Origin of the sequence: Pseudoalteromonas sp. 3D05 (genome assembly GCF_002723455.1) — a bacterium.
In the GTDB taxonomy this organism is placed as follows: Bacteria; Pseudomonadota; Gammaproteobacteria; order Enterobacterales; family Alteromonadaceae; genus Pseudoalteromonas.
Map to the genome: position 1 here is coordinate 1 of NZ_PDUS01000010.1, position 46681 is coordinate 46681.

A 46681-nucleotide genomic window follows, 5' to 3' on the forward strand; every position below is an offset into this window, starting at 1 on the left:
AAAATCACTGTACCACTACACCAAGTAGACTTAGAAAAAGTCCGGCGTGTTTCCTTTTTTTGAAGAATCCAATCTTGATTCATTGATCGTCAGTTCCTTTGGGCATAACAGCGTTTTACCAAGAATAGGATAAACACTCGCGAGTGTTTATCCTATTCTACGTAGATACACTTTAAAATTTATAATAATATTATTAACTTACTAAGTTACGAGGAAGATGGCAATAAAAACTAGCCACTACAATAGCGAGAACTTACTTAATCGAGAATCAACATTTTTATTATACGAGAACAACCAAATTAAACATGATTAAAGTCAATTACTTAACTTTAATAAAAAAAAGCGAGAATTCACATTGGGTATTTACCGAGAATTTTAGCTGCAATATCTTTGCAATGAATTATAACTGTATAAATAAACAGTTATAATTTATTATCGCTGCCCCTCTTCGATTATGCTTAAAACAGCATAGCGATAGCGCAAGAGAGCCTTGCGCTAAGCATAGTTAATTATTTTATGTCCTGCTCAAATGCTCCTACATCACCTGGGAAAACGACGGGTGATTCAATGCCCTCTTCATTAACTGCGGCTACGCCAAAATAATAGTTATCAATAACTACATTTTTAAGCGTTGCCTCACTTACATCACCCACATAACGGCTAAATTGCCATTGTGCTTCACTGGTGTAACGCCAATAAATACGATACCCAGCGGTAGCTTTATCCATGTTTTTTTGCCATTTCAATGTTGTACTTGGTTTGACTGCACCTGAGATTTCTACCCCCTTTGGTGGAGCAGGTGCCCATGCCATTGATGCGAGACTCACAGCATTAAGCGATGTCAGCTTAGCTGCATAATCAAAATCGACACCATCGATGGTATCACCATAAACAATACCATTTTCTGTACGTAAATCTTGGTGTTGGTGGTTATAATTTTCATTGGTTTCCATAACCCGAACCGCAGCATAACCCATATCATTAAAGGGACGATGATGGCCGCCGCGGCCAAAACGGTCCAGCCGATAAACTAACATGGTGTCTAAATTTGGAATATAACGGTCTGCGACGGTGTCAATATACCGAGCAAGGTTACGGCTAGCGGAGTCAACTTCACCACCTGTAAAACGACGTTTGTGAGCCTGCTCTTTGGTTTCAACCACGCGCGTACCTTCAGAGAATATACGTGCAGTTGTATTATCGGTAACACCGTTAATGCCGGTGATATTACCAATCATGTCGTTATTTAATACGCCATGAACTTGCCAGCCTTGTTGCTTTGCATGTTTTGCGAGTATTTTGCCCCCAAATAACCCCTGCTCTTCACCTGATAGCGCCGCATAAACGATTGAGCCATTAAATTTATAATTAGATAACACCCTAGCAGACTCTATAACGCCAGCAACACCCGATGCATTATCATTAGCGCCTGGTGAATCACTAATAAAATCCATCACATCACTAACTCGCGAATCAATATCGCCTGACATCATCACCATACGGTTTGGCTCATCATTACCTCGTTGAATAGCAATAATATTTACAACTTCAACTGGATTTGGGATCCGCTTTTCACCAGAAATAGTATCTTTCACTTCGAGTACCTCAAGGCAACCACCACATTGCTTTGAAATAGCTTCGAACTCAGCTTTTATCCAGCGCCTCGCTGCACCAATTCCTCGGGTATTGGATTGTGTCTCAGACAATGTATGTCGTGTACCAAAGTCGACAAGTATTTGGATGTCATTTTTGATTCTAGCTGCAGAAACAGCGTGTGCAATATCATGTAATTTTTGCTGTTCTTGATACGAAGGTTCTGCGGCCAAAGTAGGCATTGCCAAAAACAAGCCACTTATCAAAAGTGCTGAATGTATACGCGTCATTTTATTATTACCTGTAGTAAACATAGTTGATGCTCTTTTTTATTAGGTATCAACACAGTACGATAGCTAATATAATGTTAAAACTATTTTGAGATAAACCTCCAAATTATTCGCTAAAACGCAATGTTTTATGGCTTTTAAAGCGTAGACATAAAAAAACCAGCCTTAGCTGGTTTCTTTAATAATGCTAGCTCATAGCCATCATCATTTTAGCTGGCTCTTCAAGGTAAGATTTCCACAAGTTATTAAAGCGAGCAATAGTGCCACCATCTATGACTCGGTGATCACCAGACCAACTTACTTGCATAATCGCTTTACTAACCACGTTTCCTTTTGAGTCAAAACGCGGCAAGTGCTGCAATTTGCCCAGCGCAACGATTGCAACCTCAGGCTTATTAATAATAGGCGTGGCGATAGTACCACCAATAGCACCTATATTGGAGATACTGATAGTACCCCCTTTTAAGTCATCTGGACTAACTCGACCTTCTCTTGCCGCCTCGGTTAAACGCGTTACCGCATTAGCCACATCAACAATGCTTTTAGATTGGCACTGTTTAATATTAGGCACTAAAAGACCAATCTTAGAATCAACCGCCATACCAATATTGTGATCTTCAAAATACGTAAGCTCAGTGCACTCATCATTTACCTTAGTATTGAGTACTGGAAACTCTTTAAGTGCAAGTGATAGTGCTTTAATGAAAAACGGCATCATTGTAAGCTTTACACCTTGCTGCTTATATTGCTCTTTTAAAGAACTACGTAGTGCAATTAACTCCGTCAAATCTATTTCGTCGCAAAAAGTAAAATGAGGGATAGTGCTCACAGAAGCAACCATTTGCTTAGCCATCGCAGCTTTAATGCCTTTTATTGACTCAACACGGGATCCACCTGATGACGCTGTATTAACACTTTGCTCGGTTGTGTCTGACTTAAGTGGCGATGTATCAATGGTATTGGGTACTTGGCCATTAACAAATTGTTCAATATCTTCTTTATATATTCGTCCATTCTTGCCACTTCCTGGCACACATGTCAGGTCAACATCCATCTCACGTGCTTTCCGACGAACCGCAGGAGATGCAACCGCTTTTGCGTTAACAACTTTAGCGCTGTTATTTTTTTCAACCGTCGATTTTGGTTCAACCGCGTTGGTCTGCGCTTTTACAACGGCTTTGTTCACATCAACATTGACTTGCTGCGTTCCCGCGATGCTCATTTGAAACAAAGGGCTGTGAACCTGCGCAACTTCGCCTTTTGCGTAATAAAGTTTATGAACGGTGCCGGTGTGCTTCGCTGGTATTTGCACCAAGGCTTTATCTGTCATCACATCACAAACAGCTTGATCTTCTTCAATCTGTTCGCCTTCTGCAACTAACCATTCAACGATTTCACACTCAACAATACCTTCACCAATATCGGGTAAAATAAAATCTTCGAGTTGTTCAGAAGAGCTATTGCTTTGAGTGCTCGCGCTTGGTTTTTCAATCTCTGGTGTTTTAGTCTCTTCACCTGCAACGTCCATTGCAAATAACGGCGCATGAACAGCAGCAATATCACCTTTTTGATAATATAATTTTGAAATCACACCATCATGCACAGCTGGTATTTGTACCAATGCTTTATCTGTCATTACGTCGCAAATAGGTTGATCTTCAGCAACAGTATCACCTTCAGATACGAGCCACTCAACGACTTCACACTCAACAATGCCTTCACCAATATCCGGTAAAATAAAATCTTTAGCCATGATAACTCCTAAAATTCGACCGATTGCTTAATGGCAGCAAGTACTTTTAATGCATCTGGCACGTATTCTTTCTCAAGAGCCAGTGGGTAAGGTGTATCAAGTCCACATACACGTAAAATTGGAGACTCTAAATGTAAAAAGCATTCTTGCTGAATCGTTGCGGCAATCTCACTACCAAAACCGTTTGTGATAGGTGCCTCATGGCTTATTACTAAACGCCCAGTTTTCGTCACCGACTTAGCAATGGTTTCAACATCCCAAGGTAATATGCTACGTAAATCAATTACTTCACAGCTAATACCTTGCTCAGCCGCTTGTTTTGCTGCATCTTCAATAATTTCCATTTGTGCGCCCCAAGCAAGTAATGTTACGTCACTTCCTTGCTCAACAACTTCAGCTTTACCAAGTTCAATGGTGTAATCCTCTTCAGGCACTTCACCAGTAGAAGCACGATATAAACGTTTAGGCTCGAAGAATATAACCGGGTTGTCATCTTTAATAGATGCACGTAATAGACCTTTTGCTTGGTATGGATTACGTGGTACTACAATTTTAAGCCCTGGCGTATGTGCAAAGTACGCTTCTGGAGATTGTGAATGGTACAAACCACCTGCAATACCACCGCCGTAAGGTGTACGAATGGTCAAATTACCAACATTAAACTCATTTCCACTGCGATAACGGAATTTCGCTGATTCATTCACTATTTGGTCAAATGCAGGGAAAATATAATCTGCAAACTGGATTTCAGCCAGTGCTGGCGCACCAAACGCTGCAAGACCATTAGCAAAGCCCATTATGCCTTGCTCAGTTAGTGGCGTATTAAACACGCGATGTTGGCCATACTTTTCTTGTAAACCCGATGTCGCACGAAAAACACCGCCAAAATAACCAACATCTTCACCAAAAATACAAGCTTGAGGGTGTTCTGCCATAGTAATATCAAGGGCTGAATTAATTGCATGTAACATATTCATTTTAGCCATTACTTAATTCTCCCTGCAGTAACTGGGTATGCGTCTGGATGCTGTTTAATATGTGATTTGAGCTGCTCATATTGACGTTGCAATGATGGAATTGGTGTATCGTAAACATCCGAGATTAACTCTTCCAGTGCTGGTTTTTCGACAACTTCAGCACGTTTCAATGCAGCTAAAATATCTTCACGAATTTGCTCTTTCGCTTTTACATCGTCTTCATCGTTAAGCCAATCTTTTTTGATTAACCACTTACGGAAACGTTCTATTGGGCAAGCTTGATAATTTGCTTCTTCAGCTTTTGAGCGATAGCCACTTGGATCATCCGATGTCGAATGTGCACCCAATCGATAAGCAATGGATTCAATTAATACAGGCTCACCTGTTGTTGAAGCAATTTCACGTGCTTTTTGCGTTGCGGCGAAGACTGCTAAGGCATCCGCACCATCCACTCGAATTGTCTTAATTCCGTAGCCGACACCACGCGATGCAATACCATCACCTTTAAATTGCTCATCTGCAGGTGTTGAAATAGCGTAGCCGTTGTTACGCGCAAAAAATATAACAGGTGACTTGTGAACTGCCGCCATATTTAAACCGGCATGAAAATCACCTTCAGATGCAGCTCCTTCGCCAAAATAACATATAGTTACGTTGTCTATTTTGCTGCTTAACTCACCCGTTTTAGCGTCAATGTGTTTTATTTTTTGACCGTATGCGTAACCTGTTGCCTGTGGAATTTGCGTTCCTAATGGTGAGGAAATAGTCATGTAATTAAGTTCAGCACTGCCATAGTGTATTGGCATCTGGCGACCTTTCCCTAAATCAAGTTCATTAGAAAACATCTGATTCATAAATTGGTCAAGGGTAAAACCACGGTAATGTAAGGCTGCTTGTTCACGATATTGAGCCATAATCATATCATCTTGATCAAGCGCAGCGGCTGATGCAGTGACCGCAGCCTCTTCACCTAAACATTGCATATAAAAGCTCACGCGACCCTGACGCTGTGCAGCTTGCATTCGTTCATCTAAAGCACGAATAAAGCGCATTGTCTCGTATAAGCGAATAGCCGTTTCTTTCGTGATATCTGGTGCTGTTGCACCGCTAAGAATATCGCCATCCTCGTTTAAAATGCTCAAGGTTGGAATATTTAAGGCATGACCATCTATAAAAGCAAGTTCATGACTAATATTCTGCGATACGTTATTTGGGTTGCTCATAACCTACCTTCTTTTGTTGTCGAATTCACAGTGCCAATTAGGTTAACCATTAAAGGTTAGTTATTATTATTGGTGATTTTTGCTAGGTTAAAGTTTGCAAAAACTGCACTGTAATTAAATTAAAGCTGCCAACACTTTACGTTAACGTAAAGTGTTATTCAACTAATCATAGACAAATGCGCAGTAAATGGCGAGATAAAGACTGGAAAGTTAACTATACAATATAAACTGTTATTTTAAATCATATAGTTAACTATAAATGGTGTGATGTTTTTAAATGAAATTGTCATTAATTTCAAGGGGTACAACCGTTAATAGAGCACGCTGCCCAAGTGCTACATCGGCGTTAGGAAAGATGATTGCTTCCCCATCAACGTCAGCGTAATAACAGGTCTGACCATCCGTTGCGAGTAATTCGCCTTTAGCAAAGCCAGTAAAATTAACGGCATCATCAGAAAATGGAAATGAAAAGGCTTCTTCTGTTCGATTGATAGAACGATGAACTGAAAACAGCTCAAAGTCAGCTGCATCAAAATTCTTATATTCAACCCTTTCTTGACTAATTAATGCAGTTAACGTTTGCTTGGTTTGTAAGAATCGACTCATGTCGTTTTCACCAAATGGCTTTACCTGACCAAGTTCAACAGTAAATGAGTCTGCACCATGAACATACGACGAAAAGTAACTAAATGTCGTTGCCGCTGACTTCATCATTAATACCGTATTGACACCGCAGCTTAGAAGAAATTGCAGCTGTGACTTTTTCCAAGGTTTACCATGAAGGTAAGGATAAACTGCAAATTTATCATTTTTTGAACCACGAATTGCCGTGTGCAAATCGTAATGACAACGCGATCGACCTTCACCACCTCTAGCGAAAAAATCACTAACATATTGCTCAAGCTTCGCTGCACGAACTCGTTCGTTATTCATTGGTGTATTGTCGGTTGTATGGTGCCCGTTAAAAAGTCGATTTAAATTCTCTTCAACAAACCGCTTACCAATATTAATTGACTGAGGGTTACCGTATATAAACAACACTCTTTGTGCTAAAACTAACTCTTCACTGATGATGAGTTTAATTAATTCATCGCATATTTCTATTGGTGCAGTTTCGTTTCCGTGAACGGCACTAGAAAGTACGATATCTTTGGTACTTGCGCACAAAGGTTGAAATTCAATCACCCCTGTATCATGCACATTAACTTTCGTGCCGTTTTTTAAAGTAAATTCGTCTGCATCTAAGTGCCATTCATTTTTACGGCTAAGAGTGAGGAAATCCCCAGAGTTTTTTAATTCTTCTATATAATTTGATGTGGCTGACATGTTCATCGCCTTTTGTGTGGAGTAAATACAAAAACGGCTGATCAAGTCAGCCGTTTATACAACAATATTTCAAGTTAGCTAATAACAGAATCAACTAACTTTTTGGCTTCTTTTTCAAGTAAAGCGAGATGCTCTTCCCCTTTAAAAGATTCCAAATAAATTTTATAAATATCTTCAGTACCTGATGGACGTGCCGCAAACCAACCATTTTCAGTAACGACTTTTAACCCGCCAATGGCTGCATTATTACCTGGTGCATGCGTTAGCTTTTGCAAAATTGGCTCGCCTGCAAGAGTATCAGCAGTGACATCCTGCGCACTTAATCCTTTTAATCGTTGCTTTTGTTGTGACGTAGCAGGTGCATCAATACGCTTATATAATGGTGCACCAAATTCTTGTTCGAGTTCTTTATATAATACCGACGGTGTTTTACCCGTTACTGCTAGAATTTCTGCAGCAAGTAATCCCATGATAAAACCATCTTTGTCTGTATTCCAAACTGTACCATCAAAACGAAGGAACGAAGCGCCTGCGCTTTCTTCACCACCAAATGCCAGCGAGCCTTCATTTAGTCCTTCTACAAACCATTTAAAACCAACAGGGACTTCTTTAACTTCATGCTTATTGCGTGAAACAACTCGGTCGATCATGGCACTAGAAACCAGTGTTTTACCTATTACAACATCTTTAGACCAATCACGGTGGTTGAGTAAGTAATCTATAGCCACTGCTAAAAAGTGATTCGGATTCATTAATCCATCTGGCGTGACGATACCGTGGCGGTCATAATCTGGGTCATTACCGATACCAATGTCGAAATCATCTTTTAATGCGATTAAATTTGTCATTGCGTAAGGCGATGAGCAATCCATGCGGATTTTGCCATCTTTATCTAAAGGCATAAAACCAAAACGTGGATCGACACTTTCATTAACGACTGTAAGGTCTAAATTAAATTTTTCAGCAATGATTGGCCAAAAATTAATACCTGAGCCACCTAATGGGTCAATTCCCACTTTAATTTTTGCCTTAGCTATCGCCTGAACATCAACTACATTGGTTAAATCATCAATGTAGGGTGTCATTAAATCTTGATATTTGATAAAGCCAGAACGTGATGCTTTTGCAAATGGAAACAACTCTACCTCAACTAAATCTTCAAGTAACAGTTGGTTCGCACGGTCTTCAACCCATTTTGTTACATCAGTATCAGCTGGGCCGCCATTAGGTGGGTTGTATTTAAAACCACCGTCTTCAGGCGGATTGTGCGAAGGCGTTACCACAATACCGTCGGCGAGTTCATGTGGATTCGCTTTGTTATGGCAAACAACAGCATGGCTGATCACAGGTGTTGGTGTGAAATCATCGTTTTGCTGGGTTATTACTTGAACCTCATTCGCAACAAGTACCTCGATTGCCGAGTTATAAGCAGCTTCACTTAGTGCATGCGTGTCTTTGCCCAGAAAAAGCGGGCCAAATATGTTGTTTTGCTTACGATAGTCGCAAATAGCTTGAGTAATGGCGAGTATATGTGATTCGTTGAATTTAACATCATATGAGCACCCTCGATGGCCAGATGTGCCAAAGGCAACGCATTGCTCAGGGTTCTGCTCTAAATCAGGCTCATTTAAATAATAAGCCGACACTAGTTTTGGTACATTAACTAAATCTGATTGCGTTGCAGGTTTACCTGCACCTGGGTGAATCGCCATTACATTTCCTTATATTTATAAGTAGTCTCTAATTTTTTCTGCTTGTTCGGCACTGTAACCTAGACCCAGCGCCACCTCATGTAACATCATTTTTTTGCGTGTCGTATTAGAATTCGTCATCACCCAATATTCACTATCAGTGATATTTTTTGGATTCATACTACTACCACTGTTAACAAGATCTTCTTTACTTGTTGCAAAATAAACCCGGTCACGACCTTGTATATCAAGCACAGAAGAAAAAGCGTCTTTATGGGTCCGGTGTAGTGCTGAGAGTATAAACAAAAAGCGTCCCACTACCCCTTTTTGCATGGCAAGTTCTTCTTTATTTAATACATTAAAGACACTAGCGCTTTTTTGCTGCATTTTCGTGACCGACGATTCATCAGTTCGCTCTTTATTAACTGTTTTAGTCGTTTTTTCGTTGAGCTGCTCAGACACGTCTAGCTTTTCTTTTGAATCGTTTGTTAAATGATTATCTGACGTTGTTTGTTCAATATCGCCGCTGAGGTTTAATAAACGACGCAAAATAGTTGATGCACTTTCGCCAATACTTTGCGTGTTACTCGCAATGTATTGATACAGCTCGTCGTCTATGTCAATTTTTTTCATGTGATTCCTGTCATTACGGGTCATATTATTTCTTTATCAATTTGATTATACCCAAACAAAATCTAATTCTCTATGCTTTGCAATTTGTTATTTCACTAGGCAAACTAAGCACACTTTTACTGGAGACCTAAATGCGACTTAATTATAAACAAACTGGCCAAGGTGAACCTGTAATTATTATTCATGGTTTGTTTGGCTCACTTGAAAACCTCAATGTCATTGCCAATGCATTGAGTGACCATTTTTTGGTAACCAATATTGATTTACGCAATCATGGCCGTTCACCTCATGCCGCGACCATGGATTATCCTAGCATGGCAAAAGATGTTATAGATTTAATGGATAACTTAAACATCGAACAAGCCCATATTGTAGGCCATTCTATGGGAGGTAAAGTTGCCATGCAATTGGCTCATTTATTCGAAGACAGAGTCAATCGTTTGGTTGTACTTGATATTGCTCCTGTTTCTTATCAAGCACGACACACAGAAATTTTTAAAGCATTAAAAAACGTTGCAAGCCAAAATATTGCAGACCGTAAACACGCTGATAAGTTGATGCAAGTACATATAGAAGAAGTAGGCGTGCGACAATTTTTATTAAAAAGTTTAGCCAAAAATGAGCACGGTGATTTTCAATGGCGGTTTAACTTAGCCGCACTAGATGAAAAATATGAAAATATTTTAGCCGATATTAAAGCAAATGATTCTTGTTTATGCGATACTTTGTTTATCAAGGGTAATGAATCTGATTATATTTTGCCTACGTATAGGGATGTGATTATGTCTCGTTTTACGAACGCCAAGGCAAAAATAATTCACGGCGCTGGGCATTGGTTACATGCTCAAAAGCCTGATGCGGTTAATAAATCAATACTTGATTTTTTGCGCGCTACTAAGGCTTAAATTTTATCGTGTGTTTTTATACAAGCACACTAAATTATTATTATTTAGTGTGCTATAGTACGCGCCGTTTAATTTAAAGGTTATACGTTGATGGTCAGTCAGTTAATTAACGAATTTGATACCCTTGGGTTGTATTTTGGCTTAGCCGGTGTGTTCTTTTTTATCGGCATGGCTATTCAAGACGTACTCAAACGTGGCAGCGTTCCTAAATATGGTCGCTACATAGTATGGCTTGTACTTTTTTTAGGCTGTTCTGGGTTTATTGCAAAAGGACTTATTCAAGTTTTTTGGCAAGGTGCGGGTGTAGGGTAATCTACCATGGCTAAATCTGAAACAGACAGAACAACGCTCGATCTATTTGAATACGAAAAGCGCCCAGGCCGCCCTAAAACTAATCCTCTGCCTAGAGATATTCAGTTAAAGGTAAACAAACGTAATCAAATAAAAAGAGATAAAGCACGTGGTTTAAAACGTGTTGAATTTAAAGTTTCATCGCAGTTATATCAAGCGTTAAGCGATATGGCCGATGCACAGAATATTAGCCGTAGTGCACTGATTGAAACAATTTTACAAGAAAGATTGGCTATTGATAGATAGAAGGTTTTAAGTTCATGGCAAGTGTAGGTATTTTTTTCGGAAGCGATACAGGTAACACAGAACACGTAGCTAAAATGATCCAAAAAGAATTGGGTAAGAAGCTAGTGGCTGTTCATGATATTGCTAAAAGCTCTAAAGAAGAGATTGCAGAATTCGATTTAATCTTATTTGGTATTCCTACTTGGTACTATGGTGAAGCACAATGTGACTGGGATGACTTCTTCCCTGAACTTGAAGAAATTGATTTTGAAGGTAAGCTTGTCGCTATTTTTGGTTGTGGTGACCAAGAAGACTACGCTGAATACTTTTTAGATGCCATGGGTATGATCAATGATATCGTCACTGAGCGTGGTGCAATTATTGTTGGCCATTGGTCAACTGAAGGTTATGACTTTGAAGCTTCAAAAGGCATGGCTGACGACAATCATTTTGTTGGTTTAGGCATTGATGAAGATCGTCAACCAGAACTGACTGAACAGCGCGTAAAAGCTTGGTCTGCACAGGTATACGATGAAATGTGTTTAAGCGAACTAGCTGATTAATCAATTGCTTTTTAAATACACTTAGCTGGCTAGCTTTTGAGCTTTCAGACTGATTATTTAAATAGACCTTTGCACTTGATCGTTTTGCACGTTATTCTAGTTATTGCTAATGTGTCGTGCACACCTTTTATAGGTGTACCAGAGTAACCAATAAAAAATTGAGACAGATTTAATGACTGATCACAACTTGGAATTAAAAAAAGCCGGTTTAAAAGTAACATTACCGCGTATTAAAATTTTAGAGATTTTACAATCTCCAGATAACCAACACATCAGCGCTGAAGATGTTTACAAAATTCTGTTGGATTTAGGCGAAGAAATTGGCCTTGCAACTGTTTATCGCGTGCTTAACCAGTTCGATGATGCAGGTATTGTTTCTCGCCATCACTTTGAAGGTGGAAAATCAGTATTTGAATTATCTGGTAGCACTCACCACGATCACCTTGTGTGTTTAAAATGTGGCAAAGTTATTGAGTTTGAAGACGAATTAATTGAGCGTCGCCAGGTTGAAATTTCTGAAGCGAATGGAATTAAATTAACTAACCATTCTCTATATCTATACGGCGAGTGTACTGATACGCAAGCGTGTAAAGCTTTCTCTGATAACCAATAATTAGGTTATTAATAGGTAATAAAAAACCTGCATAATGCAGGTTTTTTTGTATCAAGTGTTTATTGAGCAGAATTACTTCTGCTCAATTTTAGCCCATGAATCACGAAGACCGACGGTCTGATTAAACACTAACTCTTCAGATTTAGTATCACGACTAAAGTAACCTGTTCGTTCAAACTGGAAACCTTGAGCTGGGGCCGCTTTTGCAAGTGAAGGCTCAACCTTGGCATTAGTTAAAACAACTAATGATTCAGGGTTTAGTGTAGTGGCAAAATCTTCAGCCGCAGCTGGATTTGGTACACTAAACAAACGGTCATATAAACGTACTTCAGCTGTCACTGATTCAGTTGCACTTACCCAATGAATTACACCTTTAACTTTACGTCCGTCACTTGGGTTTTTACCAAGTGTTTCAGGATCATAAGTACAGTATATAGTTGTAATTTCACCCGTTTCATCTTTTTCTACGCGATTCGCTTTTATCACATAAGCACCACGTAAGCGTACTTCTTTATCAAGTACTAAACGTTTAAACTTATTATTAGCCTCTTCACGGAAGTCTTCGCGTTCAATGTAAAGCTCACGAGTGAAAGGAACATCGCGACGCCCCATTTCTTCCTGATTAGGGTGATTAGCAACAGACAATGTTTCAACTTCATCCGAAAAGTTTTCAATTACAACTTTAACAGGATCAAGCACAGCCATTGCTCGCGGTGCATTTTCGTTTAAATCTTCACGGATACATGCTTCAAGCATGCCCATTTCAACCATATTTTCTTGCTTAGTAACACCAATGCGTAAACAGAACTCACGAATAGAAGCAGGTGTATAACCACGACGACGAAGGCCAGCAATTGTCGGCATACGTGGATCGTCCCACCCTTCTACGTGCCCATTTACCACTAAGTCATTTAACTTACGCTTGGACATTATTGTATATTCAAGGTTTAAGCGTGAAAACTCAATTTGCTGCGGATGACATTCTAGGCTGATATTATCAAGTACCCAATCGTATAAACGTCGGTTATCTTGGAACTCTAGTGTACACAAAGAGTGGGTAATACCTTCAAGCGCATCTGAGATACAGTGCGTAAAATCGTACATTGGGTAAATGCACCACTTATCAGCAGTTTGATGATGATGAGCAAAGCGTACGCGATAAATAATTGGATCACGAAGCACCATAAATGAGCTCGCCATATCAATTTTAGCACGTAATACACACTCACCTTCTTTAAACTCACCATTACGCATTTTTTCAAATAAGGCGAGGTTCTCTTGTGGAGAAGTATCACGAGTTGGGCTATTTTTACCCGGCTCTTTTAATGTGCCACGATACTCACGAGCTTGATCAGCTGTCAAAAAGCATACATAAGCAAGGCCTTTTTCAATAAGCTCAACAGCATAGCCATATAAGGCATCAAAATAGTTAGATGAATAATTAATTTCACCATCCCACTTAAATCCTAACCACTGCACATCTTCTTTTATAGAATTTACATAGTTGATGTCTTCTTTTTCTGGGTTAGTATCATCAAAACGTAAATTACAAAGACCGCTATAATCTTGGGCGATTCCAAAATTCAAACAGATAGATTTTGCATGGCCAATATGTAAGAAACCATTAGGCTCTGGAGGAAAACGTGTATGCGTAGTCGCATGTTTCCCAGATGCTAAATCTTCATCAATACGGGTTCTAATAAAATTACTTGGGCGATTCTCAATTTCCGCCATAGGAGTACAATCCTCACATAAGTGCATGGTGATAAAACTAATGTATTATTACAAAAACAAACCTTAACATACAGCAATAGATTTAGGTTTCTTGCATATTATTGAAACTATGGGGTAGCTGAAATTATTGATTATTCAATTGTAAGCTAGGAATGAAGATAATTTGTTCTAGCGCAATAAAAGAGTCATTGAAACACGTTAAAGTAGCGCCATTATCGAAACATAATTAGGGACAAATAATGGCTTCACTATCACAGCACCGCGTTTATATTCCGACCACCGCACGCGCAAACCAGTACATTCTTGCTGAATTTAACCCAAGCAATGAGTTCTATGCAAGTTTTACAGATCCTCAACAATGTTATGAACGCTTATCACGTCAGCTTTTTGCATTATGTGACGAGTATGAACTGCATAATGTACATTTAATTGCGAATGATAAACTGCCCGTTGTCAGGTTTCATGAAGAGTCATATAACCTACAGACAGCTAAACAAATTTTATTTTTTTATAACCCACGCTATCACGAAGCGCACAAATGCTTTTATAACGATGGTCAGAAAAGTAAAAAAATTAGATTACTTTTTTTAGCAACAGGTGATGATCTACGTGCCAATAGTGCAATCTTCCACGCTAAAGTGGTGAAGGTACTTTCAGCACTACAAAATAGCATCCTTGAAGGGGAAGAACAGTTCAAAGTACGTGACCATCAGCATCTAACATATGATCTATTTGCTAAAGCAAAGGGCTGTAAAGAAAGCTACGGGTATAAATTACGCGGCTTATATCAACGTTATCAAAGCAGGCATTGTTCCTTACCTAAAGAACATAACGAGATGACCTATGTGACATTTAGAATTCCAGTGACACGTATGCTCAAAACACAATTCCAACATTTAATGAATAAACCAAATTACGTTGATTTTTATAATCACTTTTACACGTTACTTGTTCAACAGTGTGAGTCTAAGCAGCTAAACTTAGCTGCTATGGTTGCAAATGGTTGCATGCCTATCATACGTAACAGTCAAATTGATAAAAATGATAGCAATAGTGAACTGCAAAAACTGAGCTTTTCTACTACAGAAAATGTGCCGCAATACAGTCAACATTGGTTGGATGACAAACTTGTTGAAACGATGCACTTTGTAATTGTTGCAAGCGATAATGATGAGCAAGGAGTTGGCCATGGCCGGTTTATGAATAAGGTGGAAAGTGTGATCCGCGAAATGGTTGAACCTTTGGCTATAAACAAAGAGCGTCAAGACCTCACTGTCAGATTTTTTCAGCACATTAGTTATTTTGAATAAACAGGCAATAAAAAACCCCATAAAACTGGGGTTTTTTTATTAACAATACAAAGAGCTGTTACTGTTTACGTTGCGCTTCTTTTTGCGCTTTCTTTGCTTCTTTGCGTTGTTGCAAAACTGCTTGAGCTTCGTTACCAATGTGGCCTTCACCGCGTACTTGCGCTAATTCAATTTGCTTTTGACGCTCAGCAAAGCGAGCACGTTGCTCGTCGGTTACATCATCAATACAATGATGACATGACACCCCTTCCATATATTCAGGCTTTTGCTTTTCATCTTCGGTAATTGGCATACGACATGCGTGACACTGATCGTAAGAGCCCTTTTGTAAGTCATGATTTACCGCAACTCGGTTATCAAATACAAAGCACTCGCCTTCCCACATGGTGTCTTCTTTTGGCACTTCTTCTAAATATTTTAATATGCCGCCTTCAAGGTGGTATACCTCATCAAAACCCTGCTCTTTCATATAAGCTGTTGATTTTTCGCAGCGAATACCACCAGTACAAAACATAGCTACTTTTTTATGCTTTTCTGGGTCAAGGTTTTCTTTTGCCCATTGTGGGAATTCACGGAATGTTTTTGTATTTGGATCAACGGCGTTTTCAAACGTACCAATTTCAATTTCATAATCGTTACGCGTATCAACTAAGATCACTTCAGGGTCTGAAATCAGTGCATTCCAATCTTGCGGTTTCACATAACTACCAACCACCTTTAAAGGATCAATACCTTCAACACCCATAGTGACAATTTCTTTTTTAAGCTTTACTTTAGTACGGTAAAACGGGCATTCGTCATCATATGATTCTTTAGTAACAATGTTGTCTAAATTTGGTTGAGAATCTAACCACGCCAATAAATTATCTATCCCATCGCGTTTTGCCGCGACAGTACCGTTGATGCCTTCAGCGGCAATTAGCAAAGTGCCTCGTACGTCGTTTTGCTCCATTACATTAAGTAAGGGTTCGCGAAGTGCCTCAAAATCAGGTAGAGAAACAAATTTATACAGTGCGCACACAACAAAGTGATCGCTGGTTACATTATCTTTATGGATAGCAGTCATGGTTTTCCTATTTTGCTTTTAAAACCCGCAAGGGGCGTTTACCGAATCGTAAATCCGGCGCATTGGGGCGCATATTCTACGCTTTTTCTTTTTAAATGCAAAAAAACCTATGATTGTCTGGTTTTTACTGTCAGCGATGCATAGGACTAAGCTATAATAGCGTTCAGATTTATGAAGATTTAAATTACTCATTTGGAGATAGACACTTTGCACTTTACTGATCTTGGCATTGATAACCGCCTTGAAACTCAACTTGCGCATCAAGGCATTACTCAGCCAACTGATATTCAGGCACACGCTGTGCCTACAGCTTTGGCTGGCCATGATATTTTTGCTCAATCTAAAACTGGCTCAGGTAAAACATTGGCGTTTTTATTACCAGCCGTACAACGTGTAATGAAGCAAAAAGCGCTCAGTAAACGTGACCCGCGCGTTTTAATTGTCGCTCCAACCAGGGAGCTCGCTACGCAAGTATTCACTCAACTTAGATTACTTATCGCAGGAACAAATATTAAAGCGCTAAAAATACTCGGTGGTGAAAACTTTAATGATCAGATAAAAGCGCTGAGAAATGACCCGCATTTTGTTGTAGCTACGCCAGGTAGACTAGCTGATCACCTTACCCAACGCTCACTGCAACTGAGTGGTTTAGAGTTATTAATCTTTGATGAAGCTGACCGTATCCTTGATCTTGGTTTTACAGAACAACTAAAAATGATCAATGAATTAGCTAATCACCGTTTACGCCAAACATTATTGTTTTCAGCAACGCTTGATCACGCACAAGTTGATGCGCTATCGCGTAATTTACTTAAAAAGCCTAAGCAGATTATGCTCAGCGCCGCAAACGAGCAACATTCGGATATCAAGCAAAGTCTTTATTTAGCTGATCACCTAGATCACAAAGAAGCACTCTTAGAGCACTTTGTTAAACAAGATGACGTTGGCCAATGTATTATTTTTACAGCAACGCGCGCAGATACCGCACGACTGAGTGAGCTTTTAAATAGTAAAGGGCTAAAAGCACAAGCCCTTGCTGGTGATTTAACGCAAAGTAAGCGTTTGGATATCATGGATGCCTTCAGCCGAGAAAACTTCAAAGTGCTTATTACCACAGATGTTGCTTCTCGCGGCTTAGACTTGTTAAGTGTCACCCATGTTATTAACTTTGACTTGCCAAAACATGCAGAAGAATACGTACATCGTATTGGACGCACAGGTCGAGCAGGATTTAAAGGAACAGCTATCTCATTGGTCGGACCAAAAGATTGGCCAAGTTATAAAGCTATAAAGTCATTTTTAAATGATGAGTTAGCATTTCATACTGTTGAAGGGCTAACGGGTAAATTTAAAGGCCTGCGGGATAAAAAGCCCCAAGTACAGAATATAGCTAGTGATAAAGTAAAACCAAAAGCTAAAGCTGCACCGAAGCGCAAAGCTAAGCCTAAAAAACCTCAAGCACCAATAAAAGCACCCTTAAATATTGATGGTGATGCGCCTATGCGTCGTCGTAAAAAGCCAGAGCAGGAATAATTATGAGTTACCTTGGTACAACCCAAACCTTATTTGTCAATGAAGTTAGTAATGAAGGTGCTTACCTTGATGGCCACGATTTAGGCGAAGTTTTTCTTCCTAGTCATGAAATTAAACATGAGCTTGAAGCCGGTGACAGCATCAGTGTTTTTATTTTTTTAGATAATGCAAATTTACCGACAGCCACAACCAAAAAGCCACACGCACAAGTAGGTGAATACGCCCTACTGCGAGTTAAAGAAATTAATAGCATCGGTGCATTCTTAGATTGGGGATTAGATAAAGATGTACTTGCCCCGTTCAATGAACAAAAGCCTCGTATGCAAGAAGGTCACTCCTACTTAGTACGTCTTTACTTAGACAACGCCAGCTCTCGTATTTGCGCATCTAGCAACTTTAATCGTTTTCTATCTAAAGAAGAGCCGCAATATACTCACTTACAAGAAGTTAATTTAATTGTTGCAGGCAAAACTGACATTGGTTACAAAGTATTAGTTGAAGAATCGCACTTTGGCGTGGTTTTTTATAATATGGTATTTAAAAACCTGTTTGTAGGGCAAAAACTGACAGGTTTTATCCAAAAAGTACGTGAAGACGGCAAAATAGACGTCATTCTTGAAAAACCAGGTATGGGTAAAGTCAGTGAGCTTGGTGAGAAGATCATGGATAAACTAAAAGATGAAGGTGGCGTATTAGCCATTGGTGATAAATCAGACCCTGAACTTATCAAAAAAGTGTTCTCAACCAGTAAAGCAAACTACAAAAAAGCCATTGGTGGTTTGTTTAAGCAAGGTCTAATTGATATTGAAGCTAAGTTAATTAAGTTGAAATGATACTGAGCTAGTAATAGTTAGTGTTATAAAAAGAGTAAAGCCAAAGCTTTACTCTTTTTATATGAATACCAGTTACAATTATAAGTTGGCTAAACGCGACGAATGCTCACAATGTAGAAGAAAGCGTTAATCAGGTTCGAACTGCATAAAGAAAGTAGCTAGAATTATACTGTATGCTCTATATAAGCTGTTTTTTGTGTCGAACAAAGTCTGTTAATGCTCATTAATATATTAGTTTGTGTAAGCTTGCTACAAGCGCAAATTTTTAAACATTCTTTGTATGTTAGGGCTTATTTTTTGCCTTAAGTGCCGATTTTCTTATTTACTCACCGTTCTTTTTCTAAAAATATTAGGCTGCCAGCCAAAATGTAAAGCGCCAAGTCTTAAAAACACAGTAACCAAAAGTGATCCGACAATACACCATATGTAGTTTACTTCGAGTAAAAACAGTGCAGCGTAAGTAAGTCCACCACAGAAACAGGTAGTGGAATATAGTTCATCACGCATTACAAGAGGCAATTCACGACAAATAACATCTCGCATCAGGCCACCAAAGATACCTGTCGTCATGCCCATAGTGATAGCGACCATCATAGTCGTTCCTTCTATTAAAGCCTTTTCAATACCGACTATATTAAATATAGCCATACCGATTGCATCAACCAACAACATATAATAATTTGATACATCAGGGAGGTAGCGAATAAACATAACAGCCACAAATATAGAACCATAAGTTGCATATAAATAACTAGGTTCTGAAATCCAAAAGACGGGTTGATTCAGTAATATGTCCCGCAAAGTACCGCCGCCCAGTGCTGTAACAGTTCCAACTACTACCACACCAAACCCGCCAATATCTTTATCGTGCCCAAGCAGAGCGCCAGAAATAGCAAAAAATGCGACACCAATTAAACTTAAAATATTAAAATATTCAGCTGTCATATAGGTTTCCTTACCGAATTAATCATTAGCATTTTAGTTTAGAGATAGTTTATTTACGCTGAACATAGCCGAATTTATTAAATCAAATAGTGAAGAAAAATACGATAAGCGAGCTATATGTGCATTTTTACAGTATGGCAGCAGAATGAACAGCGGCTATAGAACGCCGAGTTTAACAATATAATTTAACGAAAGTCTTAAACATATTATTGATAACTTACGTGGATGCTTTTTAGGTAACTTATTCAGTTATGAATATGAGTCGTATGGGAATATCGATGGAGGTGCTATCAGTTCAAGACAAATTTCGAATTGCAATCAAAGTATGATGGATAGATATTAGCCAGATCTAACACTTAATCTTTAACACGTGGTATTGCTCAATTAAAACACTTTATTTTTATTGCGTTCAGCTTGTAACCTAAAAAAAGCAAAGTAAAAACTTTGCTCTTTTCTCTTAGAGTAAGTACGTGCTAATACAATGTTTGTTTATTTTAACGAGTCATTAATTGCTTTAAGAACCGCAACAGGGTCTGCTGCTTGTGTTATTGGGCGGCCAACAACCAGGTAGTCACTGCCATCATCAATAGCTTGTTTTGGTGTCATAATACGCTTTTGGTCGCCTGCATCACTGCCAGCTGGGCGAATACCTGGGGTCACAAGTTTAAACTCATCACCTAGCGCTGCTTTTAATTGCTTGGCTTCTTGTGCTGAGCACACTACCCCGTCAAGGCCTGACTCTTTTGCAAGCTTGGCCAAATAAATAACTTGTTCAGCAGGCGTTTTATCCACTCCTAATCGTGTAAGCTCTGCCGCATCCATACTGGTTAACACGGTTACAGCGATTAAAAGTGGTGCATCATCACCAAACTGCTCTAAAGCTTGTTTGGCTTTAGTCATCATTTCAACACCGCCACTGGCATGAACGTTCACCATCCATACACCCATTTTAGCAGCGGCTGTTACCGCTTTCGCTACTGTGTTTGGAATATCATGGAATTTTAAATCAAGAAAAACATCAAAACCTAGCTCAATTAGCTCTTTAACAAATGCAGGACCAAAATAAGTAAACATTTCTTTGCCTACTTTCAAACGGCACGTATCAGGAGAAAGCTGTTTAACAAAATTTAACGCTGTTTGTTGATCATCATAATCAAGGGCAATAAGAACTTTTTTTGATTGGTCGAGTAACATAACTTTCCTAAAAAATAGAAGTAATACTAAAATTAAAAACCGTCTAAGCCGCGGCTTGGTACTATGGTTTCCCAATGCTTGCAAGATGGGCAAACCCAATAAATAGTATGGCTTGTAAATCCACAATGCTGACATTGAAAAGCAGGCTTTGTGGCAATGTAAGATGTAACTAGATTATCAATCTGATCGAGAACATCTTTTATGTTGTGATTTTGCTTTGCTAATAATTGCAGTAAAAAACTAAAACCGCGAATAGTAGGCTGGCGCTTGAGACTATCAGTAAGAAACTTGATTGCTTGTTCTGTATGCCCCTGCTCTATAAGCGCTTGGCAATGCTTTATTTTTATTAACACACCGCCTTTATCTATTAATTGTAAAAGCAACTCATGGAATTGGTGTGTTAAGTTTAATTGATGATAGCTGTGGGCCAAGTCTTCAATAAACAATGGCGCAAAAAAAGTAAAGTTACAGATTAATTCACGCCAATAATAAATAGCCTTAACATAATCTTCTTTTGCGAATGCTGACTGACCAAGCTCAAATAATGGTCTAATTGTTTTATGGTTTAAGCTGATTGCTTTTCGCATGATTTGGGGATCGTTTTCAAGCAAAGCGGATTCGCAATAAAAGTTTGCTATAGCTTTAAAATGTTGAGGCTTTGAAAATAAGTCGCCGTGTGCTTCAAACATGTTAATACCCTTCTCCCACTCCCTTGTTTGAGCGTATAAGGTAAGTAGCGGATCTATGGCTTGTTCATGATTTGCTTTTACTAACCAGACTAAATGTTCTTCAGCGCCATCAAGCATACCTGCCATAATATAATCTTCGGCAAGTTCTAAACGGCTTGCAGCAGCTTGCTGCTCATTCAAACTTGGGTGTTTCAAAAGTAGTTCATGAATTTTTATAGCACGGTCGAGTTCGCCTCGACGACGAAACATGGTGGCAAGCGTTGAGTAATGCTCAACAGAATCAGCGGCAACTTCAAGTAGATTAATAAGGTGTTCTAAACCTTGATCTTCCTCTCTATCAAGTAAGAACTTCAACCCTTTACTGTATTCAGAGGTAATTTGGCGGTTTAATTGATGAGCTTGGTTTTTCGCACTGTTTTTACCCATAATCCAGCCGTAACCAGCCGCAACAGGCAACAGCAAAAACAAAAGCTCAATCATAATTAAGTGTCTTTATTAGCAACAAACTTAGTGTTGTTTTTTTCAGGTGCTAACTTTTTCTTCAAGCGATAATTTTGCCATTTTAATTGTGAAAATAGTTTAAAACTAATAAAACAACCAACGACAACACCTAAAGCAAAGCAGATACTTATAATCATAGCTAGAGGCAGTGTATTACTGGCAATAATATAATTAATTTGTACTAACTGCGGATTCTGTGAACCAAGCACAAATGCAAATATCAAGCATATTGCTACGAGGATAATTTTTAATACTCGAAACAAGTAACTACTCCTGCTGGTAACTAAGCAATACTCGCATTTACACGATCTCTTAGCTCTTTACCAGGCTTAAAATGAGGTACATGTTTACCATCTAACTCAACCGTATCGCCTGTTTTAGGGTTACGACCAGTACGTGGTGAACGAAAGTGAAGTGAGAAACTACCAAAACCACGGATCTCAATTCGATCTGAGTTTGCTAATGAGCCGGCCATTTGTTCAAGAATTTCTTTAACGGCGTTTTCAACATCTTTCACAGGTACCTGAGCATGTTGTTCGGCTAGTTGTTCTATCAATTCTGACTTAGTCATAACGTTTCCTTAAAAAGAGATAAAGGAAGGGCAGCACTGCCCTTCCAATGAAGACTAATTATTAGTCTTTTTGTGCATTTGCAAATGCAGCAGCCATTGCGTTTTCGAACACTGGCTCTTCTTTCTTAAGCTTCTCTAATGCTTCTTTCTCTTCTGCTTCGAAAAGAGCTTTAACAGATAAGCTTAAAGTGCGGTTCTTACGATCAACACCAACATATTTCACTTCGATTTCGTCGCCTACAGAAACAACAGAAGTTGCATCTTCAACGCGCTCTTGAGCGATATCAGCTACACGGATGTAACCTTCAACGCCTTCGATAAGTTCAACAGTTGCGCCTTTCGCATCAACTTCAGTCACTTTACCTTTAACAATAGCACCTTTTTTGTTTGCATCAAGGTAGTTATTGAATGGGTCAGCTTCGATTTGCTTAACACCTAGAGAGATACGTTCGCGCTCTGGGTCAACTTGCAATACGATAGCAGTGATTTCGTCGCCTTTCTTGAATTCACGTACAGCGTCTTCGCCAGGTGTATTCCAAGAAATGTCTGAAAGGTGTACAAGACCATCAATACCACCGTCAAGACCGATAAAGATACCGAAGTCAGTGATTGATTTGATCTTACCAGTAACTTGGTCGCCTTTGTTTTGTAGACGAGCAAATTCCTGCCAAGGATTAGCAATACATTGCTTAAGACCAAGAGAAATACGACGACGTTCTTCGTCGATTTCAAGAACCATAACTTCAACAGTGTCACCTAGTGAAACAACTTTTGAAGGGTGGATGTTCTTGTTAGTCCAATCCATTTCAGAAACGTGTACTAGACCTTCAACGCCTTCTTCGATTTCTACGAAGCAACCGTAATCAGTAAGGTTAGTTACACGACCAGAAAGTTTAGAACCTTCTGGGTAACGACCAGCGATAGCTGCCCATGGATCTTCGCCAAGCTGTTTAAGGCCTAGAGATACACGAGTTTTATCTTTGTCGAATTTAAGAACTTTAACTGCGATTTCGTCGCCAACATTAACGATTTCTGAAGGGTGCTTAACACGCTTCCACGCCATATCAGTGATGTGTAGTAGACCATCAACACCGCCAAGGTCAACGAATGCACCGTAGTCAGTAAGGTTCTTAACGATACCTTTAACTTCTTGGCCTTCAACAAGGTTAGCAAGAAGCTCTTCACGTTCTTGTGAGTTCTCTGATTCGATAACTGCACGACGTGAAACAACAACGTTGTTACGTTTTTGATCAAGCTTGATTACTTTAAATTCAAGCTCTTTGCCTTCAAGGTGAGTTGTGTCACGTACTGGACGAACATCAACAAGTGAACCAGGTAGGAAAGCACGGATTGAATCAACTTCAACTGTGAAACCGCCTTTAACTTTACCGTTGATAACACCAGTAACAGTCTCTTGCTCTTCACATGCTTTCTCAAGACGGATCCACGCTTCGTGACGCTTCGCTTTCTCACGAGAAAGGATAGTTTCACCGAAACCGTCTTCGATTGCATCTAGTGCAACATCTACTTCGTCGCCAACAGCAACTTCTAGTTCACCAGCAGCATTTTTGAATTGCTCTGCAGGGATAGCACTTTCTGATTTAAGACCAGCATCTACAAGTACAATGTTGTTCTCGATTGAGATTACTGTACCTTTAACGATAGAGCCTTGCTCTGCTTCAAAACCCTTTAGGCTTTCTTCAAATAACTGCGCAAAATTTTCTGACATACGAATATACGTCTCATATATTTAATACCAATAAGCAACCATGCTGCATGGGGTTGTTAAAATAGCACTGGCATCCTGCTGGTGCATGTAAAATGTGTTTAACTTCTTTTCGGAAGTTTACCCTCAGAAATAGCAGAATCTAACAAAGTCATAACTTTATCAAATACTTGCTGAGCATTGAGCTCACTAGTATCAAGCTCAATAGCATCATCTGCGGGCACAAGCGGCGCAACTTCACGATTCATATCGCGATCATCACGTGCTTGAATGTCCTCTAATAGACCACTTAGTGTAACATCAAGACCACGTTCATTCAACTCAACATAACGTCTGCGAGCTCGTTCTTGTGCACTAGCGGTTAAATATATTTTTAACGGCGCGTCTGGAAACACCACAGTGCCCATATCACGGCCATCCGCAATCAAGCCATTTTCTGTGCGAAACGCACGTTGGCGACGAAGTAGCGCTTCTCTCACGCGAGGTAAAGCAGCCACTTTTGATGCCGCTGCACCGACTTCTTCATTACGAATTGTGGTTGATACATCTTCGCCTTCAAGAATAACCTTTCCAGCATTTGTTTGACTATCAACTAAAAACTGCACATCCAGATTGGCAGCTAAAGGCACCAATGCCTCTTCATTGTCCAATGCAATTTGATGATGAAGTGCGGCCAGTGATAACACACGATAAATCGCGCCACTGTCTAAGACATCCCATCCTAATTTATCGGCTAACAAGCGACAAACAGTTCCTTTACCTGAACCACTTGGGCCATCAACGGTGATTACGGGCATTAATAACGCCTGCATTTAAACCTCCTGCAATGCACACCAAAATAAAACCGCCGTATTATACGCCAGATATTAAAATAGATCCGCTTTTTGTATGTAAGTTTTTATGTTTATTGATTTGAATCTATTCACTAACGCTTTCTAATACCTTGAAAAAGGTAGGAAACGTTTTATATGTGCACTTAGGATCATTAATGGTTATAGCTTTGCCGCCTACCGCAACCATTGCAAAACACATCGCAATTCGATGGTCGTCATAGGTGTCTACTGCTACATCATTAAAATGTTCAGGCGGAGTAATTTCAATAAAATCGTCGCCTTCAACTACATCAGCACCTACTTTACGAAGCTCTGTGGCCATGGCATGTAATCTATCTGTTTCTTTAACGCGCCAATTGTAAATATTGCGAATGGCCGTTGGTCCCTTTGCGAATAAAGCTACCGTCGCAAGGGTCATTGCAGCATCTGGAATTGCGTTAGCATCGATATCAACCCCATTTAGTTGTCCTTTACGAACAACTAAGCGCTCGTCATACCAATCAATTTTAGCACCTACCTGCTCCATCACTTTGGCAAAACCAATATCACCTTGAACAGACTTAGCACCGACACCTTTTATTTCAATTTCACCGCCTGCTATTGCAGCGGCTGCAACAAAATAAGAAGCAGATGACGCATCTCCCTCTACCATAATACGTTCTAAAGCTTGATACTGCTGTGAACCTTTTACTTTGAATGTCTGATAATCATCATGGCTAACCTTTACACCAAAGCGTGCCATAACATCTAATGTAATATCGATATAAGGCTTTGATACAAGAGTCCCTTTTATAGAGATTGTGGTATCACCGTTAAACAAAGGTGCTGCCATTAAAAGTGCAGTTAAAAATTGGCTCGAGATACTGCCATCAATTTCTACTTGGCCGCCAGCTATTTCGCCACCACAAATTTTCAGTGGTGGGTAATCTTTGCTTTTTAAATAATTAACATTGCCGCCTAGCGATTGTAATGCATCAACTAAATGACCAATTGGACGCTCTTCCATACGCGGCTCGCCAATTAACTCATACTCGCCCTTTACCGCTGCAAGTACTGCAGTCAAAGGTCTATATGCTGTTCCTGCATTTCCTAAAAACAAAGGCTTGGACGGCGTTAAAAACGCCCCTCCAACACCATGTACCGTTGCCACTGTTTTATCTTCATTGAGTTCTACATCAACGCCTAATAGCTTTAGGGCACCAAGCATGTGGCGAATGTCATCACTATCAAGTAAGTTTTCAACAACGGTAGTCCCTTTGGCAAGGGCAGCTAATAAAAGTATTCTATTAGATAAGCTTTTTGACCCTGGTAATGTAACACTGCCATTAACACATGAAATAGGCTCTAAACGAAGTTGTTCCATTAACTGTTCTCCTTCGCAAATTTAGCCATAAAGTCCACTAAGGCTTGAACCCCTGCAAGCGGCATTGCATTATAAATACTTGCACGCATCCCACCTACAATTCGGTGACCTTCAAGCGCAACTAAACCAGCTGCTTTGGCCTGACTTAAAAACTGCTCATTTAAACTTTCGTCATTTAGCCAAAACGGTACATTCATACGAGAACGACAATGTTTAGCGACTTTATTAGTGTAAAAGGGTGACTCATCAATAAATCCATATAGCAGCTCTGCTTTTGCAATATTTTGCTGCTCCATCGCTTTCACCCCACCGCTTTGCTCAAGCCATTCAAATACTTCAGCGGCTAAGTACCATGCAAATGTTGGTGGCGTGTTGTACATGCTGCCTTGTTTAACTTCAAGGGCATAATCAAAAATCCCCGGCTTAGGGAGTCCTTTGCGTTCAAGTAGGGTTTTGCGAACTATAACAATGGCAAGCCCTGAAGGACCGATATTTTTTTGTGCACCGGCATAAATTAAATCAAACTGGTTAACATCAAATTCGCGAGACAATATAGTTGATGACATATCAGCAACAATGGGCGCAGTTGGATGACTTGGCACATCAAAGACTTCAATACCGTCAATCGTTTCATTAGGACAATAATGTATATAAGAAGGATCAGTTGGAAAGACCCACTCACTGACCGGTTTTATTGAAAACCGCTCGCTTGTATCATTACGTACATCAAGTTCACTAACTTGGGTAAATTTTACAGCTTCCGCTACAGCCCCTTTGGACCACACACCGTTTTCACAATAAATAGCGGCTTTGTCATCTAAGTGTAAGTTTAAAGGGACAGCGGCAAATTGACCTCGACCACCACCGTGCATAAATAGCACTTCAAACTCGTCGCTTATATTCATTAATCGGCGAAGGCTTGCTTCACATTTTTCAGTTAGTGCTAAAAATTCTTTACTTCGGTGACTTATTTCCATCACCGACACACCTAGATTTTGCCAATCAACAAATTCTTTTTGTGCTTTTTCCATCACAGCTGGCGGTAGCATTGCTGGACCCGCACAAAAATTGTATATACTCATTACCTTTCCTCATTCCAGTAATTACTTTTTTTATTTTCAATACAGCCATAAAAAAAGCGGCCAAAGCCGCTTTTTAAAAGTTAAAATTATTCTTCTGGTGGGTTATCACCAGCGTCATCATTAACTGTTTCGACAACTTCTTCACTCTCGCCCTCGATAGCTATAAGCTCATCGATTTCGATCTCCTCGATACGTTGTAAACCAACTACTTGCTCTTCGTCAATAGTTCTTATCAAAATAACACCTTGGGTATTACGCCCAACGGTAGAAACTTCGTTTACACGTGTTCGAACAAGCGTACCACGATTAGAGATAATCATGATTTCGTCATTGTCATCAACTTGCACAGCACCGACAACTGCACCATTACGTTCGCTCACCTTAATCGATACAACACCTTGTGTTGCACGGCTCTTAGATGGGTAATCTTCAAGCTGGGTACGCTTGCCGTAACCATTTTCAGTCACAGTTAAGATAGCACCATCCGTTTTTGGTACGATTAATGATACAACACGTTGTCCGTCAGCCATCTTAATACCACGAACACCTGTTGCGGTACGACCCATTGGACGCACACCTTTAAAGCGGATTTCTGGGTTACCATTCTCGTCAAGTACAGGGTTGCCGTTTTCATCAACAACAGCTGATTCTTCAGCTTCTTTAAAGCGAACAACTTTACCCGCATCAGTGAAGAGCATGATCTCATTGCTACCATCTGTGATATCTACCCCAATGAGGCTATCGCCTTCATTTAGGTTTACAGCGATGATACCGCTTGCACGCTGACGACTGTATGCCGTAAGCGGAGTCTTCTTAACTGTACCAAATGCCGTAGCCATGAAGATGTATTTATCTTCTTCGTACTCTCGTACCGGCAAGATAGCGGTAATACGCTCATCAGCTTCAAGTGGCAGTAAGTTAACAATTGGCTTACCACGTGCCGCACGACTCGCTAGCGGTAATTGATACACTTTAAGCCAGTATAAACGCCCTGCCGTTGAGAAGCACAAAATAGTATCGTGAGTATTCGCAACTAATAAACGTTCAATGAAATCTTCATCTTTCATCTTCGTCGCAGATTTACCCTTACCACCACGTCGCTGCGCTTCGTAATCTGATAATGGTTGATACTTCACATACCCTTCGTGCGACAAGGTTACTACAACATCTTCTTCGTTGATCAAGTCTTCAAGGCTAATATCGTGTGCTGCAGCGTTAATTTCTGTTCGACGCTCATCACCGTATTGGTCTTTAATTTCAACCAACTCATCACGAATAACTTCCATTAAACGCTCAGGCGATGCCAAGATATGTAATAACTCAGCAATTAAATCTAATAACGTTTGGTATTCGTTTAAGATTTTTTCATGTTCAAGACCCGTTAGCTTGTGTAAGCGTAGATCTAGAATTGCTTGAGCTTGCTGCTCAGAAATATAATATTGACCATCACGAATACCCAAGTCGTCTGCTAACCAATCAGGGCGTGCAACATTCGCTTCACCCGCTTTTTCAAGCATCGACTTAACATTACCCAATTCCCAAGGACGGGCTGTTAACGCCGCTTTCGCTTCAGCTGGTGTTGGTGATTTACGAATAAGCTCAATGATTGGGTCAATATTGGCAAGCGCGATAGCTAAACCTTCAAGCGTATGTGCGCGATCACGTGCTTTACGTAAATCAAACACGGTACGGCGAGTTACGACTTCACGACGGTGAATGATAAACGCTTCAAGCATTTCTTTTAGATTAAAGCATTTAGGTTGGTTGTTAATCAAAGCAACCATATTCATACCAAACACAGTTTGTAATTGTGTTTGTGCATAAAGGTTATTCAGAATAACTTCGCCAACATCACCACGTTTGATCTCAATAACGATACGCATACCGTCTTTATCTGATTCATCACGTAATGCACTGATACCTTCGATTTTCTTATCTTTTACAAGTTCAGCGATTTTTTCAATCAAACGCGCTTTGTTTACTTGATAAGGAATCTCATGAACTATGATGGTCTCACGACCTGACTTTTCGTCTACTTCAATTTCAGCACGGGCACGGATATACACTTTACCGCGGCCGGTCAAATAAGCTTGTTCAATGCCTTTTTTACCGTTAATGATTGCCGCAGTTGGGAAATCAGGGCCAGGAATGTATTCAATGAGCTCATGAATAGTTAAATCTGGGTTTTGGATTAAAGCTAAACAGCCATTAACTACCTCAGATAAATTATGTGGCGGTATGTTTGTTGCCATACCAACCGCAATACCTGACGAGCCATTCACCAAAAGGTTAGGAACTTTCGTCGGTAACACGTCTGGGATTTGCTCAGTACCATCATAGTTAGGTACAAAATCAACCGTCTCTTTTTCAAGATCGGCTAATAATTCATGCGACATTTTTGCCATACGTACTTCGGTATAACGCATTGCAGCCGCAGAGTCACCATCAACAGAACCAAAGTTACCTTGGCCGTCTACTAACATGTAACGTAAAGAGAATGGCTGGGCCATACGGACTATGGTGTCATAAACCGCACTGTCGCCATGGGGATGGTATTTACCAATTACGTCACCGACAACACGTGCCGATTTTTTATATGGTTTATTCCAATCATTACTAAGCTCGTTCATTGCAAACAAAACGCGGCGGTGAACTGGTTTTAAACCATCACGCACGTCTGGCAATGCACGTCCAACAATTACGCTCATCGCGTAATCTAGGTAGGACGTTTTTAACTCGTCTTCAATATTGACTGGCAGAATTTCATTGGCGAGATCAGTCATTTGATATCACATTCCTTCAGTATTAACTCTTAACGTACCATTTTAATGGTCTTCAGAGTATTTGTTGTTATTAAACGTATTCTAATAGACCATGCTATCACAATTAATTTAGATTTACAGGCGCTAAATCTTTGCGATTTATTAATTTAGCCCTATATAATGGCCTCAGATTGACGAGGAAGTATTTTATGACCGAACATCAAAATGTAGATAGTGCAGAAATTGCAAAGTTTGAAGCCATTGCCGAAAGGTGGTGGGATTTAGAGGGTGAATTTAAGCCTCTTCACGAGATAAATCCATTAAGATTAGATTTTATCACCAACAAAACACAAGGCTTATTTGATAAGGAAGTGCTTGATGTAGGCTGCGGCGGCGGTATTTTAACCGAAAGTATGGCTCGAATGGGTGCCAAAGCAACAGGCATTGATATGGGCCAAGAGCCTCTTACAGTGGCAAAACTTCATAGTTTAGAAACGGGTGTGGATGTAGATTACATAAAAGTACCTGCAGAAGAGTATGCCCAAGCTAACCCTGCTCGCTTTGACGTAATTACCTGTATGGAAATGTTAGAACACGTACCCGACCCTGCTTCTATTATTCATGCGGTAGCTGCGCTTGCAAAACCTGGCGCAGACGTGTTTTTCTCGACCTTAAATAAAACCCCAAAAGCGTATTTATTTGCCATTGTAGGCGCTGAAAAACTTCTAAAAATGGTACCTGAAGGCACGCATGATCATAAAAAGTTTATTAAACCTGCGCAACTGATTGCTTGGGCTGAACAAGCAGGTTTAAAAGTAAGAGCCAGTACTGGCCTTAACTATAATCCGTTATCTAAACAATACACACTCAATACAGACGTTAGCGTTAATTATATTCTCCATTTTGAGAAGCTCGCATAATGAGCAGTTCAAACAATTTGATTCACGATATGGATTATGACGCCTTTATTTTTGACTTAGATGGTACGTTACTCGATACCGCCGACGATTTAGGCGCAGCACTAAACACCGTGTTAGTGTCGCAAAACTTACCAACAGTCAGTGCTGATATATACCGCCCTGCCGCTTCTAACGGCGCAGTTGCGTTATTGCAAGCTGGGTTTGGTGATCTTTGGCTTAATCAAAAAGACCAAAACGCGCTTCGCCAACAACTACTCACCGCTTACAGTGATAACATCGCTGTTCATAGCCGCTGTTTTGATGGTGTTGCGCAACTATTATTGGCACTTGAAAAGAAAAATATAAAATGGGGGATAATGACTAACAAGCCCAGCTTCTTAACGATCCCACTGATCTCGCAGATCAAAACGCTACACAATGCACAAGCTGTTGTCAGTGGTGACACCCTTGAGGTAGCAAAACCCTCACCTTTACCTTTATTACACACAGCCGAATTATTAGCAGTAGATCCAAGGCGTTGTTTATATATAGGTGATGCCGAGCGTGATATTCAAGCTGCAAAGGCCGCTGGTATGCGCAGCGCAACAGCACTGTGGGGCTATGTACCTAGTGAGTCAGACGCATTAGATTGGAATGCTGATTTTAATTGGCAAAGTCCAATTGATGGATTTAACCACATATAGTGTATTATTAATATTAAAACACTACATATTGTGATTAGGCTAATTTTAACTCAAACTATGATGATAAAAAAAGCAGCCTAAATTTATTTTTAAAATGACTAAATTTAGTCGATCTTGAGTTGCTTTTTATAAATTTCATTTTAATCAAAAGGTCAAAGGTTAATGGCTACTAACACAATCGCGTTATCCCAAACTTATCCACAAAGGGGCCCGTTTATGCCCCTTGCAAATGATCGCAGACCACACTATCTTGTGATCTAGAATTTGAAGAGCACCAGATATTGTGGCTAAATGTTATTCAATTAAATTCGATTTTAACCCTAATAAATAGAATAATAATTTTCTAAGACTATATTTCCCAAGGAATACAGGCAAAACTATGAACCAACAGCTATCTGTAAGCAAACGTGACGGCCGTAAAGAGTCACTTGATTTAGATAAGATCCATCGCGTCATTGCTTGGGCCGCCGAAGGTCTGAATAATGTGTCTGTCTCGCAAGTTGAATTGAAATCTCACATTCAATTTTATGATGGTATTCGTACTGAAGACATTCACGAAACAATCATCAAAGCAGCTGCAGACCAAATTTCAAAAGACAGTCCTGATTATCAATACTTAGCGGCTCGTTTAGCTGTATTCCACCTACGTAAAAAAGCGTATGGTCAATTTGAGCCCCCTCGCCTTTATGACCAAATAACAAAACTAGTAGAAGATAAACGTTACGATGCACATCTGCTAGTCGACTACACGGAACAAGAAATTGATGAGCTTGATAACTACCTTGATCATAGCCGAGACCTAAACTTCAGTTATGCTGCTGTAAAACAGCTTGAAGGTAAGTATTTAGTTCAAAACCGTGTAACTGGTGAAATCTATGAAAGTGCACAGTTTTTATATATCCTTGTGGCTGCAAGCTTGTTCTCAGATTACCCTAAAGAAACGCGTTTAGATTACGTTAAACGCTTTTATGACGCCGTATCGCAATTTAAAATTTCTTTGCCTACACCTATTATGGCAGGTGTGCGTACACCAACACGTCAGTTTAGCTCGTGCGTGTTAATTGAGTGTGGCGATAGCCTTGATTCAATCAATGCAACATCCTCTGCCATTGTTAAGTACGTTTCACAACGTGCTGGTATTGGTATTAATGCCGGTCGTATCCGCGCATTGGGAAGCCCTATTCGCAATGGCGAAGCGTATCACACAGGATGTATCCCATTTTATAAACACTTCCAAACAGCTGTTAAAAGTTGTTCGCAAGGCGGTGTTCGTGGTGGCGCAGCAACGTTATTCTACCCACTATGGCATTTAGAAGTTGAAAACTTACTCGTGCTTAAAAATAACCGTGGTGTTGATGACAACCGTGTTCGTCACTTAGATTACGGTGTGCAATTTAATAAGTTAATGTATTCGCGTTTAATAAAAGACGACTACATTACATTATTTAGCCCATCAGATGTACCAGGTCTATACGATGCTTTCTTTGAAGACCAAGATGAATTTGATAAATTATATGTTCAATATGAGCAAGACGAATCAATTCGTAAAAAGCGTATTAAAGCAATTGAGCTGTTTTCTATGTTTGCACAAGAACGTGCAAGCACAGGCCGCATTTATTTACAAAATGTAGATCACTGTAATACTCACAGCCCGTTTATTTCAAAAGTTGCCCCAATCCGTCAATCTAACTTATGTTTAGAAATTGCATTGCCAACTAAGCCATTGAATAACGTAAATGATGAAGAAGGCGAAATCGCTTTATGTACATTATCAGCGTTTAACTTAGGGGCAATTAAGTCACTTGATGAGTTAGAAGAGCTTGCTGAGCTAGCCGTACGTGCACTTGATAACTTACTTGACTTCCAAGACTACCCAGTTCCAGCAGCTAAAAATGCAACTATGGGACGTCGAACGCTTGGTATAGGTGTTATCAACTACGCATACTACCTAGCTAAAAATGGTAAGCGTTATTCTGATGGCAGCGCAAATGCACTGACCCACAAGACATTTGAAGCAATTCAGTATTACCTTATGAAAGCATCAAATGAATTAGCAAAAGAACGCGGTGCTTGCCCTAAGTTCAATGAAACAACATATTCTCAAGGCATAATGCCAACAGATACATACAAAACTGACCTTGATAAAATTTGTGATGAACCACTTCACTTGGATTGGGATACATTGCGTGCAAGCATTAAAGAGCACGGTATGCGTAACTCAACATTATCAGCATTGATGCCATCAGAGACATCATCGCAGATTTCAAATGCAACAAACGGTATTGAACCACCTCGTGGCCACATCAGCGTTAAAGCCAGTAAAGATGGTATCTTGAAACAGGTTGTTCCTGAGTATGACCGTCTTAAAGACAGCTATGAGTTGTTATGGGATATCCCATCGAACCAAGGTTATTTGCAATTAGTGGGTATTATGCAAAAGTTTGTTGATCAAACGATCTCTGCTAACACTAATTATGATCCAAACAAGTTCGAAGGCGGTAAAGTACCTATGAAGGTGTTACTGCAAGACTTACTTGCAGCTTATAAGCTGGGTGTTAAAACCTTGTATTACCATAATACTCGCGATGGCGCATCAGATTCACAAGATGATACAGCTGTTCAACCGGAAGATGATGATTGCGCAGGCGGCGCATGTAAAATTTAAGCACTGTTTTTAAAATATATTCATAGCGGGCTTTGTGCCCGCTTTGCCCTGTTAGTTTTTTGAGTGATCCTATGTCTTATACTACTTTTAGCCGAAACCATAATAACCAATTACAAGAACCGATGTTTTTCGGCCAAACAGTGAACGTTTCTCGTTATGACCAACAAAAATACCCGATTTTTGAAAAATTAATCGAAAAACAATTGTCTTTCTTTTGGCGCCCGGAAGAAGTCGATGTTAGTAAAGACCGCCTAGATTTCCAAGCACTGCCAGAGCATGAAAAACATATATTTTTGAGCAATCTTAAGTACCAAACACTGCTTGATAGTGTTCAGGGTCGCTCACCAAATGTTGCTTTGCTGCCAATTGTCTCAATCCCAGAGCTTGAAACGTGGATTGAAACGTGGGCATTCAGTGAAACTATTCACAGTCGCTCATACACACACATTATCCGTAATGTTACTCAGTCACCAGAACTGATTTTTGATGATATTGTAAGTAACGACAAAATCAGTGAACGAGCTGATGCCGTGACTAAATATTACGATGAGCTGATCAATAAAGTAGCCATCTACAATTTATATGGTGAAGGTAAACATGAGCTTAACGGTGAGACCGTTAATATTAGCTTGTTTGAATTAAAAAAATTACTTTATCTGGCCATGATGTCTGTAAATATCCTAGAAGCAATTCGCTTTTATGTTAGTTTCGCATGTTCTTTTGCATTTGCAGAGCGTGAACTTATGGAAGGCAACGCAAAAATCATTAAACTCATTGCCCGCGATGAAGCACTTCACTTATCAGGTACTCAGCATATTTTAAATATTATGCAAGATGGCAAAGATGACCCTGAGATGGCTATTGTTGCAGCGCAGTGTAAAGACGAAGCGATTAAAATGTTCGTTGATGCTGCAGAGCAAGAAAAAGAATGGGCAGAATATTTATTCAAAGATGGTTCAATGATTGGCCTAAATAAAGATATTCTTTGTCAATATGTTGAATACATTACAAATGCACGCATGAGTGCAGTAGGACTTCCTACCCAGTTTGAAAATAATAGTAACCCAATTCCATGGATAAGCTCTTGGTTGGTATCAGATAACGTACAAGTAGCCCCGCAAGAAGCTGAGATTAGCTCATACCTTGTGGGCCAAATTGACTCGCAAGTTGATGCCTCTGACTTTGGTGATTTTGATCTGTAATGTCTGATAGTAAAACTGTAAGGATCACCCTTACAGATAGTGGCCAGGATCTAACCTTTGATTCTGGCTGCCCTTCTCTTTTGGCTTGTCTTGAACACAACAAACTAACGGTTTCATATCAATGTCGTGAAGGATATTGTGGTGCGTGTAGAGTTAAGTTAACCAAAGGCAGCATCATATATAATCAAGAGCCTCTGGCGTTCGTTCGAGAAGGCGAAGTACTGCTGTGTTGTTGTAAACCTGATGGTGACGTGTCTATAACTTTAGATTAGTCACTAGATGGCAAAAACCTGCACGTTACACACCACATACTTTGTTTTTACCACTGGTCTTTGCTAAATAGAGGTTTTCATCAGCCTGTTTTATTGCTGAATCAATGCTGTCACTGTGACTTATTTCACTCACACCAACGCTAACAAATAAAGTAAAGCTCTGCTCATTTATATGAACGGGATGTCTTAATAAGTCTTGTTGAATTTGCTTTGCTAACACAATTGCATCATCAGCTTTTGTTTGCGGTAATACACATAAAAACTCTTCCCCCCCCAGCGGCAAAATATGTCGTTTTCTGTAGAAAAACGCCTGAAGGTATCTGCTAAATGAATGAGCGCACAATCGCCTACTTGATGGCCAAATTGATCATTAATTTTTTTAAAGTCATCTACATCAATAATCATAATAGACAGTGATGTATTTGATTTATCACTCAACGATTTTTCATCGTATAAACGTTCAACGGTATATCGTCTATTCGGTAAATTAGTTAACGGATCGGTTGTGGCTAATATTTCATTGTTCTTGGCTAATTGAATTAATTTTTGGCTATAGCTTTCACGAAAATATTCATAGAAGCCACTTAACAATGCAACAATAATAAACGATAAAACAATGCGTAATAGCAAATGCTCTGAGTCATAGACATGGCCATCGAAGTACTCCGCGAAAACAAACGTAATAATAACAGCAAAAATAAAAAGCGAAATATCGACAATGCCTTTGCGTAAACCACGAATGAAGAATGTAACAGGTGAGACAATATAGATCCAAATAGGCCCCGTGCCGTGACTGCCTCCTGTAAAAACCAAAAACAACATTAATGCATAAAGTGTATATAAAACAACCCAACCCCCAACATAATCTTGGCGCTTAATAAAACAAGGTGAGATAAACAACATTGAAGATGTTAATAAGGCAATGAATAACAGCGTGTCATTATCGGCAAAAGCGAAGCAAGCCATAATAAGTGTGGTAATTGAGCCAATAAATGCGAAAGAGCGAACTATCAGCTTTCGTTCATTTTTGTCTGAATAATTTATCATTTATTGATTTTGCTATCCTCAGAATCACGCCTTCAAGTTTTAATATGATTTCTTGTGGTAACTATAGACAATTAATTACCATCAATGACGATTTAATGCCAGTTAAATTGCTTGGTGTAGTAGTAATTAGCTTGATCACTAATGCTGACACTATGGTGGTCAATAGTGATATCCCACTCTAGGTTACGTGTTAAATGCTGTTTGATTTGATCAATAAACTGACTATCAATTTCAATCAAGTGATTATTTGGCAAGCGTGATAACTGTGGCCTTGCCTGATCTAACCACTGACTGTGTGCCTTCGTTAAAATAATAAATTCATCAACAAGTTTTGCGACCTTAAGTAGGCGTTTTAAATCAGGCTCATCCACACTTAACCATTTAGTGTAGTGTTCATCAAAGGCTTTGATAGACACATCAGGCAAATTTTTGTCCGTGTTTAGTTGCGCTGAACTGTCATATGACAAAAAACTGTAACCCAATAGCTTTAGAATAAAATGATCAAGCGTTTCGTTTTTCGTCAGTGATGTGGTAAACACTTCTTTGTGATTACGTTGCTGGCGTAGATCAGCAATGGTAAAACGAGCTTTAAAAATTCGGCTTTTGTCAGTCATTTTCATGACTCCGGCGATAAACGAATAATAAGTATAGTTGAGAATGAATAAACTCGCACATTAAAGTTATGGTATAACATTATTGAAAACTGCATGCGATGATGTTACATTATATCACAACATATAAATCAACTGATGTAGTCATTATGAACCGTTATTCACTGCTTTCTGGCGCAATTATTACTGCGCTGAGCTCTTATTCTGCACATGCTGCTATTATAAATGGTCACGTTGTTGACACTAATAATCAACCAATTGCCAACGCTGATGTTCATATTCATGGCAAAGCACAATCAATAAAAACTGATTCAAATGGTAAGTTTAGTATCGATATTGATGCAAAAAGCCAGTTACACATCAGTAAAAATAATTTTATTGATGCACGTCTTGCTGTCGATGAAGATAGTCAAAAAATCAATGTTACGTTAACCCCTACCTCAGTAGAAACGGTTGTTGTGTATGCTTCTGCTCTTCACAAAAATAGCCTTGAAATGATTTCACCTGTGAATGTTTTAGCCGATGATGAACTAAAAAACAAAGCAAAGCCGACTTTAGGCGAAACACTCAAAGGCTTACCTGGTGTTAATGCAAGCTACTTTGGACCTGTTTCATCAAGCCCAATTATTCGTGGTTTAGATGGACCGCGCGTTAAAATTACACAAAATGGTTTAGACAGCAGCGATGCTTCTCGTATCGGCCCAGATCACGCTACATCAAACGATAGCCTGTCGGCAGAACAAATCGAAGTACTTAGAGGACCGGCTACCCTTTTATATGGCTCAGGCGCAATAGGTGGTGTCGTGAATGTGGTCGATAATAGGATCCCTACAGATAACATCGATCAGTTTACAGGTGCTGTGCAATACAACCATGACTCTGTTTCGAATGCTAATACATATGCAGCAAAGTTAGAAACTGGTCATGAAAACTTTAACTTTCACTTTGATGGCACAAAAAGAATGGGGGATGATTACCAAACACCTCGATTTGAGCTACCAGAAGAAGGCCATGAAGAGCATCATGAGCATGAAGAACATGAAGAACATGAAGAACATGAAGAACATGAAGAACATGAAGAACATGAAGAACATGCTCATGAAACAGCAACATCTGTTGAAAATACTTTTATTGATAGTCAAACCGTTAACTTTGGTACTAGCTATGTAGGTGAGCATTTCACTGTGGGTATGTCATATGGTCGAATTGAAACAGATTATGGTATACCAGCACATGAGCATCATGGCCATGAGCATGAAAATGAGGAAAGTGAAGAAGAAGCAGTTTACGCGCGCGTTGAACAAGATCGCTGGCAAGGCCTAATGAGTTATGCACTTCATAATAACTGGATTGAAACCATAAACCTTCGTTTAGGCTACACAGATTATAGCCATGCCGAAATCGAAGATGGTACAATTGGTACCATCTTTAGTAATGAAACCACTGAAGCACGCTTTAATATTGAACATAAGCTTGGCAACTGGCACGGTATAGCTGGCTACCACTTTAGTGAGTCTGACTATGATGCCAATGGTGAAGAAGCTTTCACCCCTGCAAGTAAAACAACTACCAATGCCCTATTTATTCTTGAAGAACAAATGATTGGTGATGTCACTGTAGAATTAGGCGCTCGTGTAGAAGATTATAATATTGATAGTAATATTACATCTCATGACCATGACCATGACCATGACCACGATGAAGGTGAAGAACACCATGATGAAATGGAAGAAGATCATGATGAAGTAACTGCCTATAGCAAAAGCTTTACTAACTTAAGTGCCTCTGCTGGTGCTATTTGGCAATACACACCGGGCCACAGTGTTTCCTTAAGTATTTCACATTCACAGCGAGCACCACTTTCGGCTGAGTTACTTTCTAATGGGCTTCACATTGCAACTGGCACCTACGAGCTTGGCTTAGGCTATGTAATAGAGGATGGCGAAGCACATTTTGAGCCTGAAGATATTAAGCAAGAAACAGCTAACAATTTTGATTTGAGCTTTAGGCAATTCAGTGGTGACTTTGGTTATACCGTTAACTTTTTTTACAATGATATTAAAAACTTTTACTATCAAAAAAATACAGGTTTAACCTTCGACGAAGAACATGGCTTTGAAGAAGGCCAAACAGATCACGAGCACGAAGATGCACTTGCTGTTTATCAATTTGTTAGTCAAGATGCTGAACTTTATGGTGTTGAGTTTGACGCCCATTATCAAGTTAACAGCAATGCCATGGTAAAGGTATTTGGTGATTCAACAACCGCTAAGCTCAAAGATGAGAATTTACCTCGTATACCTGCAAATAAGCTTGGCTCTGAGTTGCAATATACACTTAATGATTGGCAGTTCACACTAACGGGCACTCATTACTTTGAACAAAATGATATTACTCAGTATGAGACTAAAACACATAGCTACTCGCTCTTTGATGCACAAGCTAACTACCAACTGAGTGTTGGGCAAATAGATACACAGCTTTATATTAACGTTGATAACATCACCGATGAACTTGGCTTTGTGCACAGTTCATTTATTAAAGAAAAAGCGCCGTTACCAGGTCGTAACTTTAGTATTGGTGTACGCGGTTACTTTTAACCCATTTTACGATTAACTCAGTTTTGGGTTAATCAAAAATTAAGCATAAAAAAACCACTCTTAAATAATTAAGAGTGGTTTTTTATTATGAGCATTAAACGCTCATAAAAAAGCTATTAAAGAATAGCGTGTAACTCAACATCAAATACAAGAGTTGAGAAAGGTGCGATTGCAGCACCAGCACCACGTTCACCATAAGCAAGCTCATGAGGAACATAGATACGCCATTTAGTGCCAACAGGCATCATTTGCAACGCTTCAGTCCAACCTTTGATAACACCGCCAACTGGGAATTCAGCAGGTTGACCGCGCTCGTATGAGCTATCAAAAACTGTACCATTGATAAGTGTACCATGGTAATCAACACGTACTGTAGATTCAGCTGTTGGCTTTTCGCCTTCACCCGTTGCTAGTACTTCATATTGAAGACCAGACTCAGTGACAGTGATTTCTGGGCGCTTTGCATTTTCTTCTAAGAATGCGATACCTTCAGCAGAAAGTACTTTTGATTCTTCTTCACGACGAGCTTGAATTTCAGCATTGATTTTTTCGAATGCAGCTTGGATCTCAGGGATCTCAACTTGGAATTCACCGCCTGCATAAGCATCTTTCATGCCTTCAAATACTGAATTTAAGTTTAGGCCTTCAAAAGGGTTCGCTTTAAGTTGCTCACCCATTTGTAAGCCAATACCGTAACTTGCTTTTTCAGCATCTGTAGTAAAATTATCTGACATAATGTGTTTCACGTTTTTATGTACCAGCTTAGTGTGCACTGATACCAGTTAAAAGACGCGTCTATGCTAACATAAATAAAAACGATTTTGGGGCTAGTTTTTATTGAGTTTTCGCTTAATTAGGGTCATTACAAAGGTAAAGACAGGCAAGCTGATTAATATTCCCGCAAGCAGTTCTTGGCTTAATAAAGCGTGCGTACCGACAAACAAAATAGGCACTACAATCAACCCAACAACACCGATTATTAAAGCACCAATAACAGGCCAATAGGTATCATATTTTGTAATTAAGTGGGCACTTAATACATTAAAACCCAAGCAATAAAGTAAAGACGTAATCAAAGGCTGATCTGGCTGAGCATCCAAAGCCATTTTGACCAGTAAATTAATTGCGCTGTGATAGCAATATGCAAACACAACCCACAATAAACTGTGTTTTAAGATCCGTTGAAATGTATTTAATTGACGAGGCTCTGACATACTAAACTCCAGATAGCAAAAAGCCGCCCAAAAGGCGGCTTTTCAAATATGGTGGAGAGATAGGGATTTGAACCCTAGAGGGGCTACAAACCCCTGCCGGTTTTCAAGACCGGTGCATTCGACCACTCTGCCATCTCTCCGTACGGCGCGAATAATAGGCCTAAGCAGAACAGTTGTAAACCCCTAAAAGTAAAATAAATAGTAATTAAACAGGTTGAGGATAAAATTCAATCAATAATATTGTTTAGGCCGTTTAGCTATCCATGAACACAATAAACACACTAATAGACTCAGTGTTGCAAAACTTAAACATTGAAATATTAAATCGAAACGGCTTAAGTTATCGCTAGGCATTATAACAAGTACAAACGCAGGCAAAATACTTAACATCAAAACGTAGCAACACACTTTAAAAGCGCGTCCAAAATCAAAGCGTTTGCTGCGCTGCATCCACCAAGTCAGAACCACAAGAATTGATATAGACGCAATCGCGACTAAGTGAGGTGTTTGCGTATTAAATGCAGTATATAAAGTGAGCACTGCGCCCACTACACCCCAAAGGGACCACGTTAGCCATTGTTCTTTTTCACGTAAAAATAAATTTCCCATTGTTCTCGTCTTCTTTGTTGTTTTTGTTAAGACGCTCCATACAGTAGCAAATAACAACAGATTAAAAAACAGACTGTGAAGAAAAATACTTTCTGTGTCCTTACATTTCTTACAGTGAGCAGTAGTAAGTAGTTTAATAACTGCGACCTTAATCTAATCTGACTAAGCAAAGAAGGTAAAGTTCAATTTGTCTATTATAAATATGTAAAAAACTGTTCTGGCTTATGTTTAGCTGATTTCTTACACTCTACAGCGGGCGTACCTAAATATAAATACCCGACTATTTCGTCTTGCTCTGTTAGCTCTAACGCCTCTTTCACGCCTTCACTTTGTGCAAAATACCCTGTGCGCCACACTCCTCCAAGGCCTTGAGCAAAAGCAGCTTGTTGCATAGCAAGCACTGCACATCCTGCACTTTGAACTTGCTCAATACGCGGAACTTTAGGGTGCTGTTTATATTTTGCGATAGCAATAATTAACATTGGCGCTCTAAAAGGTAACTCTTTTGCTCTGTTAATTACTTTCTCTTCTTGTTGCTCAGAAATAGCACTTTGATAATAGATTTCGCCTAAACGGTTTCGTCCTTCTCCAGTCACAACAATGAACTGCCACGGAGCGATACATCCATGATCAGGTACTCTTAATGCCGCTTGCTTAATAATTTCAAGCTGCTCATCAGTAGGCGCAGGTTCAACTAAACGAGGATCAGATTGCCTCGTTAATAAAAGCTCTATAGCATCCATAATTTTTCTCGTCTAAAAGAATACAGCATATCATCTATTGCTAATGCCTAGAAAGGGTGTTGTATTTTAATAACCTAGACCTTTGACTAATCCCATCTTGTTCACGCTTGCTTTACTCTAAGGGCTCAATATTTAGTGCTTTATAAAAAGCCGTATTTAAGTTTGAACAAGCGCAATGTTCATGTTGCCGGAGAAGTTATGACAACATCACAGCAAGATACTATTCCACAAAAAGAAAACCTTGGAGACACACAAAATAACGTGTCTGCTAGCTACGAAAGCTTACATAAACCCAGTTCACAATTTACTACTCGCGACGAGTACCTAGAACACGAATTACAAATAATGCAGCCCAAGCGTTGGCGGCCTAATCTTCCATTTAGAGATTACCGTTTTGAATTTGAAGACACCATCCCAGCAATGGCAGGCACTATTGGTAAAGTCGTTATGGTAGGCGCTATTGCCGCTACATTTGCTGCACCACTTGGTTTAAGCGATGCATTTGTTCTTGAAAATGTCCGCTATGAATTGTTAATTGTCGCCCTATTTATTATTTTATTTTCTGGCTTTATATTGCCTACAGCCAACTTGGCCGGTACGCATGGCCCATTAATTCCACTTATTCCGATTGTAGTTGCTGCGGGTGGCCACCCAATGGCATTTGGACTATTAATAGGTGCTTTTGGTTTTATCCTTGCTATCAGTAAAGGTGGTAGTTTACTCGCACGTTTAACCAGTAAAGGCGTATGTGGCGGCCTGCTGCTTTATCTTGGTTTTATCGGCACATTATCCCAAGTCAAAAAGTTATTTGCATGGGCTGAAAGCATTAACATGAGCCATATTGCATTTATTGTTATTCTTACCACTATATTACTTTATGCACTTTTAGAACATTTTAAAAAGCGTTGGTTAGCAGTGCCATTGAGTTGCATTATTGGCGGAGTCACTGCATTTGCCCTAGGTGCGCCATTTGAATTTAAAACTGCACCAGGCTTACCTAACATGAACCCAATGTATTGGTGGGGCGAAAACACAGGTTGGATGCTCGGTTTACCGACACTGGAAAGTTTTGTAGTTGTGCTACCGTTTGCAATTTTAGCTGTAGCAATGTGGTCACCGGATTTTTTAGGGCACCAAGTTTTTCAAAAAATAAGCTACCCTCAACGCACTGAAAAAGTACAAATGAATATTGATGATACAATGCTCAGTGCTTCCGTCAGGCAAACATTTGGTTCTATTTTAGGCGGCTCTAACTTTACCTCATCATGGGGTACTTATATTGTTCCTGCCGCTATTGCAAAACGACCCATTCCCGCTGGCGCAATTTTAACAGCTCTATTTTGTATTATAGCTGGCGTATGGGGTTATCCGATGGATTTAGCAATTTGGCAACCCGTATTGTGCGTTGCTTTAATTGTCGGCGTATTTATTCCACTGCTCGAGGCTGGAATGGAAATGACCCGAGAAGGTAAGACAACCCAATCAGCAGCTATTGTGGTATTTGCATCTTCTTTAGTAAACCCTGCTTTTGGTTGGTCGCTCACTATGTTACTTGATAATTTAGGCCTTATAGGGTGTAAAGAGCGAAGTGCAGATTTAACACCTATGAGCCGCTGGAAAATTCCATTATTTATGTTTGTACTTTTAACGAGTGTGATGGCTATGGTAGGCATGCTACCTGGTATTCCTGCTCTTTTAAGTGATTTTAGACACTAAATACAAAAAGCAGCAAGGTAAACTTGCTGCTTAATAACTGCATTAGTAAGCAATTAACCGCAACCCTATTAGTACCAACATAACAAAATTAGCGACCACACCTACTAAAAAGAAGTAACTTCGTGGACTTGGGTTCTTTTCTGTAGCAATCACATAATAAAGCGTCATATGAATCAAGCGTGAGATTACATAAACCCACATACACATAGCAAATATTCCACTGTGATAACCCATTGTGAAAGCAAACAATACACTGCCTAAAAACAGGGCACTATTTTCGAGTGTATTATGGAACGTTCTGTGCGCTCTAAAAACAAAGCTTTCATGGCTTAAATCAGCATCAAGTTTACCAGGCACTGCGTTCTCTTGGCTTGCCTTACTAAAAGTAGCAACAGCCCACTGTACGAAAACCATAATCAAATAGATGTAAAGTGCAAAATATGCAGATAAAGCAAGTTCAGTCATTGTCGTTCCTATTATTTTTGAGGTAAACAATATGAGCAAAAAACAAGCCAAGCATAACCCATTGAATAATAACAACTTTAAAATGAAAGAGTTTTTTCAGTGTAAATAGTTACCTTCAACCTATAAAATCTACATGAGGTTAAACCCTATTTAATCACTGAAAGTTGCACCTCTAAACTGATAATATTCATGCAAAGCTTTGGGGACAGATACGTAAGGGTTTTCATTGTGACCAGCGCCCTCACTATAACTAAACTTCCACGTTATAGTGTGCTCTTTATTTTGCTCTAGTGCGGCTAACAAGCCTTTAAATGACCCTGTGATGATTGGGTTTTCATCTGCACCTAGACTTAAGTATAGAAAGATTTCTGACTGATTGAGTGCTGATAGACTTTTAGCAAACTCATTTACCACAACACTATCGTCGTACCACGCCGCCGGGCTAAAGGCAAAATAACCATCAAACAGCGCAGGCTTTGTACTCAATGTGTACAACACAAAACTACCGCCTGCTGAAAATCCAGTTAAAATACGATTATCATTTAAGCTGTAATTAGCCTCTAAAAAAGGCAGTAACTCTTTTTCAATAAATGATAGAAATACATCGGCTCGACCAAATATTGCAGGGTCATTTTCAAACGCTGGTCGAGCTCCAATACTAACCTCTTTACGGGCGTATGGCGGAACCAAATCGCGATTACGGGTATCTGTCCAAAATTGATTTGGCAATGCAACTAAGATTGACTCCTCTACTATGCCTTGCTCAGCATATATAGTTAACGTGTTATGCCAACGGCTAAGGTTGAAGTTACCGTCCGTTTTTATAATTAATGGGTAAGTTTTACTAGGATCATAATTGGCTGGTAGTCGAATGAAAAACTTTCTGTGTTCATCTAGCAGCTCAGAATATAAGGTATGATCTTCAAACTCAGATGCGCTATTTTTTAAATAAGCACGGGTGGTTAGACCCAATGCCATCACAACGATGCACCCAAGGGTTATAAAAAATACTTTGTGTTTAAGCGCCATGTTGAGTTCCATTTTAAATTTAATAATTAATAGGGTCTGTTGCCCTTTCAAGGTTTAATTTGCAGCAGTCTGTTTGGTATTTAGGCAATGCAGCGCCAATGTGTTGTGGTTATTAGGCGAAAACGCAGCATCAATGCCAAACAGGCGCTGCCCTTCAGGCTCTGCCTTGGGCCGATTTACTCTTTGTTGCCTACATGGATGATGGTAAGGGGCGTGAGCAGGATGCGCAAGCTTTGCTCGGTTTTGACTTAGCCCACTAGGTTACAAGCCTCGCGCCGTGATTAAATCCCTCCTAGTTTGAACAAATTTCAATCCGCAAAGGTCAACGGACCCTAAGTTAAAACATTAACTTAGTCATGTGAATAGCAGTGTTTTATAAAAGTGTAAGCAAACATGTACTTACGCCTGAAGGAGAAAATGCAATGAAGCCCGCTGCTTCATTGCTTTGTTTTTACCCAAACCACCTCAAGATGCAAAATTCAGCGTTTCAGGGGCTTAATATCAAGGCGTTACTTTGCAAGCCCCCTTTTTAAGAAGGAACAGCGATGAGAGTAAGTGCCTGTGAAGCGCCCAATGGGTTGGTTTAAAAGCGACTTATACTGCGTTATTGATTTTAACAA

43 protein-coding genes and 1 tRNA gene are annotated in these 46681 nt (G+C 39.6%); 15 read left to right on the forward strand and 29 right to left on the reverse strand.

Annotation, left to right across the window (positions count from 1 at the left end):
* Positions 1 to 509: 509 nt before the first annotated feature.
* From CSC79_RS11295 to seqA, 7 genes are all read right to left on the reverse strand, one after another.
* A complete protein-coding gene (locus CSC79_RS11295) occupies positions 510 to 1835 on the reverse strand; it encodes a M28 family metallopeptidase (RefSeq protein ID WP_237114011.1) in 1326 nt (441 codons plus the stop codon).
* A gap of 235 nt (positions 1836 to 2070) precedes the next feature.
* Entirely contained in the window at positions 2071 to 3636 is a 1566-nt protein-coding gene (locus CSC79_RS11300) for a dihydrolipoyllysine-residue acetyltransferase (RefSeq protein ID WP_099295919.1), read from the reverse strand.
* An 8-nt stretch (positions 3637 to 3644) separates the two neighbouring features.
* Complete coding sequence (locus CSC79_RS11305; RefSeq protein ID WP_099295920.1) at positions 3645 to 4622, reverse strand: alpha-ketoacid dehydrogenase subunit beta; 978 nt, start codon at positions 4620 to 4622, stop codon at positions 3645 to 3647.
* Positions 4622 to 5836 carry a thiamine pyrophosphate-dependent dehydrogenase E1 component subunit alpha gene (locus CSC79_RS11310; protein WP_099295921.1) on the reverse strand — a complete coding sequence of 405 codons (1215 nt, stop codon included), beginning with the start codon at positions 5834 to 5836 and terminating at the stop codon, positions 4622 to 4624. The genes CSC79_RS11305 and CSC79_RS11310 overlap by 1 nt, the downstream gene beginning before the upstream one ends.
* A 273-nt stretch (positions 5837 to 6109) precedes the next feature.
* Positions 6110 to 7162 (reverse strand): succinylglutamate desuccinylase, encoded by a 1053-nt coding sequence (astE, locus tag CSC79_RS11315; protein WP_099295922.1) that lies wholly within the window; start codon positions 7160 to 7162, stop codon positions 6110 to 6112.
* A 74-nt stretch (positions 7163 to 7236) separates the two neighbouring features.
* Positions 7237 to 8874 carry a phosphoglucomutase (alpha-D-glucose-1,6-bisphosphate-dependent) gene (pgm, locus tag CSC79_RS11320; protein WP_099295923.1) on the reverse strand — a complete coding sequence of 546 codons (1638 nt, stop codon included), beginning with the start codon at positions 8872 to 8874 and terminating at the stop codon, positions 7237 to 7239.
* A 15-nt stretch (positions 8875 to 8889) separates the two neighbouring features.
* Positions 8890 to 9486, reverse strand: coding sequence for a replication initiation negative regulator SeqA (gene seqA / locus CSC79_RS11325; protein ID WP_099295924.1), 597 nt, complete (start codon positions 9484 to 9486; stop codon positions 8890 to 8892).
* 131 nt (positions 9487 to 9617) lie between these two features.
* Here seqA and CSC79_RS11330 point away from each other — a divergent pair, with 131 nt between their 5' ends.
* The 5 genes from CSC79_RS11330 (at position 9618) to fur (ending at position 12143) form a co-directional block, all read left to right on the forward strand.
* Positions 9618 to 10391 carry an alpha/beta fold hydrolase gene (locus CSC79_RS11330; protein ID WP_099295925.1) on the forward strand — a complete coding sequence of 258 codons (774 nt, stop codon included), beginning with the start codon at positions 9618 to 9620 and terminating at the stop codon, positions 10389 to 10391.
* Between the two features lie 90 nt (positions 10392 to 10481).
* Entirely contained in the window at positions 10482 to 10703 is a 222-nt protein-coding gene (locus tag CSC79_RS11335) for a DUF2788 domain-containing protein (RefSeq protein ID WP_058558704.1), read from the forward strand.
* Between the two features lie 6 nt (positions 10704 to 10709).
* The gene (gene ybfE, locus CSC79_RS11340; protein WP_058558703.1) at positions 10710 to 10988 is read left to right on the forward strand and encodes a LexA regulated protein; all 279 of its coding nucleotides are present in this window, start codon (positions 10710 to 10712) and stop codon (positions 10986 to 10988) included.
* A gap of 14 nt (positions 10989 to 11002) precedes the next feature.
* Complete coding sequence (gene fldA / locus CSC79_RS11345; RefSeq protein WP_099295926.1) at positions 11003 to 11530, forward strand: flavodoxin FldA; 528 nt, start codon at positions 11003 to 11005, stop codon at positions 11528 to 11530.
* A gap of 172 nt (positions 11531 to 11702) precedes the next feature.
* Entirely contained in the window at positions 11703 to 12143 is a 441-nt protein-coding gene (fur, locus tag CSC79_RS11350) for a ferric iron uptake transcriptional regulator (protein ID WP_058558701.1), read from the forward strand.
* Positions 12144 to 12215: 72 nt separating this feature from the next.
* Here the strand turns inward: fur and glnS are convergent, their stop codons facing one another.
* The gene (gene glnS / locus CSC79_RS11355) at positions 12216 to 13877 is read right to left on the reverse strand and encodes a glutamine--tRNA ligase (protein WP_099295927.1); all 1662 of its coding nucleotides are present in this window, start codon (positions 13875 to 13877) and stop codon (positions 12216 to 12218) included.
* 239 nt (positions 13878 to 14116) lie between these two features.
* On the opposite strand from glnS, the gene CSC79_RS11360 reads away from it, so the two are divergent.
* Positions 14117 to 15187 carry a DUF3083 family protein gene (locus CSC79_RS11360; RefSeq protein WP_099295928.1) on the forward strand — a complete coding sequence of 357 codons (1071 nt, stop codon included), beginning with the start codon at positions 14117 to 14119 and terminating at the stop codon, positions 15185 to 15187.
* 58 nt (positions 15188 to 15245) lie between these two features.
* Here CSC79_RS11360 and CSC79_RS11365 read toward each other — a convergent pair whose 3' ends face one another.
* Positions 15246 to 16253 carry a rhodanese-related sulfurtransferase gene (locus CSC79_RS11365; protein ID WP_099295929.1) on the reverse strand — a complete coding sequence of 336 codons (1008 nt, stop codon included), beginning with the start codon at positions 16251 to 16253 and terminating at the stop codon, positions 15246 to 15248.
* Between the two features lie 207 nt (positions 16254 to 16460).
* On the opposite strand from CSC79_RS11365, the gene CSC79_RS11370 reads away from it, so the two are divergent.
* Together CSC79_RS11370 and CSC79_RS11375 are read left to right on the forward strand one after the other, a co-directional pair.
* Complete coding sequence (locus CSC79_RS11370) at positions 16461 to 17786, forward strand: DEAD/DEAH box helicase (RefSeq protein WP_099295930.1); 1326 nt, start codon at positions 16461 to 16463, stop codon at positions 17784 to 17786.
* 2 nt (positions 17787 to 17788) lie between these two features.
* Positions 17789 to 18619 (forward strand): S1-like domain-containing RNA-binding protein, encoded by an 831-nt coding sequence (locus CSC79_RS11375; RefSeq protein ID WP_099295931.1) that lies wholly within the window; start codon positions 17789 to 17791, stop codon positions 18617 to 18619.
* A gap of 318 nt (positions 18620 to 18937) precedes the next feature.
* On the opposite strand, the gene CSC79_RS11380 is transcribed toward CSC79_RS11375, so the two are convergent.
* From CSC79_RS11380 to gyrA, 10 genes are all read right to left on the reverse strand, one after another.
* Positions 18938 to 19564 carry a trimeric intracellular cation channel family protein gene (locus CSC79_RS11380; protein WP_099295932.1) on the reverse strand — a complete coding sequence of 209 codons (627 nt, stop codon included), beginning with the start codon at positions 19562 to 19564 and terminating at the stop codon, positions 18938 to 18940.
* Between the two features lie 489 nt (positions 19565 to 20053).
* A complete protein-coding gene (pyrF, locus tag CSC79_RS11385) occupies positions 20054 to 20758 on the reverse strand; it encodes an orotidine-5'-phosphate decarboxylase (RefSeq protein WP_099295933.1) in 705 nt (234 codons plus the stop codon).
* Between the two features lie 32 nt (positions 20759 to 20790).
* Complete coding sequence (gene lapB, locus CSC79_RS11390) at positions 20791 to 21927, reverse strand: lipopolysaccharide assembly protein LapB (RefSeq protein ID WP_099295934.1); 1137 nt, start codon at positions 21925 to 21927, stop codon at positions 20791 to 20793.
* Positions 21928 to 21929: 2 nt separating this feature from the next.
* Positions 21930 to 22211, reverse strand: a complete 282-nt coding sequence (locus CSC79_RS11395) for a LapA family protein (RefSeq protein WP_099295935.1) — start codon at positions 22209 to 22211, stop codon at positions 21930 to 21932.
* 20 nt (positions 22212 to 22231) lie between these two features.
* Positions 22232 to 22519 (reverse strand): integration host factor subunit beta, encoded by a 288-nt coding sequence (ihfB, locus tag CSC79_RS11400; RefSeq protein ID WP_099295936.1) that lies wholly within the window; start codon positions 22517 to 22519, stop codon positions 22232 to 22234.
* 61 nt (positions 22520 to 22580) lie between these two features.
* Positions 22581 to 24248 carry a 30S ribosomal protein S1 gene (gene rpsA, locus CSC79_RS11405; protein WP_058558687.1) on the reverse strand — a complete coding sequence of 556 codons (1668 nt, stop codon included), beginning with the start codon at positions 24246 to 24248 and terminating at the stop codon, positions 22581 to 22583.
* 98 nt (positions 24249 to 24346) lie between these two features.
* Positions 24347 to 25057, reverse strand: a complete 711-nt coding sequence (gene cmk / locus CSC79_RS11410) for a (d)CMP kinase (RefSeq protein WP_099295937.1) — start codon at positions 25055 to 25057, stop codon at positions 24347 to 24349.
* 106 nt (positions 25058 to 25163) lie between these two features.
* The gene (gene aroA, locus CSC79_RS11415; protein WP_099295938.1) at positions 25164 to 26441 is read right to left on the reverse strand and encodes a 3-phosphoshikimate 1-carboxyvinyltransferase; all 1278 of its coding nucleotides are present in this window, start codon (positions 26439 to 26441) and stop codon (positions 25164 to 25166) included.
* On the reverse strand, positions 26441 to 27523 hold the full coding sequence (gene serC, locus CSC79_RS11420; protein ID WP_099295939.1) for a 3-phosphoserine/phosphohydroxythreonine transaminase: 1083 nt from the start codon (positions 27521 to 27523) through the stop codon (positions 26441 to 26443). The genes aroA and serC overlap by 1 nt, the downstream gene beginning before the upstream one ends.
* Positions 27524 to 27609: 86 nt before the next feature.
* Complete coding sequence (gene gyrA / locus CSC79_RS11425; protein WP_099295940.1) at positions 27610 to 30306, reverse strand: DNA topoisomerase (ATP-hydrolyzing) subunit A; 2697 nt, start codon at positions 30304 to 30306, stop codon at positions 27610 to 27612.
* 188 nt (positions 30307 to 30494) lie between these two features.
* Between gyrA and ubiG the strand changes: the two genes are divergently transcribed.
* From ubiG to yfaE, 5 genes are all read left to right on the forward strand, one after another.
* Positions 30495 to 31205: a bifunctional 2-polyprenyl-6-hydroxyphenol methylase/3-demethylubiquinol 3-O-methyltransferase UbiG gene (ubiG, locus tag CSC79_RS11430; RefSeq protein ID WP_099295941.1), complete on the forward strand. Its 711-nt coding sequence runs from the start codon at positions 30495 to 30497 to the stop codon at positions 31203 to 31205.
* The gene (locus CSC79_RS11435) at positions 31205 to 31888 is read left to right on the forward strand and encodes an HAD-IA family hydrolase (protein WP_099295942.1); all 684 of its coding nucleotides are present in this window, start codon (positions 31205 to 31207) and stop codon (positions 31886 to 31888) included. Before ubiG ends, CSC79_RS11435 begins: the two co-directional genes overlap by 1 nt.
* A 379-nt stretch (positions 31889 to 32267) precedes the next feature.
* Complete coding sequence (gene nrdA, locus CSC79_RS11440) at positions 32268 to 34553, forward strand: class 1a ribonucleoside-diphosphate reductase subunit alpha (protein ID WP_099295943.1); 2286 nt, start codon at positions 32268 to 32270, stop codon at positions 34551 to 34553.
* 71 nt (positions 34554 to 34624) lie between these two features.
* Entirely contained in the window at positions 34625 to 35755 is a 1131-nt protein-coding gene (gene nrdB / locus CSC79_RS11445) for a class Ia ribonucleoside-diphosphate reductase subunit beta (RefSeq protein ID WP_099295944.1), read from the forward strand.
* A complete protein-coding gene (gene yfaE / locus CSC79_RS11450; RefSeq protein WP_099295945.1) occupies positions 35755 to 36027 on the forward strand; it encodes a class I ribonucleotide reductase maintenance protein YfaE in 273 nt (90 codons plus the stop codon). The genes nrdB and yfaE overlap by 1 nt, the downstream gene beginning before the upstream one ends.
* Before the next feature lie 25 nt (positions 36028 to 36052).
* Here yfaE and CSC79_RS20095 read toward each other — a convergent pair whose 3' ends face one another.
* The 3 genes from CSC79_RS20095 to CSC79_RS11465 all read right to left on the reverse strand — a co-directional run bounded on the left by CSC79_RS20095 (position 36053) and on the right by CSC79_RS11465 (position 37688).
* Entirely contained in the window at positions 36053 to 36310 is a 258-nt protein-coding gene (locus CSC79_RS20095) for a GGDEF domain-containing protein (RefSeq protein ID WP_237114007.1), read from the reverse strand.
* Positions 36241 to 37074, reverse strand: a complete 834-nt coding sequence (locus CSC79_RS11460; protein ID WP_099295947.1) for a diguanylate cyclase — start codon at positions 37072 to 37074, stop codon at positions 36241 to 36243. Before CSC79_RS11460 ends, CSC79_RS20095 begins: the two co-directional genes overlap by 70 nt.
* 92 nt (positions 37075 to 37166) lie before the next feature.
* Positions 37167 to 37688 carry a YaeQ family protein gene (locus CSC79_RS11465; protein ID WP_167850828.1) on the reverse strand — a complete coding sequence of 174 codons (522 nt, stop codon included), beginning with the start codon at positions 37686 to 37688 and terminating at the stop codon, positions 37167 to 37169.
* Between the two features lie 146 nt (positions 37689 to 37834).
* Here CSC79_RS11465 and CSC79_RS11470 point away from each other — a divergent pair, with 146 nt between their 5' ends.
* The gene (locus CSC79_RS11470) at positions 37835 to 40285 is read left to right on the forward strand and encodes a TonB-dependent receptor (RefSeq protein WP_099296016.1); all 2451 of its coding nucleotides are present in this window, start codon (positions 37835 to 37837) and stop codon (positions 40283 to 40285) included.
* Between the two features lie 116 nt (positions 40286 to 40401).
* On the opposite strand, the gene CSC79_RS11475 is transcribed toward CSC79_RS11470, so the two are convergent.
* The 5 genes from CSC79_RS11475 to CSC79_RS11495 form a co-directional block, all read right to left on the reverse strand.
* Entirely contained in the window at positions 40402 to 41019 is a 618-nt protein-coding gene (locus CSC79_RS11475; RefSeq protein WP_099295949.1) for an FKBP-type peptidyl-prolyl cis-trans isomerase, read from the reverse strand.
* A 93-nt stretch (positions 41020 to 41112) separates the two neighbouring features.
* Positions 41113 to 41499 (reverse strand): hypothetical protein, encoded by a 387-nt coding sequence (locus tag CSC79_RS11480; RefSeq protein WP_180270421.1) that lies wholly within the window; start codon positions 41497 to 41499, stop codon positions 41113 to 41115.
* A 49-nt stretch (positions 41500 to 41548) separates the two neighbouring features.
* Positions 41549 to 41639: transfer RNA gene (locus CSC79_RS11485), tRNA-Ser, on the reverse strand.
* 91 nt (positions 41640 to 41730) lie between these two features.
* Positions 41731 to 42108 (reverse strand): hypothetical protein, encoded by a 378-nt coding sequence (locus CSC79_RS11490; protein ID WP_099295950.1) that lies wholly within the window; start codon positions 42106 to 42108, stop codon positions 41731 to 41733.
* 194 nt (positions 42109 to 42302) lie between these two features.
* Positions 42303 to 42851: an NAD(P)H nitroreductase gene (locus tag CSC79_RS11495; protein WP_099295951.1), complete on the reverse strand. Its 549-nt coding sequence runs from the start codon at positions 42849 to 42851 to the stop codon at positions 42303 to 42305.
* Between the two features lie 198 nt (positions 42852 to 43049).
* On the opposite strand from CSC79_RS11495, the gene CSC79_RS11500 reads away from it, so the two are divergent.
* Positions 43050 to 44567, forward strand: coding sequence for a DUF3360 family protein (locus tag CSC79_RS11500; protein ID WP_237114008.1), 1518 nt, complete (start codon positions 43050 to 43052; stop codon positions 44565 to 44567).
* Positions 44568 to 44609: 42 nt separating this feature from the next.
* On the opposite strand, the gene CSC79_RS11505 is transcribed toward CSC79_RS11500, so the two are convergent.
* The gene (locus tag CSC79_RS11505) at positions 44610 to 45032 is read right to left on the reverse strand and encodes an MAPEG family protein (RefSeq protein WP_099295952.1); all 423 of its coding nucleotides are present in this window, start codon (positions 45030 to 45032) and stop codon (positions 44610 to 44612) included.
* A 150-nt stretch (positions 45033 to 45182) separates the two neighbouring features.
* On the reverse strand, positions 45183 to 46061 hold the full coding sequence (locus tag CSC79_RS11510) for an alpha/beta hydrolase-fold protein (RefSeq protein ID WP_099295953.1): 879 nt from the start codon (positions 46059 to 46061) through the stop codon (positions 45183 to 45185).
* Between the last annotated feature and the right edge of the window lie 620 nt (positions 46062 to 46681).

Excerpts from the sequence above, each read along its gene's own strand:
- CSC79_RS11480 (WP_180270421.1), bottom strand. The coding sequence starts at position 41,499 with ATGTCAGAGCCTCGTCAATTAAATACATTTCAACGGATCTTAAAACAC.
- rpsA (WP_058558687.1), bottom strand. The coding sequence starts at position 24,248 with ATGTCAGAAAATTTTGCGCAGTTATTTGAAGAAAGCCTAAAGGGTTTT.
- CSC79_RS11470 (WP_099296016.1), top strand. The coding sequence starts at position 37,835 with ATGAACCGTTATTCACTGCTTTCTGGCGCAATTATTACTGCGCTGAGC.
- aroA (WP_099295938.1), bottom strand. The coding sequence starts at position 26,441 with ATGGAACAACTTCGTTTAGAGCCTATTTCATGTGTTAATGGCAGTGTT.
- gyrA (WP_099295940.1), bottom strand. The coding sequence starts at position 30,306 with ATGACTGATCTCGCCAATGAAATTCTGCCAGTCAATATTGAAGACGAG.
- lapB (WP_099295934.1), bottom strand. The coding sequence starts at position 21,927 with ATGATTGAGCTTTTGTTTTTGCTGTTGCCTGTTGCGGCTGGTTACGGC.
- cmk (WP_099295937.1), bottom strand. The coding sequence starts at position 25,057 with ATGCAGGCGTTATTAATGCCCGTAATCACCGTTGATGGCCCAAGTGGT.
- fur (WP_058558701.1), top strand. The coding sequence starts at position 11,703 with ATGACTGATCACAACTTGGAATTAAAAAAAGCCGGTTTAAAAGTAACA.
- astE (WP_099295922.1), bottom strand. The coding sequence starts at position 7,162 with ATGTCAGCCACATCAAATTATATAGAAGAATTAAAAAACTCTGGGGAT.
- CSC79_RS11505 (WP_099295952.1), bottom strand. The coding sequence starts at position 45,032 with ATGACTGAACTTGCTTTATCTGCATATTTTGCACTTTACATCTATTTG.
- CSC79_RS11475 (WP_099295949.1), bottom strand. The coding sequence starts at position 41,019 with ATGTCAGATAATTTTACTACAGATGCTGAAAAAGCAAGTTACGGTATT.
- nrdA (WP_099295943.1), top strand. The coding sequence starts at position 32,268 with ATGAACCAACAGCTATCTGTAAGCAAACGTGACGGCCGTAAAGAGTCA.
- CSC79_RS11500 (WP_237114008.1), top strand. The coding sequence starts at position 43,050 with ATGACAACATCACAGCAAGATACTATTCCACAAAAAGAAAACCTTGGA.
- pgm (WP_099295923.1), bottom strand. The coding sequence starts at position 8,874 with ATGGCGATTCACCCAGGTGCAGGTAAACCTGCAACGCAATCAGATTTA.
- pyrF (WP_099295933.1), bottom strand. The coding sequence starts at position 20,758 with ATGTTACTCGACCAATCAAAAAAAGTTCTTATTGCCCTTGATTATGAT.
- CSC79_RS11310 (WP_099295921.1), bottom strand. The coding sequence starts at position 5,836 with ATGAGCAACCCAAATAACGTATCGCAGAATATTAGTCATGAACTTGCT.
- CSC79_RS11460 (WP_099295947.1), bottom strand. The coding sequence starts at position 37,074 with ATGATAAATTATTCAGACAAAAATGAACGAAAGCTGATAGTTCGCTCT.
- CSC79_RS11490 (WP_099295950.1), bottom strand. The coding sequence starts at position 42,108 with ATGGGAAATTTATTTTTACGTGAAAAAGAACAATGGCTAACGTGGTCC.
- CSC79_RS11295 (WP_237114011.1), bottom strand. The coding sequence starts at position 1,835 with ATGCCTACTTTGGCCGCAGAACCTTCGTATCAAGAACAGCAAAAATTA.
- CSC79_RS11365 (WP_099295929.1), bottom strand. The coding sequence starts at position 16,253 with ATGACTGCTATCCATAAAGATAATGTAACCAGCGATCACTTTGTTGTG.
- ihfB (WP_099295936.1), bottom strand. The coding sequence starts at position 22,519 with ATGACTAAGTCAGAATTGATAGAACAACTAGCCGAACAACATGCTCAG.
- CSC79_RS11300 (WP_099295919.1), bottom strand. The coding sequence starts at position 3,636 with ATGGCTAAAGATTTTATTTTACCGGATATTGGTGAAGGCATTGTTGAG.
- seqA (WP_099295924.1), bottom strand. The coding sequence starts at position 9,486 with ATGAAAAAAATTGACATAGACGACGAGCTGTATCAATACATTGCGAGT.
- CSC79_RS11380 (WP_099295932.1), bottom strand. The coding sequence starts at position 19,564 with ATGACAGCTGAATATTTTAATATTTTAAGTTTAATTGGTGTCGCATTT.
- CSC79_RS11305 (WP_099295920.1), bottom strand. The coding sequence starts at position 4,622 with ATGGCTAAAATGAATATGTTACATGCAATTAATTCAGCCCTTGATATT.
- ubiG (WP_099295941.1), top strand. The coding sequence starts at position 30,495 with ATGACCGAACATCAAAATGTAGATAGTGCAGAAATTGCAAAGTTTGAA.
- CSC79_RS11330 (WP_099295925.1), top strand. The coding sequence starts at position 9,618 with ATGCGACTTAATTATAAACAAACTGGCCAAGGTGAACCTGTAATTATT.
- CSC79_RS11435 (WP_099295942.1), top strand. The coding sequence starts at position 31,205 with ATGAGCAGTTCAAACAATTTGATTCACGATATGGATTATGACGCCTTT.
- CSC79_RS11465 (WP_167850828.1), bottom strand. The coding sequence starts at position 37,688 with ATGACTGACAAAAGCCGAATTTTTAAAGCTCGTTTTACCATTGCTGAT.
- CSC79_RS11510 (WP_099295953.1), bottom strand. The coding sequence starts at position 46,061 with ATGGCGCTTAAACACAAAGTATTTTTTATAACCCTTGGGTGCATCGTT.
- fldA (WP_099295926.1), top strand. The coding sequence starts at position 11,003 with ATGGCAAGTGTAGGTATTTTTTTCGGAAGCGATACAGGTAACACAGAA.
- ybfE (WP_058558703.1), top strand. The coding sequence starts at position 10,710 with ATGGCTAAATCTGAAACAGACAGAACAACGCTCGATCTATTTGAATAC.
- CSC79_RS11335 (WP_058558704.1), top strand. The coding sequence starts at position 10,482 with ATGGTCAGTCAGTTAATTAACGAATTTGATACCCTTGGGTTGTATTTT.
- nrdB (WP_099295944.1), top strand. The coding sequence starts at position 34,625 with ATGTCTTATACTACTTTTAGCCGAAACCATAATAACCAATTACAAGAA.
- CSC79_RS11495 (WP_099295951.1), bottom strand. The coding sequence starts at position 42,851 with ATGGATGCTATAGAGCTTTTATTAACGAGGCAATCTGATCCTCGTTTA.
- yfaE (WP_099295945.1), top strand. The coding sequence starts at position 35,755 with ATGTCTGATAGTAAAACTGTAAGGATCACCCTTACAGATAGTGGCCAG.
- glnS (WP_099295927.1), bottom strand. The coding sequence starts at position 13,877 with ATGGCGGAAATTGAGAATCGCCCAAGTAATTTTATTAGAACCCGTATT.
- CSC79_RS11375 (WP_099295931.1), top strand. The coding sequence starts at position 17,789 with ATGAGTTACCTTGGTACAACCCAAACCTTATTTGTCAATGAAGTTAGT.
- serC (WP_099295939.1), bottom strand. The coding sequence starts at position 27,523 with ATGAGTATATACAATTTTTGTGCGGGTCCAGCAATGCTACCGCCAGCT.
- CSC79_RS11360 (WP_099295928.1), top strand. The coding sequence starts at position 14,117 with ATGGCTTCACTATCACAGCACCGCGTTTATATTCCGACCACCGCACGC.